The organism is Bacillus sp. RC242, from assembly GCF_044908245.1.
GTDB classification, from domain to species: domain Bacteria; phylum Bacillota; class Bacilli; order Bacillales; family Bacillaceae_G; genus Bacillus_A; species Bacillus_A mycoides.
Genome location: NZ_JBIYCZ010000006.1, coordinates 288,358 through 346,028, shown reverse-complemented (window position 1 = coordinate 346,028; position 57,671 = coordinate 288,358). Strand labels below are relative to the sequence as shown.

The 57,671-nt window shown below is 35.1% G+C and carries 61 protein-coding genes, 2 pseudogenes and 2 riboswitches (2 of these 65 only partly in view); of the genes and pseudogenes, 13 read left to right on the top strand and 50 right to left on the bottom strand.

The window, feature by feature from the left end; all coding sequences use genetic code 11:
* From ABH957_RS14760 to ABH957_RS14685, 16 genes and pseudogenes are all read right to left on the bottom strand, one after another.
* Positions 1 to 424, bottom strand: partial view of an ABC transporter ATP-binding protein gene (locus ABH957_RS14760; RefSeq protein WP_088038198.1) — the 5' portion only. Its footprint begins 275 nt before the window's first position; 424 of the gene's 699 nt are visible here — the first part of the coding sequence; it begins with the start codon at positions 422 to 424; its stop codon lies off the left edge, out of view.
* A complete protein-coding gene (locus tag ABH957_RS14755; RefSeq protein WP_201055843.1) occupies positions 421 to 801 on the bottom strand; it encodes a GntR family transcriptional regulator in 381 nt (126 codons plus the stop codon). The genes ABH957_RS14760 and ABH957_RS14755 overlap by 4 nt, the downstream gene beginning before the upstream one ends.
* A 193-nt stretch (positions 802 to 994) precedes the next feature.
* The gene (locus ABH957_RS14750) at positions 995 to 2,368 is read right to left on the bottom strand and encodes a putrescine aminotransferase (protein WP_061675927.1); all 1,374 of its coding nucleotides are present in this window, start codon (positions 2,366 to 2,368) and stop codon (positions 995 to 997) included.
* Positions 2,369 to 3,862 carry an aldehyde dehydrogenase family protein gene (locus tag ABH957_RS14745; protein WP_201055840.1) on the bottom strand — a complete coding sequence of 498 codons (1,494 nt, stop codon included), beginning with the start codon at positions 3,860 to 3,862 and terminating at the stop codon, positions 2,369 to 2,371.
* Between the two features lie 99 nt (positions 3,863 to 3,961).
* Positions 3,962 to 4,135, bottom strand: a complete 174-nt coding sequence (locus ABH957_RS14740) for a hypothetical protein (protein WP_404445641.1) — start codon at positions 4,133 to 4,135, stop codon at positions 3,962 to 3,964.
* Positions 4,136 to 4,250: 115 nt separating this feature from the next.
* On the bottom strand, positions 4,251 to 6,380 hold the full coding sequence (locus ABH957_RS14735) for a sigma 54-interacting transcriptional regulator (protein WP_113936985.1): 2,130 nt from the start codon (positions 6,378 to 6,380) through the stop codon (positions 4,251 to 4,253).
* A gap of 144 nt (positions 6,381 to 6,524) precedes the next feature.
* On the bottom strand, positions 6,525 to 6,773 hold the full coding sequence (locus ABH957_RS14730) for a biotin/lipoyl attachment domain-containing protein (RefSeq protein WP_002011502.1): 249 nt from the start codon (positions 6,771 to 6,773) through the stop codon (positions 6,525 to 6,527).
* 27 nt (positions 6,774 to 6,800) lie between these two features.
* A complete protein-coding gene (locus tag ABH957_RS14725; protein WP_000762559.1) occupies positions 6,801 to 7,091 on the bottom strand; it encodes an SAV0927 family protein in 291 nt (96 codons plus the stop codon).
* Positions 7,092 to 7,109: 18 nt separating this feature from the next.
* Positions 7,110 to 8,390: a Glu/Leu/Phe/Val family dehydrogenase gene (locus ABH957_RS14720; protein WP_113936984.1), complete on the bottom strand. Its 1,281-nt coding sequence runs from the start codon at positions 8,388 to 8,390 to the stop codon at positions 7,110 to 7,112.
* Between the two features lie 183 nt (positions 8,391 to 8,573).
* Positions 8,574 to 9,923 (bottom strand): APC family permease, encoded by a 1,350-nt coding sequence (locus ABH957_RS14715; protein ID WP_016093021.1) that lies wholly within the window; start codon positions 9,921 to 9,923, stop codon positions 8,574 to 8,576.
* A gap of 422 nt (positions 9,924 to 10,345) precedes the next feature.
* Positions 10,346 to 11,314, bottom strand: coding sequence for a class 1b ribonucleoside-diphosphate reductase subunit beta (gene nrdF, locus ABH957_RS14710; protein WP_002011508.1), 969 nt, complete (start codon positions 11,312 to 11,314; stop codon positions 10,346 to 10,348).
* A 95-nt stretch (positions 11,315 to 11,409) separates the two neighbouring features.
* Positions 11,410 to 12,795: pseudogene (locus tag ABH957_RS14705) on the bottom strand (ribonucleoside-diphosphate reductase subunit alpha); the annotation flags it as partial.
* A 401-nt stretch (positions 12,796 to 13,196) separates the two neighbouring features.
* Positions 13,197 to 13,895, bottom strand: a pseudogene (locus tag ABH957_RS14700) (ribonucleotide reductase N-terminal alpha domain-containing protein); the annotation flags it as partial.
* Positions 13,882 to 14,241, bottom strand: a complete 360-nt coding sequence (nrdI, locus tag ABH957_RS14695) for a class Ib ribonucleoside-diphosphate reductase assembly flavoprotein NrdI (RefSeq protein WP_105584136.1) — start codon at positions 14,239 to 14,241, stop codon at positions 13,882 to 13,884. The gene nrdI and the pseudogene ABH957_RS14700, both read right to left, overlap by 14 nt.
* A gap of 478 nt (positions 14,242 to 14,719) precedes the next feature.
* A complete protein-coding gene (locus ABH957_RS14690) occupies positions 14,720 to 15,037 on the bottom strand; it encodes a hypothetical protein (RefSeq protein ID WP_060750618.1) in 318 nt (105 codons plus the stop codon).
* Positions 15,038 to 15,062: 25 nt separating this feature from the next.
* The gene (locus ABH957_RS14685) at positions 15,063 to 15,257 is read right to left on the bottom strand and encodes an abortive phage infection protein (RefSeq protein ID WP_113936983.1); all 195 of its coding nucleotides are present in this window, start codon (positions 15,255 to 15,257) and stop codon (positions 15,063 to 15,065) included.
* Between the two features lie 261 nt (positions 15,258 to 15,518).
* On the opposite strand from ABH957_RS14685, the gene ABH957_RS14680 reads away from it, so the two are divergent.
* Entirely contained in the window at positions 15,519 to 16,097 is a 579-nt protein-coding gene (locus tag ABH957_RS14680) for a GNAT family N-acetyltransferase (RefSeq protein WP_404457293.1), read from the top strand.
* A 60-nt stretch (positions 16,098 to 16,157) separates the two neighbouring features.
* Here ABH957_RS14680 and ABH957_RS14675 read toward each other — a convergent pair whose 3' ends face one another.
* Together ABH957_RS14675 and ABH957_RS14670 are read right to left on the bottom strand one after the other, a co-directional pair.
* On the bottom strand, positions 16,158 to 16,760 hold the full coding sequence (locus ABH957_RS14675) for a histidine phosphatase family protein (RefSeq protein ID WP_404457291.1): 603 nt from the start codon (positions 16,758 to 16,760) through the stop codon (positions 16,158 to 16,160).
* A gap of 81 nt (positions 16,761 to 16,841) precedes the next feature.
* Positions 16,842 to 16,997 carry a hypothetical protein gene (locus ABH957_RS14670; RefSeq protein ID WP_162531637.1) on the bottom strand — a complete coding sequence of 52 codons (156 nt, stop codon included), beginning with the start codon at positions 16,995 to 16,997 and terminating at the stop codon, positions 16,842 to 16,844.
* Positions 16,998 to 17,253: 256 nt separating this feature from the next.
* Between ABH957_RS14670 and ABH957_RS14665 the strand changes: the two genes are divergently transcribed.
* Positions 17,254 to 17,439: a YkvS family protein gene (locus ABH957_RS14665; RefSeq protein ID WP_002064385.1), complete on the top strand. Its 186-nt coding sequence runs from the start codon at positions 17,254 to 17,256 to the stop codon at positions 17,437 to 17,439.
* 50 nt (positions 17,440 to 17,489) lie between these two features.
* Here ABH957_RS14665 and queF read toward each other — a convergent pair whose 3' ends face one another.
* From queF to queC, 4 genes are read right to left on the bottom strand one after another with little or no spacing between them, the layout of a single operon-like run.
* Positions 17,490 to 17,987: a preQ(1) synthase gene (gene queF, locus ABH957_RS14660; protein ID WP_002086808.1), complete on the bottom strand. Its 498-nt coding sequence runs from the start codon at positions 17,985 to 17,987 to the stop codon at positions 17,490 to 17,492.
* An 18-nt stretch (positions 17,988 to 18,005) separates the two neighbouring features.
* Positions 18,006 to 18,722, bottom strand: coding sequence for a 7-carboxy-7-deazaguanine synthase QueE (gene queE / locus ABH957_RS14655; RefSeq protein WP_002086811.1), 717 nt, complete (start codon positions 18,720 to 18,722; stop codon positions 18,006 to 18,008).
* Complete coding sequence (gene queD, locus ABH957_RS14650; protein WP_002011526.1) at positions 18,715 to 19,206, bottom strand: 6-carboxytetrahydropterin synthase QueD; 492 nt, start codon at positions 19,204 to 19,206, stop codon at positions 18,715 to 18,717. Before queD ends, queE begins: the two co-directional genes overlap by 8 nt.
* The gene (gene queC, locus ABH957_RS14645) at positions 19,206 to 19,868 is read right to left on the bottom strand and encodes a 7-cyano-7-deazaguanine synthase QueC (protein WP_002086813.1); all 663 of its coding nucleotides are present in this window, start codon (positions 19,866 to 19,868) and stop codon (positions 19,206 to 19,208) included. Before queC ends, queD begins: the two co-directional genes overlap by 1 nt.
* 93 nt (positions 19,869 to 19,961) lie before the next feature.
* Positions 19,962 to 20,005, bottom strand: a riboswitch (PreQ1 riboswitch).
* A 208-nt stretch (positions 20,006 to 20,213) separates the two neighbouring features.
* On the opposite strand from queC, the gene ABH957_RS14640 reads away from it, so the two are divergent.
* Positions 20,214 to 21,422: an ATP-binding protein gene (locus ABH957_RS14640; protein ID WP_113936980.1), complete on the top strand. Its 1,209-nt coding sequence runs from the start codon at positions 20,214 to 20,216 to the stop codon at positions 21,420 to 21,422.
* Positions 21,423 to 21,431: 9 nt separating this feature from the next.
* Here the strand turns inward: ABH957_RS14640 and ABH957_RS14635 are convergent, their stop codons facing one another.
* From ABH957_RS14635 to ABH957_RS14620, 4 genes are all read right to left on the bottom strand, one after another.
* The gene (locus tag ABH957_RS14635) at positions 21,432 to 21,548 is read right to left on the bottom strand and encodes a DUF6254 family protein (protein ID WP_000038354.1); all 117 of its coding nucleotides are present in this window, start codon (positions 21,546 to 21,548) and stop codon (positions 21,432 to 21,434) included.
* 105 nt (positions 21,549 to 21,653) lie between these two features.
* The gene (locus ABH957_RS14630) at positions 21,654 to 22,187 is read right to left on the bottom strand and encodes a DinB family protein (RefSeq protein WP_002030551.1); all 534 of its coding nucleotides are present in this window, start codon (positions 22,185 to 22,187) and stop codon (positions 21,654 to 21,656) included.
* A gap of 139 nt (positions 22,188 to 22,326) precedes the next feature.
* Entirely contained in the window at positions 22,327 to 24,021 is a 1,695-nt protein-coding gene (locus ABH957_RS14625) for a M3 family oligoendopeptidase (protein WP_113936979.1), read from the bottom strand.
* 156 nt (positions 24,022 to 24,177) lie between these two features.
* A complete protein-coding gene (locus ABH957_RS14620; protein ID WP_002011538.1) occupies positions 24,178 to 24,624 on the bottom strand; it encodes a MarR family winged helix-turn-helix transcriptional regulator in 447 nt (148 codons plus the stop codon).
* Between the two features lie 194 nt (positions 24,625 to 24,818).
* Here ABH957_RS14620 and ABH957_RS14615 point away from each other — a divergent pair, with 194 nt between their 5' ends.
* Positions 24,819 to 26,315 carry a DUF3149 domain-containing protein gene (locus ABH957_RS14615; RefSeq protein WP_113936978.1) on the top strand — a complete coding sequence of 499 codons (1,497 nt, stop codon included), beginning with the start codon at positions 24,819 to 24,821 and terminating at the stop codon, positions 26,313 to 26,315.
* Between the two features lie 29 nt (positions 26,316 to 26,344).
* Here ABH957_RS14615 and ABH957_RS14610 read toward each other — a convergent pair whose 3' ends face one another.
* A complete protein-coding gene (locus tag ABH957_RS14610) occupies positions 26,345 to 26,626 on the bottom strand; it encodes an aspartyl-phosphate phosphatase Spo0E family protein (RefSeq protein WP_002011543.1) in 282 nt (93 codons plus the stop codon).
* Positions 26,627 to 27,116: 490 nt separating this feature from the next.
* On the opposite strand from ABH957_RS14610, the gene ABH957_RS14605 reads away from it, so the two are divergent.
* Complete coding sequence (locus ABH957_RS14605; RefSeq protein WP_002086817.1) at positions 27,117 to 27,887, top strand: divergent polysaccharide deacetylase family protein; 771 nt, start codon at positions 27,117 to 27,119, stop codon at positions 27,885 to 27,887.
* Positions 27,888 to 27,954: 67 nt separating this feature from the next.
* Here ABH957_RS14605 and cbpA read toward each other — a convergent pair whose 3' ends face one another.
* From cbpA to ABH957_RS14550, 11 genes are all read right to left on the bottom strand, one after another.
* Positions 27,955 to 28,578: a cyclic di-AMP binding protein CbpA gene (cbpA, locus tag ABH957_RS14600; RefSeq protein ID WP_002140932.1), complete on the bottom strand. Its 624-nt coding sequence runs from the start codon at positions 28,576 to 28,578 to the stop codon at positions 27,955 to 27,957.
* A 125-nt stretch (positions 28,579 to 28,703) separates the two neighbouring features.
* Positions 28,704 to 29,333, bottom strand: coding sequence for a class II aldolase/adducin family protein (locus ABH957_RS14595; protein WP_002011549.1), 630 nt, complete (start codon positions 29,331 to 29,333; stop codon positions 28,704 to 28,706).
* Between the two features lie 248 nt (positions 29,334 to 29,581).
* Positions 29,582 to 31,861, bottom strand: a complete 2,280-nt coding sequence (locus tag ABH957_RS14590) for an NEAT domain-containing leucine-rich repeat protein (RefSeq protein WP_404511494.1) — start codon at positions 31,859 to 31,861, stop codon at positions 29,582 to 29,584.
* 438 nt (positions 31,862 to 32,299) lie between these two features.
* Complete coding sequence (locus ABH957_RS14585; RefSeq protein WP_113936976.1) at positions 32,300 to 33,082, bottom strand: DeoR/GlpR family DNA-binding transcription regulator; 783 nt, start codon at positions 33,080 to 33,082, stop codon at positions 32,300 to 32,302.
* Between the two features lie 40 nt (positions 33,083 to 33,122).
* Positions 33,123 to 34,307 carry a saccharopine dehydrogenase family protein gene (locus tag ABH957_RS14580; RefSeq protein ID WP_113936975.1) on the bottom strand — a complete coding sequence of 395 codons (1,185 nt, stop codon included), beginning with the start codon at positions 34,305 to 34,307 and terminating at the stop codon, positions 33,123 to 33,125.
* On the bottom strand, positions 34,304 to 35,401 hold the full coding sequence (phnW, locus tag ABH957_RS14575; RefSeq protein ID WP_404511492.1) for a 2-aminoethylphosphonate--pyruvate transaminase: 1,098 nt from the start codon (positions 35,399 to 35,401) through the stop codon (positions 34,304 to 34,306). The genes ABH957_RS14580 and phnW overlap by 4 nt, the downstream gene beginning before the upstream one ends.
* A gap of 16 nt (positions 35,402 to 35,417) precedes the next feature.
* The gene (gene phnX, locus ABH957_RS14570) at positions 35,418 to 36,212 is read right to left on the bottom strand and encodes a phosphonoacetaldehyde hydrolase (RefSeq protein WP_113936974.1); all 795 of its coding nucleotides are present in this window, start codon (positions 36,210 to 36,212) and stop codon (positions 35,418 to 35,420) included.
* A 21-nt stretch (positions 36,213 to 36,233) separates the two neighbouring features.
* Positions 36,234 to 37,991, bottom strand: a complete 1,758-nt coding sequence (locus tag ABH957_RS14565) for a putative 2-aminoethylphosphonate ABC transporter permease subunit (RefSeq protein ID WP_404457283.1) — start codon at positions 37,989 to 37,991, stop codon at positions 36,234 to 36,236.
* On the bottom strand, positions 37,992 to 38,993 hold the full coding sequence (locus ABH957_RS14560) for a putative 2-aminoethylphosphonate ABC transporter ATP-binding protein (RefSeq protein WP_002086828.1): 1,002 nt from the start codon (positions 38,991 to 38,993) through the stop codon (positions 37,992 to 37,994).
* 19 nt (positions 38,994 to 39,012) lie between these two features.
* The gene (locus ABH957_RS14555; RefSeq protein ID WP_113936972.1) at positions 39,013 to 40,089 is read right to left on the bottom strand and encodes a putative 2-aminoethylphosphonate ABC transporter substrate-binding protein; all 1,077 of its coding nucleotides are present in this window, start codon (positions 40,087 to 40,089) and stop codon (positions 39,013 to 39,015) included.
* A gap of 228 nt (positions 40,090 to 40,317) precedes the next feature.
* Positions 40,318 to 40,473: a hypothetical protein gene (locus ABH957_RS14550; RefSeq protein WP_002011566.1), complete on the bottom strand. Its 156-nt coding sequence runs from the start codon at positions 40,471 to 40,473 to the stop codon at positions 40,318 to 40,320.
* Between the two features lie 97 nt (positions 40,474 to 40,570).
* Between ABH957_RS14550 and ABH957_RS14545 the strand changes: the two genes are divergently transcribed.
* The gene (locus ABH957_RS14545; protein ID WP_002011568.1) at positions 40,571 to 40,954 is read left to right on the top strand and encodes a DUF3905 domain-containing protein; all 384 of its coding nucleotides are present in this window, start codon (positions 40,571 to 40,573) and stop codon (positions 40,952 to 40,954) included.
* Between the two features lie 39 nt (positions 40,955 to 40,993).
* On the opposite strand, the gene ABH957_RS14540 is transcribed toward ABH957_RS14545, so the two are convergent.
* The 5 genes from ABH957_RS14540 to phaR all read right to left on the bottom strand — a co-directional run bounded on the left by ABH957_RS14540 (position 40,994) and on the right by phaR (position 46,207).
* Positions 40,994 to 42,343, bottom strand: coding sequence for a TrkH family potassium uptake protein (locus ABH957_RS14540; protein ID WP_002011570.1), 1,350 nt, complete (start codon positions 42,341 to 42,343; stop codon positions 40,994 to 40,996).
* Between the two features lie 25 nt (positions 42,344 to 42,368).
* Positions 42,369 to 43,562 (bottom strand): NAD(P)/FAD-dependent oxidoreductase, encoded by a 1,194-nt coding sequence (locus tag ABH957_RS14535; protein WP_002011571.1) that lies wholly within the window; start codon positions 43,560 to 43,562, stop codon positions 42,369 to 42,371.
* A gap of 94 nt (positions 43,563 to 43,656) precedes the next feature.
* Positions 43,657 to 44,742, bottom strand: coding sequence for a class III poly(R)-hydroxyalkanoic acid synthase subunit PhaC (phaC, locus tag ABH957_RS14530; RefSeq protein WP_002011573.1), 1,086 nt, complete (start codon positions 44,740 to 44,742; stop codon positions 43,657 to 43,659).
* Positions 44,743 to 44,825: 83 nt separating this feature from the next.
* Positions 44,826 to 45,569: an acetoacetyl-CoA reductase gene (locus ABH957_RS14525; protein WP_000250406.1), complete on the bottom strand. Its 744-nt coding sequence runs from the start codon at positions 45,567 to 45,569 to the stop codon at positions 44,826 to 44,828.
* A 152-nt stretch (positions 45,570 to 45,721) separates the two neighbouring features.
* Entirely contained in the window at positions 45,722 to 46,207 is a 486-nt protein-coding gene (phaR, locus tag ABH957_RS14520) for a polyhydroxyalkanoic acid synthase subunit PhaR (protein ID WP_113936970.1), read from the bottom strand.
* A 198-nt stretch (positions 46,208 to 46,405) separates the two neighbouring features.
* Here phaR and phaQ point away from each other — a divergent pair, with 198 nt between their 5' ends.
* The 7 genes from phaQ to ABH957_RS14485 all read left to right on the top strand — a co-directional run bounded on the left by phaQ (position 46,406) and on the right by ABH957_RS14485 (position 51,877).
* Entirely contained in the window at positions 46,406 to 46,858 is a 453-nt protein-coding gene (gene phaQ / locus ABH957_RS14515) for a poly-beta-hydroxybutyrate-responsive repressor (RefSeq protein WP_000903018.1), read from the top strand.
* Between the two features lie 42 nt (positions 46,859 to 46,900).
* Complete coding sequence (gene phaP, locus ABH957_RS14510; protein ID WP_002011575.1) at positions 46,901 to 47,425, top strand: polyhydroxyalkanoic acid inclusion protein PhaP; 525 nt, start codon at positions 46,901 to 46,903, stop codon at positions 47,423 to 47,425.
* Positions 47,426 to 47,526: 101 nt separating this feature from the next.
* On the top strand, positions 47,527 to 47,970 hold the full coding sequence (locus tag ABH957_RS14505) for a MaoC family dehydratase (RefSeq protein ID WP_001067911.1): 444 nt from the start codon (positions 47,527 to 47,529) through the stop codon (positions 47,968 to 47,970).
* Between the two features lie 142 nt (positions 47,971 to 48,112).
* Complete coding sequence (locus ABH957_RS14500) at positions 48,113 to 48,298, top strand: alpha/beta-type small acid-soluble spore protein (RefSeq protein ID WP_000241212.1); 186 nt, start codon at positions 48,113 to 48,115, stop codon at positions 48,296 to 48,298.
* Between the two features lie 113 nt (positions 48,299 to 48,411).
* Positions 48,412 to 49,731, top strand: coding sequence for a TrkH family potassium uptake protein (locus tag ABH957_RS14495; protein WP_113936969.1), 1,320 nt, complete (start codon positions 48,412 to 48,414; stop codon positions 49,729 to 49,731).
* Positions 49,732 to 49,769: 38 nt separating this feature from the next.
* A riboswitch (yybP-ykoY riboswitch) is annotated at positions 49,770 to 49,944 on the top strand.
* 77 nt (positions 49,945 to 50,021) lie between these two features.
* On the top strand, positions 50,022 to 50,816 hold the full coding sequence (locus ABH957_RS14490; protein WP_404511490.1) for a TerC family protein: 795 nt from the start codon (positions 50,022 to 50,024) through the stop codon (positions 50,814 to 50,816).
* Between the two features lie 209 nt (positions 50,817 to 51,025).
* Positions 51,026 to 51,877, top strand: a complete 852-nt coding sequence (locus tag ABH957_RS14485; protein WP_404457276.1) for a formate/nitrite transporter family protein — start codon at positions 51,026 to 51,028, stop codon at positions 51,875 to 51,877.
* A 27-nt stretch (positions 51,878 to 51,904) separates the two neighbouring features.
* On the opposite strand, the gene ABH957_RS14480 is transcribed toward ABH957_RS14485, so the two are convergent.
* From ABH957_RS14480 to ABH957_RS14450, 7 genes are all read right to left on the bottom strand, one after another.
* Entirely contained in the window at positions 51,905 to 52,216 is a 312-nt protein-coding gene (locus ABH957_RS14480) for a cyclic-phosphate processing receiver domain-containing protein (protein ID WP_002064363.1), read from the bottom strand.
* 14 nt (positions 52,217 to 52,230) lie between these two features.
* Positions 52,231 to 52,953 (bottom strand): prepilin peptidase, encoded by a 723-nt coding sequence (locus ABH957_RS14475; protein WP_242309976.1) that lies wholly within the window; start codon positions 52,951 to 52,953, stop codon positions 52,231 to 52,233.
* Positions 52,954 to 53,065: 112 nt separating this feature from the next.
* The gene (locus ABH957_RS14470) at positions 53,066 to 53,776 is read right to left on the bottom strand and encodes a LutC/YkgG family protein (RefSeq protein WP_002126142.1); all 711 of its coding nucleotides are present in this window, start codon (positions 53,774 to 53,776) and stop codon (positions 53,066 to 53,068) included.
* On the bottom strand, positions 53,776 to 55,197 hold the full coding sequence (locus ABH957_RS14465) for a LutB/LldF family L-lactate oxidation iron-sulfur protein (RefSeq protein WP_002011586.1): 1,422 nt from the start codon (positions 55,195 to 55,197) through the stop codon (positions 53,776 to 53,778). Before ABH957_RS14465 ends, ABH957_RS14470 begins: the two co-directional genes overlap by 1 nt.
* A 16-nt stretch (positions 55,198 to 55,213) precedes the next feature.
* The gene (locus ABH957_RS14460; protein ID WP_404511488.1) at positions 55,214 to 55,933 is read right to left on the bottom strand and encodes a (Fe-S)-binding protein; all 720 of its coding nucleotides are present in this window, start codon (positions 55,931 to 55,933) and stop codon (positions 55,214 to 55,216) included.
* Between the two features lie 168 nt (positions 55,934 to 56,101).
* Positions 56,102 to 56,791: a FadR/GntR family transcriptional regulator gene (locus ABH957_RS14455; RefSeq protein WP_201053587.1), complete on the bottom strand. Its 690-nt coding sequence runs from the start codon at positions 56,789 to 56,791 to the stop codon at positions 56,102 to 56,104.
* A gap of 229 nt (positions 56,792 to 57,020) precedes the next feature.
* Positions 57,021 to 57,671 carry the final stretch of a sensor histidine kinase gene (locus ABH957_RS14450; protein ID WP_078421964.1) on the bottom strand. Its footprint extends 750 nt past the window's final position, so the window shows 651 of its 1,401 coding nt (coding positions 751-1,401); the start codon falls outside the window, past its right edge; it ends in the stop codon at positions 57,021 to 57,023.

Genomic DNA, 57,671 nt, shown 5'->3' with positions numbered 1-57,671 from the left:
ATGTTAAAATAATTTGAAGCTTTTCAATCATCCCTTTTGATAATGCTATAATTTTTTCTTCTAACGGTATTTTAAATTCTGCAATCGTATCTACTGCTCTTTGAATATCAAAGTCTTTATAAAAATCTCGATAGAAAAATAGGGCATCTTTTACAGTCATCCAATCATCAAAGACTGGCTTATCAGACATAAATGAAACGATTTCTTTCGTCTCTAACCCTACTTTTTTACCGTTAATTACTATGCTGCCTTCAGAAGGATGCTGCAATCCTGCAATCATTTTTAATAACGTCGTTTTCCCGCTTCCGTTATCTCCAACAAGCCCAACGATTTTTCCTTCTGTAATCTCTATGTTTAACTCACGAATCACTGCTTTTAATCCGTACCGCTTCCATAGATTTTCTATTTTTAATAACTCTGTCATTCGCTCTCCTCCCTTTTCTCATGTAATGAAGAACGAAGGATTGTAAGAATTTCTTCTTCTGAAAAACCTAAATTGTCCATTCCATCTATAAAAGAATGAAGTAATTCTTTCGCCATATCTTTTCGCAGCTCCATAATCTTCTCCCCTTCATTCGTTACATATCGTCCCATTCCTCTACGTGTTACTACAACTCCATCCCGCTCTAACTCTTGAAATGTACGTTGAATCGTATTTGGATTTACTTGTAATTCACTCGCTAATTCACGTACAGAGGGAATTTTATCACCAGGCGATAAATGACCCGTTACAATTTCTTTCTTTATGTATTCCATTACTTGAATGTAAATTGGTGTATTTGGAGAAAACTCGATTTTCATTTCTCCCCTCCTGTCTTAGTGTGTTAGTTAAATAGTACACTAAGACAAATTACATGTAAATACTTAAAACAAAAAATGTAATAAAAAGGCAGTGTAACTTTTCGTTACACTGCCTTCCTGTAATACAATATAAGTAAATCTATTCTAATTATAGTTTCAATCGTTTGAATTCACATATAATCTTATGCGAAATTTATTTTACTTTTACTTGAGTTAGCACAGATTTAAACGTATTAATAACTGTATCTACTTCTTCATAGCTAATTGTAAGGGATGGTTCAATACGAATTGTTTTTGAATTAATTAATGTTCCCGCAACAAGAATACCTTGATCAAACATCGCCTTTGACACTTCATAACCAATCTCGTCTTTATGGAATTCAATCCCAATCATTAAACCTTGACCACGGATTTCAAAGATTTTATCTTCATGTCCTTCTGCTGCTTGTTTCAATCCATTTAAGAAATACTCCCCAACTTCCATCGCTCGTTCCGGTAATTTCTCTTCCAATAATACATGAATTGTTGCAATTGCAGCAGCGCATGCAAGAGGATTCCCGCCAAACGTTGTTGTGTGCATAAATGGATTTTCAAACCAACTTTTGAATACTGTTTCTTTCGCAACAATAGCTCCCGCTGGCATTACACCTCCACCAAACGCCTTCGCAAGACAAATAATATCCGGCACGACATCATATAATTCTGCAGCAAACATTTTTCCTGTACGTCCCATTCCAGTTTGTACTTCATCAAAGATAAGGAGTGATCCAAACTCATCACAAAGCTCTCGTACTTGTTTCAAATAATTTTCTGGAGGTAAAATAATACCGCCCTCTCCTTGAATTGGTTCTAAAATAACTGCTGCAACATCTTCTCCCACTAATGCACATGTCTCAAATGTTTTTCTCATCATATCAATATCGCCAAACGGAACATGACGGAAACCCGGAATTAATGGTAAAAATGGCTTACGGAACATTCCTTTTGCCGTCCCAGATAAAGCACCAAGGCTCTTACCATGGAAAGCACGCGTTGTAGCAATGAAAGTTGTTCGTTCACTATACATTTTTGCTAGTTTTAATGCTGCCTCTACGCTTTCTGTTCCACTATTTGTGAAGAAGGCGTATTTCAAATCACCAGGTGTAATATCCGCTAAAATCTTTGCAAGCATTGCTCGAAGTGGATCCAGTAAATCCTGACTGTGTAATGCTTGACGTTTTAATTGATCTGTCACAGCTTTTACCACTTTCGGATTACGGTGACCAACATTATAAATTCCAAATCCACCTAAACAGTCAATATATCTTTTACCGTTAATATCCATGAAACAAGATCCTTCATCTGACCACTCTACTGCTGCAAATTGTCCATCTTTTGTTACTGTTTTTCTATAAGCAAGAAAACCAGGGTTTACATGCTCTCTAAATCCGTCTACTGTTTCTTTTTGAATCCAGTTTGCCTCTTCTTCAGTAACCTTTTCTTTTTCAATTAACTGTAGTACTTTCGTAATATACTCATTTACATTTGATTCTTTCTCATTCAATTTATTTTTCACGTTCGTTTCCATCTAATTCACTCCTACATTTTTTTTATTTGCAAACCAACCTATTGGCTCTACTTCTAGATTTATATTAATCTGCTTAATTTCTTGAAATTCTTCTAACCCAAACGTCCCTAGACTACGACCTATACCACTTTGCTTATATCCGCCCCAAGGTGCCTCATTGTATGTTGGATGATAACTATTAATCCACGTAATTCCTGCGCGAAGTTTGCGAATCACACGCATTGCTTTTGCACCATCAACTGTAAATACTCCTCCAGCCAAACCATAGTCTGTACCGTTTGCCAACTCAATTGCTTCCTGTTCGTCTTTAAACTTTTGAATTACTACAACAGGACCGAAGATTTCTTCCTGGACAATACGCATATCAGGTTTTACATTGACAAAGACTGTTGGTTCAATAAAGAAACCATCACCTTTTCCATCCTCCATTATTCGTCTACCTCCGCAAGCAACGTTTGCACCTTCGTCTTTCCCGATTTCAATGTAACGCAATACTTTTTCCATATGTTCTTGACTTACAAGTGGCCCCATTTCTGATTCTGGATTATCACCAGGCCCAACGTTAATTTGCTGTGCTCGCTCTACAAAACTATTAACAAATTTATCATAAATATTTTCTTCGACAAGGATTCTTGATCCTGCTGAACATACTTGTCCGCTACCTGCATAAATACCGAATAGAGCATAATCAATAGCGGTCTCAAAATCTGCATCTGCAAAAATAATATTTGGAGATTTCCCTCCAAGTTCTAACGAAATCTTTTTCATATTATCTGCCGCTGTTCTCATAATGTGCTTACCTGTTTTTGTTCCACCTGTAAAGGAAATCATGTCCACTTTATTACTCGCTGCAATTTCATTTCCTACTATTGGACCGGCCCCCATTACCATATTGGCAACACCTTTTGGTAGCCCTACTTTTTCAATGATTTCGAATAGTTTTGTTGCAGTGATTGGTGTCACTTCAGAAGGTTTAAACACAATGGTATTTCCAGCTGCTAAAGCAGGTGCAATTTTCCATACACTCATCAATAGCGGATAATTCCATGGAACAATTAATCCACAAACACCAACTGGTTCTCTTACAACCATCGCTTGCATCGGATCGGCTACATGATATGTTTGACCATCTGGCTTTGTAATCAATCCGGCATAATAGCGAAAACAAGCCGCTGCATCTCCAATATCTCCTTCTGCCTCACGGTACGTTTTTCCATTATCCATTGTTTCAAGGTATACTAATTCTTCCATATTTTTATCAATTTCATCTGCTATTTTAAATAAATATGATGCCCTTTCAGCAGTGGATGTTGCTGACCAAATTCCGCTATCGAAAGCCGTTCTTGCCACTTCTATCGCGTATTTTGCATCCTCAATCGTTCCCTCAGGTGCATATGCTATACCCTTGCCATTCGCAGGGTTAATAATCGTTCTTTTTTCTTGATCACTAGAGTCTCTCCATTCACCGTTTACATACATTTTTAAATCTAGCACTATATTGAATCCCCCTTCATCGATCGTTTATATATTTATAAGCAATTTCCATGCCAATATTTAAAATTCAAAAGAATCATACATAAAGTGAAACTTTAATTAGCCCTCACCAATCGGGCATTTACGGACAGCAGGGCTTCCACCTAACTTCTTTGCTCCACCTGAATTTTGAGGTGGGAGTTTTACTGCCCACAAATAGCGGGATAAACTGACTATTTTCTTAAAAACAACAAACATTTTATGCATTTCCGCATACACTATTCCATTTTGCATAAAGTGAAACTTTAATCATTTCCGCTACCGCCTTCACCACTCGGGACTTGAATCCCAGAGAATATGTACATGCTGAGCACACAAAAAGGAGAAGTCTATGTGACCTTCTCCTTTTTTAGGAATATGAGATGATATCAGCCGCTATCTCTTTTTCACTAACAATCTTTTGATATTTGCGACTCACTGAAGATTGGCTGATTCCAAGAGCTTTTGCAGCCTTAGTCGTTGTTTTGTACTGCTTCATTGCAAGTAAAATCAATTGTTCTTCTACAGAATGTAGTGCTTCTTGTAATGGTAATACTCTTGTAATAACTGGTTTTGATTTTTTAAAGTCATAACCAGTTGTTAAAAACTTACTAACAAACTCCGCTTCAATTACTGGATCGTCTGCTGATACTACTAAACGTTCAATCATATTTTGTAATTCACGTACATTTCCTGGCCATGAGTAAAACTCTAGTAAGCTAAGCGCATCTGGAGTTAAATGATAATTTTTATTATATTTTTCATTTAACTGTTGTAAGAAATGAAAGGCAAGTACCGGAACATCTTCCATTCGCTCTCGTAGAGAAGGAACTCGCAGTGGAATTACATTTAGCCGATAAAATAAATCTTCACGGAATGTTCCAGATTCGACCATCTTTTCAAGGCTCTTATTTGTAGCAGCAATAATTTGTACATTTATTTTCATAGGTGTTGTACTTCCAATAGGAATTACTTCTTGTTCCTGCAGGACTCTAAGCAATTTTACTTGCAAATGTAAAGGCATTTCTCCAATTTCATCTAAAAATAAAATACCTTGATCCGCCCGCTTAAAATATCCTTCTTTTCCATTTTTATCGGCTCCTGTAAAAGCACCTTTCGTATAACCAAATAGTTCACTTTCTAGCAAAGTTTCTGGAATTGCACCACAATTTAATTTTAAAAATGGCTTTGAAGATCGGTTTCCAAGTTGATGAATTGCCTGAGCAATTACTTCTTTTCCGACGCCAGATTCTCCAGAAATAAGAACATTGGAAGAAAAATCTGCTATTTTTTTAGCTTGGTTAATAATTTGCTCCATTTTCGGACTACAGTAGATAAGCTTCTTAAGAAAACGATCTTTATTTTTAAAGTCATCTAACTCCTTCTTATATTGCTCTGATATCTTCTTTATTTCATGTAATTCCGTCTTCAATCTCGTTGCTTCGGTAATATCCCTGGAGGCAATAATAATACGATGAAGCTCTCCGTTTTCATTAAATACAGGGTTTCCAACTGCTAATATTTTTCTTCCGCTTTTTGTTTCTTGTACAACTGATACCTTTTTTTGTTTTTCCAACACTAATCGCGTAACCGATGGACTAAATAATCCTTTCTTTTCTAGGTCTAAAAGATTTTTTCCTAACAAGTCCTTCAAATTACTCCCCCAAAAATCATTGATAACAGTTTCACTATAACGAATTAATTCCCCTTTATGATTAACAACTAATATTTCATCATAAATGCTAGACAAAATTGCATGTAAATCTTTATTTAAATCCTTTATATATTCAATTTCCATCGCCATGTCCTCGACCATCGGCAAATCTTGCACAATAATAACCATTCCTTCAATACTTTGATCAAAGTTTGGAATTGGACTATAGTCAACTAATACACCCATCTCATTTGTGATTTGTAATTGATTCAAGATCGTTTTTCCCGTTGTAAATACGTTATTAATGTGCTCTTCGTTAAAAATCAGTTTTGCTGGTACATTCATAACTTTTTCAGGAGTCGATTTAATCATCTTCAAACCAGACTCATTGCAATTTACAATTTTCTTTTCACGATCTACTACAAAAATCCCCATTGGAATAGACGTTAAAATAATTTTTAATATATCAACACTCTGATTTTCTTGTTTAAATAGTTCTGCAAAAACATCCTCTCTTCTTATATATCCTGTTAGCTCATCCACTTCATTTTTTACTATGGCAATCGGCGCTCCAATAATTTGAAAAAGAGCTGTTAAAGAAATATCTTTACTAAGATGACATATTGTATCTAGTGAAACAGCATTTGAAAGTAATAGCTTAGAAGTTAATTCCTTACTATTTGATAGCAGATCCTTCACATGAACGTATGCAAATAATTTCTCTCCTCTTTTTAAAAATAGAAACGATTCTTTTATATTTTTAACATCTATATTCCATTCCTTTTCAGATTGATCGATAGGTAGAGAAACTATGGGTCTAATTTTTGTATGAGCGATGGAAAACATTCTGCTATTCCTCCTTTGAACTATTTAATTTGTATTGTATCATTAAAAACAGATTTTTTTAATTAATCTGAAAATAAAACATTTCTTTCTTTATTTAATAAAAAAAGGAAGATGAGTGCCTCCATCTTCCTCATAGTTCTATCATTAATCACTACCACTAACGAAAAGATCTTCTTGAATATAAGCTAATACCATACCTGGAATTACTTTATCTCCCGCTTCTACTTCTAAAGATTGAACTTCTCCACTACATCCCATCTTAATTACTTCCAGTTTACCATTCATATCTTTAATAGCGAATAATGGCTCCCATTCATAAATTCGAGAATCCTTATCGATAGACACTTTTTCAATTATTCCATAACACGGACTCGTAATAATATCATAATACATAATCAATCATCCCTTTCTTTTATTCTATTAATATTGTTCTTCTAACCTTTGTGACTGAAGAATCATATAGAAAAAGCTTTGAAACTCTTCTATGTCCTCTACCTCAATGCCTAACCTTGTTGCCCAATATTGTTCCTCTCCAATATCTTCTTGGCTTAATAAAACCATTCTCCCATTTTGAATTGAGGTAACCATTGCTTTTCCAAGAAACTGTTGCGAATACGTAACAGCTATATCGTAACGATGACTATTCGACACAATACAGTAATAACCGATTTGTTGTCTCTCCACTTCTTCTAATAAAATATCCAGTTTCATTTTAGCCCTCCCTTTAGGTTAAAAATGCAACCAACCTCTTAGACGCGATGCTTCTACAATCTTGCGAACCCCTTCCATATAAGCAGCAATTTTCATATTTACTCCAAAGCGTTTAGAAGTATCAAGTACGTTAGAAAAACTAGATGTAATTTTCTCCTTTAAACATTGATCAACATATTGCTCTGTCCAGTAATATCCTTGGTTATTTTGACACCATTCAAAATATGAAACAATCACGCCACCAGAGTTTGCTAAAATATCTGGAACAACCAAAATTCCTTTTTCTTCTAACATGGTTATCGCCTCTTTTGTTGTTGGTCCATTTGCAGCCTCAATGATAATCTTACATCCAAGCTTTCCTGCATTATGTTTTGTAATGACTCCTCCAATTGCCGCCGGAATGAGTACATCACATTCTTTTTCTAACAACTCCTGATTAGAAATTATTTTACTAAAGAGATTCGATACTACACCGAAAGAATCTCTGTTTTCTAGTAAATAAGGAACATCTAGACCGTCTGGATTATAAATTCCTCCTATAGCATCTGATACCCCGACTACTTTCACACCAATATCATATAAATATTTTGCCAAATAACCTCCAACATTCCCAAACCCTTGAATAATAACTCGCATATTTTGTAGCGGAATTTGTTTTAACTCACTTACTAACTGAAGTGTATACAATACACCTTTAGAAGTTGCTGTTTCCCGCCCTTGTGATCCTCCTAGCATTAATGGCTTCCCGGTTATAAAGCCTGGAGAGTCAAACTCCCTGATATGGTCATATTCATCTAGCATCCAAGCCATAATTTGCGCATTTGTATACATATCAGGTGCTGGAATATCTTTCGTCGGCCCCACAATTTGACTTACTGCTCTTACATACCCACGACTCAGTAACTCTAGTTCTCTAAAACTCAACTCCTGTGGATTACAAATAATCCCGCCCTTTGCGCCTCCATATGGCAGTCCTGTCACTCCACATTTCAAGCTCATCCAGCCAGCAAGTGCTTTTACTTCTTCTGCCGTAACATCTGGATGAAATCTAATACCACCTTTTGTTGGCCCTGCTGCGTCGTTATGCTGAGCGCGATACCCTTGAAATACCTTTGTTGTTCCATCATCCATTCGAACAGGAATGCTTACTTCTAAAAAACGCATCGGTTTTTTCAGAAATTCGAATACTTCGTCTGGATAACTTAAAAAATGAAGCGCCTCTTTTAATATAGCTTGAAATTCCTCTAAAGGATTTTCAACTTCAACTGTATTTGTATGTTTTTCTGATTGAATCGGCACGATAACACCCCTCTTTATATTTTTACTAATTGTACAAAGCAATAATCGTGCCAAGTGAAAATACTACGTTAATCATATCGTGTCATCCCCTTTACTTATGAATCTTTGAATGACTTATGCAATGCTGCATGATTATCAAATATAAAAAAAAGACATCGGAACTTATCCGATGCCTTTTTCTTTTTATATTTCCTGTGCTTCTTCAAAATGCATTTGCGGAGGAGCTGAACGGAACATATTTGTAACATATAGAAGGTACCCAATTCCAATAGCAGCCCAGCAAAGTCCCAAAATAAGTGAATGGATATTGAGATTAAACCATAGTACGGCTACAGTAGCAGCACCCAAAATAGGCATAACTAAGTAATTTAAGAAATCTTTTATCGTCTTATATCTTTTTTTCTTGATTATATAGTAAGAAATTACAGACAAATTAACAAATGTAAATGCAATAAGCGCTCCAAAGTTAATAAGAGATGCTGCTGTTTCTAAATCAATGAATATAGCGAAGAGCGAAATAATTCCTACAAAAATAATATTATATACTGGGGTTCTCCAGCGAGGATGAATGTATCCGAATATTTTCTTCGGAATTACATTATCTCGCCCCATTACGTATAATAACCTGGATACACTTGTTTGAGAAGCTAAACCAGACGCAAGTGTCCCCATAAGGGTTCCTACTAAAAAGAAAGCTTGAAATAATTTCCCGCCAACATATAGCGCAATTTCTGGGGATGCTGATTCTTGATTTTTAAATACAGATGTATCTGGAAACATAGATTGTGTAAAATACGTTGTAGTAATGAATAAAACTCCGCCGATTAAAGCAGTAAGAAAAATAGCTCGAGGAATTGTTTTTTTGGCGTTTGGTGTCTCTTCTGAAAATGTAGTTACTGCATCAAAACCTAAAAATGAGAAACAAAGAATTGTTGCACCTGCAACTAACGGTGATATTTGTATATCTGATTGAAAAAACGGCTGAATGGAAAAAACTTCTCCTGTTCCCTCTCCCGCTAATAAGCCTTTTATAACTAGAAAAACAAATACGGCCATTACTAACACTTGAAATATTACTAAGAACGTATTGAAATTAGCAGTAACATTTACGCTAATCATATTTATTAATGTAACCAGGAGAACAAAGCCAATGACCCATACCCAACTAGGAACACTTGGGAAAAATGCTGACATATAAATTCTCGTTAATAGTGCGTTCACCATTGGTAGAAACAAATAATCCAATAACGCGGACCATCCAACAAGAAACCCAAGCCTTGCACTAATTGTCTTCTGTGTATACGTATAAGCAGATCCTGCGGTAGGAAAAGCCTTTACCATTTTGCCGTAGCTTGCAGCGGTAAACAACATCCCCGCTAATGCAATAAGATAAGCTCCTGGAACATGACCACCCGTTTTTTCAGAAACGATTCCAAATGTATCAAACCCAACCATCGGTGTCATATACCCGACCCCTAGCATAACAATTGACCAAAGCCCTAATGAACGTTTTAAACCAACTACTTTCCCCACCTATCATTCCTCCTACGTTCTCTATCTAATTTCCATTTAAAAATCGACAATCAAAAGGAAGCGTTTTCAAATAACTATATATCACACCGAGTATTACCTCCCTTTTTGTTACTTTTTAAATATTCATGCAATTTTCAAGCCAAAATTTCTAGCATTTGAAAATTCAATACTAGAAAGAACGTATAGGTGGAGTTGGTCCTCATTTCTTCTCATTTTTTATTCATTTTGACATAAGTTATTCAATCTCTCATACGACTAAATATGAAAAATACAACTTTAATCCTTGTTTTTTCATTCTCACTTCCTAAAAAATTGGGCTTTTACAAGATTAAAATATTTCCATGAAATAATAACATTATGTAAACTATTCATAGCAAAAAAGCTGTCTTTTCTATAAAGACAGCTTTTTCTATAACACTATATTAAAAATTGAATACGAAGTCATCGTCTGCTAACTTTTCAACATTCGTTGCTTTTACGTAACCATTTCCTTTTACAGAGAAGAAGTCATGGTTTTTCGTATCTGTACGTAAACCATTTAAAACGATTGGGTTAATTTCTTCTTCCTCAAACTTCGGCTCAAGCCCTAAGTTCATAAGTCCTTTATTCGCATTGTAACGAACGAAACGATTTACATCCTCTACAAGACCGATAGAAGTGTAAATTTCTTCTGTATATGCCAATTCAATTTCATACAGTTCCATTAATAACTCTTGCGTTTCCGTTTGTACTTCTTGTTGCTCTTCTGCAGAAAGTTCTGTGAAGATTTGTTGTGCTAAAATACCAACGAATACGCCGTGAATTGACTCGTCACGAATTATTAGGTTAATAATCTCACCACTTGCCGTCAATTTACCTTGACCTGCTAAGTAAAGTGGATAGAAGAATCCACTATAGAATAAGTAACTTTCTAAGAACACACTTGCTACCATTGCCATGTATAACTCTTTTTTCGTTACTTCAGGCTTTAATAAGCGACGATAGTAACTAGTAACAATACCAGCTTTTTTCTCAAGTAATGGATGGTTATCTACCCATTCAAAAATATCATCAATTTCTTCTTCAGTAGCTAACGTTGTGAAAATATGGCTGTAACTCTTCGCATGTACTTCTTCCATAGCGCCCATGAAAGCTAATACACTTTTCGCTTGTAAATTTTCAAGATGAACAAGTACAAGTGGCATCCCTTCGCCACCTTGTTTCGTATCTAAAAGTGTTAAACCACCTAATACACGCTTATAAGCAATTTGCTCTTCTTTTGATAATTGTGCCCAAGTATTCTTGTCAGAAGACACTGCGATTTCTTCTTCTGTCCAAAACTGAGCGATGTTTTGCTTCCAAAACATTAAACTAAAATCATCTTCTTTTTTGTTCCAGTTTACCGCACGCATTAAATCGCCCCTTCTCTAAATAAACATAAAAAAATTGATAACTAAGCATGAGCAGGGTTCAGAAAAACCCTGCTCATAATGTCTCACTTTTTATATTAAACGGTACAAGCCACGCACTCTTCCACGCTTAATTTACGTGTTCTCGTATAATAAAGACTCTTCAAGCCTTTTTTATGTGCATAAATGTAGTAACGTGCTAACTCACGTGTTGAAATATCACTATTAACATAAAGAATAGTACTAATTCCTTGGTCAATATGTTCTTGAACTTCTGCGATTAAATCAATTAATTTAAACTGATTCATATCGTAAGAAGATTTATAGTACCAGAACGTATCTTTTGATAAATACGGCATTGGATAATATGTTGTCGCATTCGCATACGTTCTTGATTCAATTTGACTTACGATTGGCATTACGCTTGAAGTTGCATTTTGAACGTAACTGATCGATTGTGTCGGAGCGATTGCAAGACGATATGAGTTGTATAAACCATTCTTCTGTACTTGCTCTTTTAAACTTGTCCAATCTTCTTTTGTTGGAATATGAATTCCTTCAAATAATTGCTGAACTGTTTCAGTTACTGGGCTGTAATCTGTCGTTTCATACTTTTCAAAGTATGTGCCGTTTGCATAATCAGACTTATCGAAGTCTTTAAATGTTTCGCCTTTTTCTTTAGCGATCTCCATACTTTTCTCAATCGAGTAGTAATTTAACATCATAAAGAATGTACGAGCGAATTCTTTCGCTTCAGCACTTTCATAAGCCATTTTATTTTTTGCTAAATATCCATGTAAGTTCATTGCTCCAAGTCCAACTGAATGAAGCTCATCATTTGCTTTTTTCACAGTTGGGGCATTCGGAATGATCGTCATATCAGAAACAGCTGTTAAAGCTTCCATTCCCGCATGAACTGCTTCACGGATTTCTTTATTTTCCATTACGTTTACGATATTTAACGATCCTAAGTTACAGTTAATATCGCGGCGGATAATGTCTTCTGTACCGTAATCATTTATTTCAGAAGTTTCTTGTAGCTGGAAGATTTCTGTACATAAGTTCGACATCTTCACAGTTCCAATATCCTTCAGTGGATGCTGGTTATTTGCATTTGATTTAAACATTAAGTATGGGTAACCAGACTCCAGCTGAATCATAGCAATTTTAATAAGCATATCACGCGCACTAATATCTAGTGGCTTCTTCTTCACTTCCGGATTACTCATTAATTCATCGTACATTTCGTCGATATCTATATCATCTAAATGTTTTCCGTACTCTTTAAATACTGTATAAGGCGCGAAAACATGGAAAGGTTCGTTTTTCTCAGCAAGCTCAAAGAACTTACTTGGAACGATAATTCCGATTGATAGAGACTGAATACGGCTCTTCTCATCGGCATTTATTTTTTTGGTATCAAGGAATTCAATAATATCCCAATGGAAAATGTTTAAGTATACTGCACCTGCACCTTTTCGTTGCATATTGTTACTCCATATCGTCAAAACGTATGGGGGATAGTCATTTCTGCTACCCTCTCTATATCGCTATAGAGTTCAGACCATATCTTCTTCTCGCCAAATTCTTCATTTAACCATTTATCATATGTTTGATGCACATGAATATGGCATAAACTATAATAACTGTATACACCCTTTGAATTTGGTTGTTTTGAGAAGCCAGGTTCGAGCTACTTAGTCACCTACATAGCCACTTGGTCGTTGAACCTTCTCCTTATCTAATAGATTTAGGAGCTTGGCTGCTGATTTCCTGCAATCTTGGATTTTCAGGGGTCGCTACGTAATTTCTTCGTAGTATCCTACCTCGATATACTCAGGCGTTCCAGCAATTGACCCGGTTTTATAGTTGAGCCATAAAGTTAACCCAACTGATTCGCATATGAAAACGAATCTTCAAGCAATTTCATAACAGGTACTACACCACTTGCGGCGTTATCAATACCTTTAATTTGCTCACCACGTGCGCGTAGCTTAGATAAGTTTAAAGCTACTCCACCACCGATTTTCGATAATTGCATTGCAGTATTAATGTTAAAGCCGATTGAATTTAAGCTATCATCCATCTCTAACAAGAAACAAGACACCATTTCTCCTCTTCTGCTTCGTCCCGCATTTAAAAAGGTTGGTGTCGCTGGTTGGTAGTTTTGTTTTACAATCATGCTTGCGAAGTGTTTTGCCTTCGCAACATCACCGCGTCCTAAGTATAATGAAACAATTGCTACACGATCTTCATAGCTTTCTAAGTATTGTTTTTGATCATTCGTTTTTAACGCATAATCTTTATAGAACTTAGATGCTGCCATATAAGATTGGAACTCGAAGTTTTCACCATAAGCGATGTTATAAACTCCTTCTACTTCCTCCAAGCTATACTCGTCCAGAACGTTGTAATAGTAATCATGTTCTTTCATATACTCCATTCGCTCTGCCACGCTATTAAAATGAACGGTATTCTCTCTAGCTTCTTCCATAAAGACTTCTAATGCCTCTTTATCTTTATGAAGCTGATAAAAACCGTCCTGCATTTGCGTGATTTCATTATTCAGTTCAATGTGTCGCAATCTCCCGCACCCTTTCTTTAAAATATTCTACATCATTATTTGTTCCAGATAACTCAAATTTTGATACAATAGGCACTTCATATTTAGTAGAAATTTTGTCAGCACTTGCACCAAACATGTCTCCCCAATTACGATTGCCACTTGCAGATACGCCTTTTAATTTTTCATTATTGCGTTCTAAAAAGTCTAAAACACGTTCCGGTACATTGCCAAAACCTGTTGTATACGTAATAAGAATAAAGTCTTCATCTAATACTAGAGCTTCTTCAATTTGAACGGCCGGCATATTTAATTTGTGGATGAAACGCTTCACGTTTCCTGTCATAGAATCATATGCAACTAACATTTCCGACCCTCCCTCTCCAATCTATATTCTCTGTATGTCGTTTCTTGATTTCTCTATATATTGTATTACGTTTCAAAATAAGACACAAGATATATGTATAAATTCTTTCTTTTTTTAACTTTTACTTTTCGACATGACCGTCGATTTTTTTCAATACAAAGACTATGAAACAACATTCTAAAACTCATGTCAATAAAGTGCTTTTCAAAAAACTTGTCAACGAATTTAACCTTATTTTAAAAAAAGTTAACAATATTTTTTGTCATAAAACAGTAAATGCTGGAGTAATATATTTCTCCAGCATCACGCAAAAAAGAACAGACCTTAAACGATAATCTGTTCCAAAAAACGATTACATTTATCAATTTTACTTTATTAAATATTTATACATACTCTTTCGTTCCTCGTTACATACTAAAAGATAACTATTATAGAAAAAGATTATTATTATGGAACTTCAATTTATTTATGAAAAAAATCATTCAGGCTGCTCAATACGCAAAATATCTTTTACAAATATATGATGTGGATTCTCATCTTTATCGAGCATTGTACATACAGGAGCTTCTTCATCAAAGTATACGATCATTCCTTCTACGTACTGATATGTATGTTGAACTTGTACAGTTACTTTAATTTCTATTGCTTGCTCATATGCTCTTTTTATTTTCTGAAGCATTTTTGCTGAACATTTTCGTTTCTCTGGATACATAACCATTCCCATAAACCTATTCCCAGCTCTATCTTTCCACATGTAATCCCAATGTGGCAATATGCCTTGTTTAAAATCCCCCATAATTCTCCTCTCCTTTATCTTCTATTTATGAACGTGGTGTTTCTGAATATGTATAAATGACCTGTCCACCGCGCTGTGCGTTCCCGATAATATGTTTAAAATCTTCTCGATTTACAACAACTTCTCTGAACGTATAAAATACATCTTTCGTCGCAACATACTCCTTTATTTCACCATTTTTCAGCTGATCCAAAATTGTATTTGCTAATTGTTCATCCATGTATTTCACCTCTCTGCAATAGTTTATTTTATCGCATCTTCTATAGGTCGACAACGGTAAAATTATCCCGTTACTATTATGTAATTCACTTTCATTATTTTTATATCTATATCACTTTATTATATTCGCACTAAATATCATATACTAACATAGCTACTTCTCTATATCAAACTTTTTGATGCCCTGTATAACAAAGTTCCAAATCACTGTTTGATATTTTATTTTATGCTACAATATACATTTAGAACTAGGAGGGATACTATGATTCGGAAAGCAAAAAAGACAGATGCGGTAGAAGTAGCACCTTTATTGTATAACGCTCTGCACGAAATTGCTGAAAAAATCACAGGTAGCACAGTTGAAGCAAAAGTAATACTAGGACTTGAAACATGGTTCGAAAAAGAAAATAATCGATTGAGCTATGAAAACTGTTTAGTGGCTGAACAAGGTGGAAAGGTAGTTGGGGTTATTGTCGTTTATCACGGTAGTGACGCTGAACAACTTGATGCACCAATCATACACTACTTAAGAGAACTACATGAAGACGAATCCATTACGTTAGAAAAAGAAGCTGAACTTGATGAGTATTATATTGACACGTTGTCAGTTTCAAGTATGTACAGTGGACGTGGTATTGGCTCTAAATTAATCGATGTAGCTGAACTTCATGCAACTGAAAAAGGACATGAAAAAATCGCCTTACTTGTTAATTTAGAAAACAAACGCGCTTTTTCACTATATGAAAAACTTGGTTACAAAGAAGATAAAACCGTTATGCTCGTCGGTGAACCGTATGCCCATCTAATAAAACCATTACGGTCATTGGTTTCTATATCTTAAAAGGACAATTCTTTTTTACTTGTTATGTAGAGAAAGAGGCTGCCAAAGGGACAGCCTCTTTTAAATTAATTTTGTATTTAATACATTTCCATCCATCGCCTCATGAAATGTATACATTGTACATCCCCATGGCTTCTTATGGAAAATAGGCGAACCAGACCACCCCATTGCCCTCAGTTCAGTCCCAATCATCGCATTAAAATAACTATGACCTACAAGGGCAATATGTCCATGTACGAGCGCATAGCGGTGCAACATATTAGCGGCTTGCCTTGCTCTTTCTCGTACTTCCTTATAAGACTCAACCTCTTTACTATAACCAACTATCCATCGTGTACGTCCAATAAACATCCATACATTCGGTTTACATTTCAACCATTTTGGAGCATAAAAACTCGTTGGAACTTCAGCTTCCCTAAAAAGAGGATTTTGCACAAAAGATAGGGAATCCAATAACTCAGCCGCTGACTGTACAGCGCGCCTTTGATCACTCGTTACAACCAGTTTCGCTGATTCCATCGCCTCAATTGTTTCAATTGGTATAGGAGTTTCTTTTACTGTAGTCCCTAAATCATATTGCTTCATCCATTCACGAAATGAAATAATTGTCATTGGCTCTATAGTACTGTCCAAACGACCATGACGAATAAAAGAAATTCGCATTCTTTCCACTCCCCATTCATCACTTACGAACTATATTACGTACTATTTCTTATTGCCATCATACCATGCATAAAAAGAAAGTTATATATCCCCACCACTATCATGTGTTATCGAAGTGTGCACACCATCCAGTCCATCAAAATATGTAGTTGTTTCATGATGACGCACTTTCTTCAACTGTATATATGAAAATAAAAATAATAAAATCGCTATAAAGCTCCCCACAATTTCAAACATCATTTTCCATCCCCTAATTCCTCCCACTTTAGTAGGTCATTGTATCTTTTATTATACTCCCGTATAAAGATGTATGCATTTTCATCATTCTTCTCCTAAACAATATTTTTTACATATTTTCTTACAAAAAGTGAATATTTTTCGAATTTTTACTTTGGGAACATTTACAAAGTAGTAAATATAGTTCAAAATAAGAAGAAATAAAAAAGCCCAAATTATTCTTTTTTTGGGAAAACTGGAACAAGGAGAGTTGCTTATGCAGATCGCAGAAACTGGAGATATCATTGAATTTAAAGGTGGAATGCAAGGCCGTGTTCAAAAGGTAAATCAAAACTCCGTTATTGTTGATATAACAATTATGGAGAATTTTAGAGAACTAGATATGGAACCTCTTACAGTTGTAAGCCATAAAAACTATACTGTCATTAATCAACATGCATAATATAATAGAAAGAAAGGATCTGTATATCATACAGATCCTTTCTTTCTATATTAACGATTATCGATCTTTTCTGGATATAAATCGTGATTCATCATGCGGTAGTCTGCCATTTTCTCATACTTAGTTCCTGGGCGGCCGTAGTTACAGTAAGGATCGATTGAAATACCACCACGTGGTGTAAATTTCCCCCATACCTCAATATAGCGTGGATCCATTAATTTAATTAAATCATTCATAATAACGTTCATGCAATCTTCGTGGAAGTCACCATGATTTCGGAAGCTAAATAAATATAGCTTTAAAGATTTACTCTCTACCATTCTTTGTTCTGGAATGTAGCTAATATAAATTGTTGCAAAATCTGGTTGTCCTGTTTTCGGACATAAACTTGTAAATTCAGGACAATTGAATTTTACAAAGTAATCACGGTTTGGATGGTTATTATCAAATACCTCTAAAATTTCCGGGCTATATTCAAATAAATATTTTGTATTTTGATTTCCTAATAATGTTACATCTTTTAAATCTTCATCTAATCTTCCTGCCATTTTAAACATCCCTTCTCATTATACCCCTCGTTTATTTCCCCATACTAACGCATGAAGCTGAGGCAGTACTTTCGCATCATTCATTTCTTTACAATTCACAGCTTTTTCAATAAGCCACTCATATTTTTCTAATAGTTTTTTTATAAGCACCGCATCATCCACTGTTTTCGTATCATCATTCCCTACTTGTAAGAAAAATGGTACATTCGGATAACGCTCGTGCATCTTAACTGCATATTCAAAATCTTGATCATCGAATACTACTACTTTTAAACTAAAATCTTTCCCTGCTAGTTTATGAATAACAGAATCTAACATCTGAAAATCTGTTTTCATAGTTGAACTTGGTGGTTTTGGAGAAATCGTTACCTCATCAATTTGAAGCAACCAATCTTGCCATTTACTCCCTTGCGTTTCTACCGCTGTTCGCATTCCATTCTCCTTTAATATAGAAAGAAGAAATTGCATATTTTTCAGCAAAACAGGATTTCCACCCGAAATCGTAACATGAGAAAAATTTTCTCCACCAATTTCTACAAGCTCATTCCAAATGTCTTCCGGTGTCATTTGTTTAATTTGATCTTTGGCCGATCCATCCCATGTAAAAGCAGAATCACACCAAGCACAGCTATAATCACAGCCCGCTGTACGGATAAACATTGTCTTTTGTCCTACAACCATCCCTTCTCCTTGAATGGTTGGGCCAAATATTTCTAAGACGGGGATTTTACTCATCGAGCATCCACTCCCGTCTTACTTCCGCATAACTAGTTGGCGTCTCAAAAAGACGAACAAATTCAACACGAGCTCCCTTATATTCGTTCGCACGATTATCTTTCGTTAATGCTTCTGCCATCTTTTCATAAATCCAAACGACCATATTTTCAGCAGTCGTATTCATTTCTGGCAATGTTTCGTTTAAATAACGATGATCTAAATAAATTTCTATTTCATTTTTCCAAATCTCTTTTATATCTCCAAAGTCAATTGCAAGGCCTATTTCATTTACATATCCGCTAATTCCAAATACGACTTTATATGTGTGTCCATGTAAATTTTTACATTTCCCTTCATAGCAGTGTAAATGGTGCGCTGCGTCAAATGTAAATTCCTTGCTGACCATTACTCTTTTATTATGATATTTGAGTTGTTCACGCTGAATATCCTTGTCCATTTTTTGCAAATTTTCTACGATGCGAAATCCAAAAAAGTTATCCATTAGTTGCTCGCTCCTTCGCGTTCTTGTAGATACGTATCTAATCCCGCTTTACGAAGTTGACATGCTGGACATTCACCGCAACCATCACCAATGATTCCGTTATAACATGTTAATGTTTTTTCTCTAACAAACTCAAATGCTCCAAGTTCATCAGATAGTTTCCATGTCTCTGCTTTATCAATCCACATAAGTGGTGTATGAATAACAAACGGATAATCCATAGATAAATTTAATGTAACGTTTAATGATTTCACAAACACGTCACGACAATCTGGATAACCACTGAAATCAGTTTCACATACACCCGTTACAATATGACGTGCTCCAACTTGTTTTGCTAATACAGCCGCAAATGATAAAAATAGTAAATTTCGTCCATCTACAAATGTTGATGGCAATTCACCTTCTTCATGTGTAATCTCCATATCCGTTCTCGTTAACGCATTTGGAGCAAGTTGATTTAATAGGCTCATATCTAGTATCGTATGTTTAATTCCTAGCTCTTTCGCAATTTCCGCTGCACAATCAATTTCTAATTTATGACGTTGATTGTAGTTAAATGTTACAGCTTCCACTTCTTCAAACTGCTGTATCGCCCAAAATAAACATGTTGTACTATCTTGTCCACCACTAAAAACAACAACTGCTTTTTCTTTTTTCATTTCACTCATTCTCCTTCTCTACTACGAATAAGAAGAAAGAACGTTCTTGAACTGTCACAATAAAAAAACAAAACAATACCTAATGATATTGTTGTTTCCATAGTTTTTTATAGAGGGAGTTCGCGAACCTCTCCCATGCAGTGCACGGAATTTCTTCTTTCATTGACAAAGATTATTGTAACATATTGTATACTACCAGAAAAAATTTCTGATTTTTTCCGCTATTTCGCATTTCATTTATTTCATTTTATAGTATGATTAATTTAATGTTAGAAGAGAGGAGGCATCCCACTGGAACTCTTTATTATTTACCTCTTTTTAAATATATTATCTATTCTCGTTACAATGCTCGTATATCATTTATTTTGGAATCAGAAAGGGAAACGATCTCCTAAATTAAATTCAGCCATATTTATTGTATTGTGTTGCCTCGCTACCATACTATGTATCACTTTCGCAGCAAAAACAAATAATGGTTTTCAGTTCGACATGCGACATATCGTATTAATTGTCGGCACGTTAACGGGAGGGCCTATTGCTGGTGGTTCTATTTTAGCTGTATTAAACATTTATCGCTTTTTATTGGGAGGAATAGGTGCGTTTCCATCCTTTATCGCTTCTATTCTCCTATTTATTGTTCTACTATTAACATACAAATTTTTTAATCGAAGTTCTAATCATATAAAAATAACACTTGCTATTTTTTACAGTCTTACTTATGGATTTGGTTGGATACCATTTTTCCTTGCAAGTGTTACAAATGAGGCAGATTATATACCACATATCATTGTGTACGAACTATGTACGATGATTGGTACGATCCTTATTTTATATTTACTACACATATTACAAATGCAAGTTCGTCTCCAAAATGAACTTATGAACGCTGAGAAATTTCATTTAATCGGCGAAATGGCAGCTTCTATCTCTCATGAAATTCGTAATCCTTTAACTGCAACGAAAGGTTTTTTACAACTTTTACAGTCAGATGCATGTTCTGAGAAAGAACGAAAATTATATATCGACATAGCCATTAATGGTATCGAACAAGCAAATCACGTTCTTACAGACTACTTAACTTTTGCAAAACCGAGTATTGAAAAAGAACAACAATTACAAGTAGAGGAAGAATTACTTCATGCGTTGTCTTTGATCACACCTCTCGCCAATTTAGCAAATGTTCGTATAAATTATATAAAACAAAGTACATCTTTCTTTATCGCTGGCGAAAAGCAAAAACTGAACCAATGTTTATTAAATATTTTTAAAAATTGTATTGAGGCTATGCCTACAGGTGGCGACCTTATTCTTACATTAGTTCCAGACCATAAACATATACAATTATATATAAAAGATACAGGAGTTGGTATGGATCAAGAACAAATAAAACGCCTTGGATCACCTTTCTACTCAACGAAAGAAAAAGGGACCGGACTCGGAATGATGGTCGTCTTCAGCGTCATTCAAGCAATGGATGGAAAGATTGATATTATAAGCGAAAAAGGGACAGGTACAACCTTCTTATTAACTTTCCCACTCATACAAAAAACGTGATGAACTTCATCACGTTTTTTCTGTTCCTTCAACTAATTCTGCAAAAGCTTTCACTTTCCCATGTGGCTTTTGATTTTCTTTCCGAGCTTTCCAGGCGCGCTCTTCTTCTCTCTTTTTCTTTGACATGCTTTTCAACTCCTTCTTTTCTTTTCTCCATGTAGTATTCCAAAATGAGAAAGAAAACTATGCATGAGTAAAAAAGAAAAGAAGCGGTTCCCCACTTCTTTCATTTTAACGCTGTAAAATTGCATGTTTCGCTTCTTTTAGCTGTGTAAGATGTCTTTGTTCGTGTAAATCTAGAAATTGAACCCATTGATATAAATTCAAATCATTAAAAATAGGATGTTTTAATCCATTTTCAAATAATTCTTTTTCATCTATTACACTATGAAGGGCATGTAATAATTCTTGTCGTGAATGTTCAAGTAATTGAATTCCTTGCAGTTTTTTCATTAATGTTTCTGTTGGTTTCATTTGTTGAGGAGCTTCCCTTTTATGTGTACGATCAAGCGTAAGTTGGAGGTCTTTAAATGGAGCAAGTTTTCTTTCTTTTTTTTGCAAAGCATATACAAGGGCAGATGTGACAGACTGTTCAACTAAATGCAAATGATGCAAAATTTGAATAATACTCCATTTATCACGGCGTGGCTTTACATTCACCTCCGTATCATTTAACATTTCAATTTCTGATAACAGCGTGCTTCGTGTAGACTGTAATGAGTGGACTAAAGTTTCTAAACTAACATCCATATTAGATTGAAGCATAGTGCTTTCCCCCCTTTTGTTGGTGAAAAGGGGCGCTCCCCATTAGAAACACCCCTAAAATAATTCTGAATTTTCTTTTATTATCTCATCATTTTTCTATTATGTCGATGTTAAACATAGGAAAAAAGTGCATGTTTTTTTACAATTTTGTGTCGTCAACAGCACGTAACCACGCTTCAATTTCTGTAATTACACTTTTTACACACCCTTCAGCGAATGGTGATGTTAAATTTGCAACCTCTACTAATTCTAAGAATGATTTACTTCCACCTTGTTGACAAAGATTCACATAATCTTCCCAAGCCTCTTGTCTATTATCTCTTGCACGTTTCCAAAATTGCAGTGCACAAATTTGAGCTAACGTGTAGTCAATATAGTAGAAAGGTGAGCTATAAATATGACCTTGACGTTGCCAGAAACCACCACGCTCTAAATAATCATTATCTTCATAATCACGATGTGGTAAATACTTCTTCTCTATGTTACGCCATGCTGACTTACGTTCTGCTGGCGATGCTTCTGGATTTTCATATACATAATGTTGATATTCATCTACAGATACACCGTACGGTAAAAATAGAAGTGCTGAACTTAAGTGTGAGAAATAATATTTATCCGCATCTTCTTCAAAGAATAACTTCATCCATGGCCATGTAAAGAATTCCATACTCATTGAATGGATTTCACACGCTTCATATGTTGGCCAATTATATTCTGGAATTTCATACTTACGACTTTCATATACTTGGAAAGCATGGCCTGCTTCATGTGTTAGCACATCAATGTCACCAGACGTTCCATTAAAGTTTGAGAAGATGAATGGCGCTTTATAATTCTCGATATATGTACAATATCCACCACCAGCTTTTCCTTTTTTCGCAACTAAATCTAATAAATCATTATCGAGCATGAAATTAAAAAATTCATCTGTTTCAGCTGATAATTCTTTATACATCGTTTTCCCGTGATTAATAATCCAATCGGCATCGCCTTTTGGAGTTGGATTACCTGTAGCAAACTCAAAGTTTTCATCATAATAAGCGAGCTTTTCTACACCAATGCGTGCTTTTTGTCTATTTCTTAACTCGGTTGCAACCGGAACGATATAATCTAATACTTGCTGACGATAGTTCGCTACCATTTCAGCATTATAATCTGTACGATACATTCTTGCATATCCTAATTCAACAAAGTTTTTAAAACCAAGTGTTTTTGCGATTTTCGTTCTCACTTTAACAAGCTCATCATAAATGCGATCTAACTCTTCCTCTTTCTCAGCTAAAAATCCGTAGTATGCTTCACTTGCTGCTTTACGTTCACTTCTTTCTTTTCCTTGCATAAATGGAATAAGTTGCGATAACGTTCTTTCTTCTCCTGCAAAGTCAATTTTTGCAGATGCTAATAACTGTGTATATTGTGAAGACAGTTTATTCTCTAATTGTAAATCTTTCACGACTTCATCAGAATATGTTTTCAAATCACACTCCGCAAGAGCAAATAATTGCTTTCCATAATACGCCTCTAATTCTTCGCGGAATGGAGAATGAATTAACGCATTATAATACTTTGTACCATACCCTTGTACAACTGGAGAGAATTCATCAAAGAAATCCTGCTCATCCTTATAAAAGGCATCTGTCGTATCAACAGAATGACGAATGTAACAAAGGTTCCCCATTGTACCAAAGTCATTACGAATTTCGTTAATTGAATTGATAACTTGTTTTTGTTCTTCTACAGTTTTTGCGTTATCAAATTTCTCTAAAGCAACAGTAAATTTCCCTTTTAATTCTTCAATATTTGGCCGTTTATATTCATAGTCTTTAAATGACATGAACAAGCCCCCTCTCCGTTATGTATACCTTTACTATAATTCAATACTTATTCCCAAATCCCCTCTTAGTTTTCAACAAAATTCGGCAGCTTCCATCTTGCTTATATGCAAAAAAGCCTTGGATTTCTTTATCCAAAGCTCCTTTGGAACATATCATCATTTTTCATACTTTCCAATTTTTTTCAATAGCTCGAGTAATTCATCCTTCTCATCCTTCGTTAACATTTCAAAAGACTGATATATAACTTGCTCATGACCTGGAAAAATAGAAGCAATAAAGCTCTCTCCAGACTCCGTTAATTGTGCATAAATAACACGCCTGTCATTTGGACATGGAATTCGTTTTACAAGCCCTTTTTTCTCTAGCTTATCTACAACGTATGTAATGCTGCCACTAGCTATTAAAATACGCTCACCGATTTGCTGAAGTGGTTGGCCTCCTTTATGATATAGTAATTCTAATACAGCAAACTCAGTTGGATTTAATCCGTTACTTTGTATGGATTTATTTGTAGTATCCATAACAGAACGATGTACACGGGATAATGCAATAAATACTTTTAAAGATTGAGAAATGTCTTCTCGCTCATTATTTGATGTCATACCATTTCAACCCTTCACTTAAATTCTCCGCAACAAAAAGAAAAGCAACGTAGCACCTCATTACAACTTCCGAATGAATATTCACTCATTCCTTTTCCTTTCCCTAATGTAATGCAAATGATTCTTGAATAAAAACATGACAATTTTAACATAGTTTATATATAATGATAATAAAAAAAGAAGGAGTACCAAATTTGAAAGTCAAATTACAAAGCATAGTTTTTTACATACTGCTTGTTATACTGCCAACGATAGGGATTGGTGCCACATTTTTTTCATATCACACTTATCAAATGAAACAGGCAAACAAACTATCTGCTCACACTGTTCTCTTTTTATATAGAGACTATTTAGACCATCACCTTGGTGAAGCTATATCTGCCTTAGAAATGCTCGCAAAAGTCGTAGGGACCGAAACTGGCAACATCAATGGGATTAAACAGATTGTACATGATACCGATGGAAATGATCAACGTTTTTCCGGTCTATATTACGCTACGACAGATGGGATGATTACACTCGCATCCCAAGGCGATTCGCCGCCTATTGACGTTTCTGACCGCCAATACATCCAAGATGCATTGCAATCTAAGAAAACAACTGTATCATCAGTTATTACAGATCGCGTTCTTGGACATCAAGCTATTATGATTGCGTCTCCAATATTTAATAGACAAAAGGAACTCTCAGGATTATTATTAGCAAGTTTACGCTTTGACTACATTTCAGCCTCTTTAAATGCTATTAAACCACAATATCATTTCGAAGTGACTGATAAACATGATGTAGTTTTTCTAACCGATGATAATAACGAAACAAGCGATGGGCATTCTAACATGCTTACTACCCCACTCCAAAGATTAAATTGGAAAGTCTCTGTTTCTCCGTTACCTATTCATCAACAAACTTTATACCAGTTAGTTTCAATAGAGTGTATAGCTACTTTATTTTTAATGTCTATTTTATTTTTACTTGCTCAATATATGTTATTAAAACGTCAAACAAAACTAGAAAGACAACAAAATGAACTACAAAAAATTGAATTGGTTGGAACTTTTGCAGCTAGTACAGCTCATGAAATCCGTAACCCTCTTACTGGAATTAAAGGACTCGTTGCTCTGTTAAAAGAGAAATATAAAGATGAACAGGATCAGTTCTACTTTTCCGTAATCGAACAAGAAATAGAACGGATTAATGAAATTGTAAGCGAATTTCTTATTCTTGGAAAACCAACTGCCATCACTGAACAAACATATGATGTAAGAACGATTCTTAATGAGGTATCATTAATTATCCAATCTGAAGCGAATCTACATAACATTGTATTTCATTTACATTTGCCAGACCACCCTGTTCATATACGTTGCTCAAAAGACCATATGAAACAAGTGGTTTTAAACATTACAAAAAATGCAATTGAAGCCATGGCTTCTGGTGATACATTAACCATTGTAGTAACAAACAACGAAAAACACGCACACTTGCAAATTATTGATACTGGAAAAGGGATTCCTAAACATATTCAAAAACACCTCTTTCATCCGTTCTTTACTAATAAAGATACTGGAACAGGTCTTGGGCTTGTTATATGTAAACGAATTGTAGAGATGTACAATGGGCATATATTTATTGATAGTAAAGAAAACAAAGGAACGACAGTTCATATAGAGATTCCATTACACATAGTATAATTATCCTTATCTTAAAAGGGTAATTATACTTATTTCATAAAACCAGCTACAAACATTCTCCAAAAATTGTTTGATTTCCCTTCATACCCAATTTGAAAAATAGGAACCTTTATAATTGAAAACCATTTCGGTGTTTGTTTTTCTTTGTAACGCTGATACTGTACGATAAGCTTGTCCAATTCTTGACTAACTTGAATTGTCTCCATACTATTTAACCCACTTGTTAATCCTAAATGAATCATTTCTTCACGTTTCATATGAATATCATGCGAAAGCTTTTCTAATGTGTACTTCCTTTTTACAGTAAACATCCATATCCCCCTTATTTTTCTTCAATACTCTCAACGCCTCTTCTACTTTAGCCCTTTAAACACTTAATCCTATTTAAAATTGAAGAATCAGAAAATTTAACATTTTTCCCCTGTAATTTACAAATCTTTACCCTCACTTTGAGAATTATTACAAATTATTCTATCTTTGTAAATACATTCGCAATAATAGACATTTTTTTCATCTTCTTTTTTGTAAATACTCAGTAAACAGTGGATTCTCTATTTTCAATGTACTTTTCTTCGACATTTTTTGTTTAATTTATGTAAAAACGCAAAACATAATGATGATTGATAAAGTGAAACTTGAATTAGTGGGGATTTTGTTCATCCCCCACTAATTATTAGCCTTCACCAATCGAGCGCTTACGGGCAGTGGATCTCCCACCTAACTTCTTTGCTCCAGCCGAATTTTGAGGTGGGAGTCTTACTGCCCGCAAATAGCGGGATAAAATAGAAAGGAAATATTTATATGCGCAAATATACCATTGCATTTCTCGTCTTCACCCTGTTCATACCCTTCTTCTTCTTTCCTATTCAAGCAAACGCTCATACGAATAAGGTTGCTATTGTCATCGATGATTTCGGCAATAATATGAAAGGCACAGATAAGATGTTATCACTTCCAATTCCACTCACTGTTGCTGTTATGCCATTTCTTCCTTCTACTAAACAAGACGCAATAGCTGCCCATAAAAAAGGGCATGAAGTTATTATACATATGCCAATGGAACCAATTAGAGGAAAAAAAGAGTGGCTTGGACCAAAAGCGATTACAACAGATTTAAGCGATGAAGAAATAAACAACCGACTCGAACAAGCAATTCAAGAAATACCTCATGCAATAGGAATGAACAATCATATGGGATCAAAAGTAACCGCTGATGAAAGGATTGTACGTCTTATACTTTCTGCCTGTAAAAAACACGGTTTATTTTATTTAGATAGTAAAACAAACCCTAATAGTGTTGTCCCAAAAATCGGTAAAGAATTAGGCGTGCCTATTATTGAAAACCAATTATTTTTTGATGATGTATATACGGTAAGTCACATTTCAAAACAAGCACAATTACTCATAAAAAAAATCCAAGACAAACCCATTATGGTAGCTATCGGACACGTTGGGGCTCCAGGTGAAATTACATCACGTATTATCGAAACTTCTATTCCTAAAATTCGTGAGCATGCAGACTTTATTTTTTTATCTGATTTAGCGTTATCTCCACCTTCTGTTTCAAAATAAGATTCATTTCTCGCACTAAAAAAGGTACCTATCTACATATAGCAGATAGGTACCTTTCCTTTTCAACTTAAATATAATCTACATGACTCACCCTGAATCCCTTTTTCTCTATCTTTTCAATTAATTGCTTTAATTTTTTTTCATTTAACTCATCCGATATATTTACGATAACACGGCGAATATATTGATCACCATTATCAAGCGTAAACAGCCCACCGATATTATATGCTTTTAATAATGTCCCAAGCTCTTTAATTGTTCCCTTACAATCTTGTGTTGCAATTGTTAATATATAACCACCCGTCCGCATACCGAACGAATCCTCAATAACATCAAATACATTAGAATGTGTTAAAATGCCGACAAATTCATTATACTCATTTAAAACCGCTAAAAACGGGAGACGACGAATAACGTAAAAAGCTCTAAAAAAAGAATCCTTTTCAAAAATAAACGAATTTGGATTTTCCAGTACATCTTCTGTACTTACATCCTCTAATCTGCTATTACACTTCTTTTCTAAAAGATCTACTTTATAAATAATCCCCGTGAATTCCTTCTCATTTTCTGCTAATACAGGGATTGCGCGAAATCCCGTTTCATTCATAATTTGTAACGCCTTTTCACCAGAATCATTCGTTTTACAAAATGTCACCTGCTGTTTTGGCAGAAAATGATATTTAACTCGCAAAATATGTTCCTCCTTACATGTCAACATGTAATCTATATATAATAAGGAGACCTATATTTTATGAGTGAAATTTCTTTTTAAAACGCTTTCATTTTTATGGAATGGTAATCTCTGTGAATACATCTTTATATAACAGAACTTTTTGCCCCTTTTATCATTAAAAGCTTTACGTGATAGTTCATTAAATACTCTATACCTTCCAACCATTTTTTCGCTTCTTCTGGAGTTTTCCCCCACACGATCATTCCGTAATTATGAACAAGGACTACTCCTCCACCTTCAATAAAATTCGGAACATTATTTTCTAATAAATTAGCGAATTTCTTTTCATCTTCTACAATTGGAATTGTCATTTCTGTAATACCATCTTTTCCAAAAACACGTTCCACACTACGTTTTTCGAATGTTACTTCTCCTTCTTTCCCATATAGCTCTGACATTAAATGACTATCTACAGTCTGTACTTGTAAAATGCATTCTGCACTACTTTTTTTATAAATATCCGCATGCATAAATGACTCTATAGCTGGTTTTTCTTCGTTTTCAAATACTGGCTCACACATGCAATTTACGACAATAAAATCTTCTTCAGAAAATACCCCTTTATCTCTTCCCTCTACATTCACTAAAAATGTTAATGGCTCTTTTGACGTACACATCGATAAACTAATTTTCGTACCATAAAACCAATCGCGAAGTGCCAATTCTGCTTTCACATCTTTTAATTCGTTCCATTTTTTCAGAAAAAATAACATTTCGTCACCCCCGGCGTAATATTAATATAATGTTCAAATCCTTTCTATATAAAAGGAATGTTTTTTGATTATTCTAAAAATTAATTGAATTATCACACGAGAATGCCTTTTTGTCAATATCGTTTCAGCACCTATCGGAAAAATAGGCCTATCACATGTAAACACTCCTGTCTATTTAGCACTTGATTTTGTACATATAAAAAATACGTTATTCTTCTTATTAAAGAATAACGTATTTTTCTCATTTATTATTTTTTTATTGCCTTATACAGAAATTGCGCATATTGCTCACGTGTTACGAAATCATCCCCTAAAAAGTTCCCATTCCCGTCACCTTTTGATATATTATTATCCACTAATGCTTTCACATATCCTTCTGCCCAATGACCTGTTGGTACGTCTGTAAAGTTCTCCAAATTATTTTCATTTAACTGAAATACTTTTTGTAATACTACTGACATCTCGTACCTAGTTAATACTCCTTCTGGACGAAACTTACCTGTACCATCTCCTTGCATAATTCCAGCTTGTGCAACTGTAGCAATATCTTGCTCAAACATATGCCCTTTCGTATCAGTAAACATCTCTTTCTGCTCTACTTTACTTTCTAATTTCAAGTACCTTTGTACTAAAGACGCAACTTGTCCACGAGTAATATTATCCCCAAATCCAAATTTACCATTTCCATATCCTTTAAAAATATCTTCTTTCGCTAAATAGTTAATTGCTGTCTCTGACCAATGTCCTTTCGGCACATCATTAAATTCTATTACTGCTTCTATTTTCTCGTCTTCTTTAGAAGGATTGTCCTCTTTACTTTCTACTACATTTTGAATAACAGATCCTGTGAAGAAGATTCCTGTATCTGCAAATGGGTCTTTCACACCAAATTCATATACTTTCTCACCTGGTGTACTCCACTTAACTACATCGTTACTATACGTACCATCTTCACTCTTCAAACGAATTTTTGTAGAGATTTTACCATCTTTTTCGTATACAGGTACTTTCACTTCTTTATTTACTTCTGTGTCCGCTAAAAAGACTTTTTGATTTTGAACATTAATGTAAGCTGTCTTACTTAGTTCTACAACTGGTCTCACATCGCGGATTTCATTTGCCACAAAACTTAGAAATACTAACTTTTTCAAATTGCTAACTGGTGTTAAGTCTGAAATATAATTTGCCTCTAAATCAAGCTTTTGTAAGTTTACTAGACTTGATAATGGAGTAATATCCTTTAACTCATTATTAGGTAAATCTAATTCTGTAAGCTGAGTCATTTTAGCAAGTGGTGTCACATCTTCAATTTGATTTTTCCCGATAAATAATTTATTTAATTGATTCATTTGATCAATACCCGATAAATCTTTAACTTTATTACGCGTTAATACTAAATCCTTTAAAGGTAATGAATATAACGGTTTAATATCTTCAATTTGATTACCTGCTAAAGTTAAGTATGTTACATTTTTCAACGCGCTTAATGGAGCAACATTCGTAATTTTATTATTTGCTAAATTCAAGTAATCTAGTTGTTCCATTTTCGCTAATGCTGTTACATCTTCTATTTGGTTGCCTGATAGATATAAACTTTTTACATTTTTCATTTCAATTAGTGGTGCAATATTTGTAATTTTATTATTACTCAAATCAAGAGATTCTAAATTATCCATCTTAACAAGTGGTGTTACATCTGAAAATTCATTACCACGCAAAGCTAAATGATTTAATTGCTTTAAATTCGCAAAGAACGACGGATCTGTTATCTTCGCATTCGCAACTGTTAAAGATTTTAAATTTGGCATATATTTTAATGCACTATAATCCAGAATCTCATTCGTGTTTAAAAACAAGTCCTTTACTTGTAATAACTCCTCTTTCGTAATTGGTGTATTTAAATCTTTTCGATTAAATACTTTTTTATTAACAAGTTCTCTTAATTTGTTATCTGTTATCATATTTTGACTATCAACTGGATGATCCGTTTCCGTATTGCCTGAATTAGAGTTATCATCTGGTTTCTCTGTTTCTTTGTCACCTACAGTTGGATCTTTAATTTCAAATTGAACTTGATATTTGTGATCATATCCGATGGCCGGAATAAGTATATGCATTTGCATATTATGCTTCTTCTCAAATTCGCCAATTTCAAATTGGACTACTTTCGTTCCATTTTTCCTCTTATCTTCTGATAAAACTTTCACATCTTGAAATACACCAGGTTGGTTTTTATCCTCTATTCTAAGATATTGAAAATAATCGCTATCTTGTATTGTTACAGTAACGATTTTTTTCCCGTCTTTAATTGCTACTTTAGGATTTTTTATGTACTGAGAAACCATAGATGGCTCATCTTTTTGATCCTTATATATTTTAATCTCAGTATCATACGTGCGATCACTGGCTGCTGCTACCGACTGGTTTGCTTCAATTTTTATTGCTGCTAACGCTGGAGTAGAATACGCAGCAAATGGAATAGCTAATGTTGTTGCTACTACTAGAGCTTTAATATAACTTTTTTTCAAAATAATATCCCCTTATCTTATATATATTTCAATTGATAATTACTATCAATTACTAACATAATAAATGATAATGAATCTCATTATCATTGTCAACAAGAATATTACATTAAGTTTATATTTCCATAGATAAAAAATAAAAAACCCTTTACTCAAAGGGCTTTTTTGCCTATCGTATGAAGGATTTCACTTTTTTCTTTTTCATTAATAACACCAATTTTTTGCAAAATGTTTGCATACAATACAAGTTTATTATATATCCGTTCCGACATACTTTCCCTTCTTTCCTTCGACCAACTTTTTTTGTATTGGTAAATTATATGAACGAGATGAGAAAATGTGTCCACTTTTTGCATAAATACAAAGCTTTTATTTTTTTACTTGCTGCTAGTAAAACTCCCACCTAAAAATTAGGTGGGAGTCTAAACGTATTCAATTCATTTAGCAAACTGTCCATTGAATATTATGCTTTTTGACTTCTTCTTCAAAACTATAGGGCATTTTCTTATCACACATAATATGTTGAATACGAGAAAATCCTGCTATTCGGTAGTTCCCTTTTACGCCTACCTTTGTATGATCGCATAAAATATACGTTTTCTCAGCTAATTTCATCATCGCTTCTGACAGTTTCGCCTTTTCTAATTCAAAGCTAGAAACCCCAAAACCTTGCAACAACCCATCAATCGAAACGAATGCTTTATGAAAATGAAATTGATGAATTACTTGCTGTGAAATAGACCCCGACACACGTGAATGTTTTGGAGATACTTTCCCGCCTATAAATAAAACTTCACCGTGAAACATCTTTTTATTAATAGAAGAAATTAATTGTGTTGCTACTGGAAATGAACTTGTTACAATCGTTAAATTTTTACGATGAACAAGATATGGCACCATTTGAAGTGGTGTACTTCCATCATCAATCGCAATAACATCTCCATCTTCCACAAACGTTGCTGCTTTATACCCAATTCTTTTCTTCTCTTCTATATGCAGCATCTCTCGTTCTAACATCGGTGCCTCTATCCCAGCTCCCGGAAGTTGAACGGCTCCACCGTACACTTTCTTCAATTTTTTTTCACGATCTAATTCTTCTAAATACCGACGAATCGTCTCTGTTGATACTGCGAACTCTCTCGCTAATTCTGAAACTTTTACTTTTCCTTTAAACTCTACCTTCTCAAGAATTGTCCTCTTTCTCTCTTCACCTACTACAGACATAGCCTCACCCCATTTATATCTACCTCATAAACTGTCTTACTTATACAAAGTTATAATTTTCTTTTTCAGTGAAAATCTCTTCATGAATATAAATACCGCGCTTTTCTAGTTCGTCAAAAATAATTTGTGGATTTTCGAAAGCTTCTTCAGGAGTAATAACACCGACTTTATTAACTACTCCTTTTGCAATTAACTCTGTAGCGATTCCAAATGGGATACCAACATTTCTTGTATAGGCCCTTAATTTCTCCCAACCTACTACAGAACCGTCAGATAGCGGATGTGTATGGTATAACACATGCCTTTGTTTTTGATTATTTTTCATACCTACTACTTCTACATGAAGTGCATAACCATAAAGCTCTGTTTCTTGTCCTTCTTTCGATTTTAATAGATACTTCGAAATACAATCCATAATACCAATTTCTTTACCCTTTATTTCAATTTGATCATTACGCAATATACCATAATCATATAAAGCACGAACGAGCTGCATATTTTGCTCTGGCCAAGTTCCTCTTGTTTCAATAAGCTGTACACCTTTATCTTCCAGTGCCTTCGCTAACGTAATCGTTTCTGAATGCGGGATTATATACTGCATTGTTTTTCCGTAAGGCGCTGGTAATTCAATTTCTCTCGGGCGCGCAAACGGAGGTACTTGCTTGAATTCACCTTCCTCATACACTGTACGCGTCGGCAAATGTGGATCATATTCATATGTCGTTGTCTCTGTAATTGATGCAGAAAAAGCAATTGGACGATACGAGCCATGACTTACTCGAACTGACTCTACAGTATCTAGCTGATTTGCTGCATACATGGCCATCATTTGCGTTACACCTGGTGTCATACCAAACCCAGGTAAACATGTTGTTCCATGTTGAACAAATTTAGAATGGGATTCATTTTCTTCACCGAATCCATTTAAGTTCACACCGTGACAACCGGCCTCTGCGATACAGCGAGTAGACAATCCATTTAACTTTATCGTCGTACCATCCATTACAATGTTATAGCCCTTCATTTTTGCGACCGTATCCTCATGATTTGTCACATCGACTTTCACAAAATCAACACGAGGATCATTTAACCACTCTACTACTTTTCGGCCTTCCTCTTCATTAAAATCGGCTACCGTAATCGTCTCAAAAGATGAAAATTGAACTAAATCTAAAATTGCTTCACGACAAATTTTACCTGCTCCACCTAAGCAAAATACTTTCACCCTATAACAACCCCTTTAGCAATACTATCAACTAAGCGATTAATATCGTCTTCATGTACATCACCGATATTTCCAATGCGGAACGTATCTACTTTCGAAATTTTACCTGGATAAATAACAAATCCATATCGCTTTAATTCATTATATAGCTGCAAAAATTCAAATCCTGCTTCTAGATAAATGAAAGATGTAATAATAGGAGATTGATATTTTTCATCTACTAATGGCTTAAAGCCTATTTCTTTCATTTTGTGCACTAGTAGTTTTTGATTGCTATAATATCGATTGTAACGGGCTCTTACCCCGCCTTCTTCTTCTAATTCAAGCAATGCCTGATAAAAAGCATGTACAACATGTGTAGGTGAAGTAAAGCGCCATTTCCCATTTTGCTCTTCCATCGTTTCCCACTGATCATATAAATCTAATGATAAAGAACGAGCTTGTCCTTTACATTTCAATAGTTCATCACGATTTGCGATGACAAAACCGAATCCGGGAACACCTTGAATACATTTATTCGCACTACTAATTAGAAAGTCAATTTGCAACTCAGCGATATCTATTTCAATACCACCGAAACTACTCATTGCGTCAACCAGTGTAACTTTTCCATATTGTTTTCCCAATTTACATACGTCTACAATTGGATTAATAATACCTGTAGTTGTTTCACAATGAACAACTACAATATGCGTAATCTCTTTATCTTGTTGTAATAACTGTTCTACTTCTGCAATATTAGTAGGCTCCCACTCTTCTGTTTGACTGACCACCACATCTATATGTAACATCTCTGCCATTTGTACAATCCGCTTACCATACGCACCATTTGTACAAACTAGCAGCTTTCCGTTTCTAGGAATAACAGAACCAATTACTGCTTCAACCGAAAACGTACCGCTTCCTTGCATTAAAACTGTTGTGTACTTTTCTTCCTCCTTTGTCGCTAACGATACAAGCCTATTTCTTACATCTTGCACCATCGTGTTATATTCAACATCCCACGTACACCAATCGTATAACATAACTTCTTTTACAGTTTTTGTTGTCGTTAATGGTCCTGGTGTTAATAATAAATAGTGATTTTCATTCATGATCGTGTGCCCCCCTTTATGAAATAATAAGTTCTTGTTTCTCGATATGTTCAATTACGTTTTCGAGCTCCTGCATCGTTTCAATTGTAAAATGAGCCCCATTTTCAACGAAACGATTACGAACTACTTCTATTTTTTCACGAAGATCTAACGGATCCATATTCTCAACTTCCTCTTCCGTTAAACCGAGCTCACTACTACCGAGGATTACACCAACTGTCCACATTCCAGCATTTCGGCCCTCTTTCATATCTGACACGGTGTCTCCAACTTTTATCATATGATTCATTGGGTATACACAGAGTTCCATCGCATTTTTATAACACATCCACGGATATGGACGACCTGCTGGAACATCATTTGGCGTCACAAGAAAATCAGGTTTATACCCTTGTATTTCTGCTTCTTTTGCAACAATGTCCATCATTTCTCTCGTATAACCAGTTGTTGATCCAATTTTAATACCTCTTTCACGTAGTGAAGAAACCACTTCTTTTACCCCATCAATTGGCGTGGCATAGTACGGTAAAATAGCAAAGAGAATTTCTTCAAACTCTTCATACATCTCATGAATGTCTTCTTCTGTTGGTAATTGTCCGAAGACACGCTTCCACTCATTCGAAATACGGGGCATTTCCGTTAATACCCTAACATGATCAATCTTCAATAACCCCATTGGTTTACGAGCTTCTTCTGCTGTAATTTCAACACCGCGTTTATGAAAAATCTTCATGAATACTTCTAATGGTGCAAAACATCCGTAATCAACTGTCGTACCTGCCCAATCAAAAATAACTGCTTCAATTTTCATTCTATCCATCACCCTTCTTACTTATCTTTTTTGCCATTGTGACGTTCGGTTACGAAGTGCTTTCGTTCCCCATTCATATACAACCCTCACTACAATATTTGTAACAACAATAAGTACACTCATTGCAGCTGCTGGTGCTACATTTCCTGCATCATCCATATTTACAATTGATACAGCAGCTAGTTTAAAATCAGCCGCGTATAAGAACACTACTGCCGATACAGTTACCATTGAATTTACGAAATAGTACATAACCATTTCTAAAATAGCTGGTAAACACATCGGTACTGTTACTCGAAAGAAAGTTTTATAGAATGGTACACTCATCGACTGTGAAACAAGTTCAAACTCTCGGTCCAGTTTCTTTAAAGCAGTCGTTGCGGTAACAAACGTTACAGAGTAAAAATGTATGATATTTACTAATACTAAAACAGCAATTGTGCCATATAAGGAATGAAACGGATTTGTTACTGAAAGTCCTAGAATTTGAATTGTTGGTTGACTGAAGAAAAAGACATATCCTAATCCAAGTACTAATCCAGGAATCGCTAACGGTACAATAGAAAAAAAGTAGCCTACTTTTCTGAAAAAATGTAGCTGTTCTATTTTTTCAATCGCATAAGCGAACACAAATGTTAAAATCGCACCGATAACTGCCGTAACGGCTGAGACAATTACACTATTTTTAAACGCTTCAAGTCCGTCTCCTGTCAAACTTGAAAAATTAAAATGCTCAAGTGTAAAGCTCATATTATAGGGCCATACTTTCACACTTGCAGCAATACCAACTGCCACAAATAAAAGAATGATCATAGACGTGACTACGCTACAATATACGAATGAAATAACATCTCTTTTCTTATTATTTATTATTCTGTAAGGTACTGCTTTTGAAGATAAAAGATTCGCCTGTTTTCTTTGCGTAATACGATCAACTGCAAATGCGAAAATAGCTGGGATCAATAAAATCATTCCGACAGTTGCGCCCATGGACATATTTTGCTGTCCAATTACTTGCTTATATACGTCAGTAGCAAGTACGTTATATTGTCCTCCAACAATTTTAGGTGCCCCAAAATCAGTGAAACTAAGTGTAAATACAACGAACATCGCACTAATTAATCCGTATTTCACACTAGGTAAAGTAACCGTAAGAAACTGTTTCACTTTACTTGCACCCAACATATTAGAAGCTTCATATAAACGATAATCAGAACCTTGGAGAGCAATTAATAAAATAAGGAATGCTTGCGGAAATGTATACATAACTTCAGCCATTACAATTCCTACTGGTCCGTATAACGGTATTTGTATTCCTTCAAATAAACCAAACATCCCTTTTGTTATTAACCCTTGATTACCAAATAAATATGTAAGCGCAATACCGTGCATCATCGTTGGTGCGAATAATGGTAATAATGCTATGTATTGAAATACGCGCTTTCCAAAAACATTTGTACGAGTGATCGCATATGCGTAAGCGAAAGCGAGTGTAACCGAAATAATTGTTGTAGCGCCCGAAATCCATATCGTATTTTGTAATGATTGAACTAGCGTTGGTGTTGTGAAATATTTACTGAAATTCGCAACACCAACAAAAGCTCCATCTTTATCATAAAAGGCTTGTGTAAACAGTTGTAATAAAGGCAATACAAGCATGATAAAAAATGAAAGAAGCATACCAATAATTAATAGTCTTTGTATCCACTCTTCTTTACCGATACGTCTCTTAATCTTTTTTTTTGTACTTTCTACCTTAAAGTTTTCTAACATCTCCATCTATACAATGACCTTCTTTCCATATGACAACATATGATTTTCTGAGAAAGAGATTTGAATTGGCTTTCCTTTTCTAATAGCAGTTTCCTCTACTTCTGATGCCAATATATCCACTACAATTTTCTCATTATAAAGGTGTGTTTTCTCTTCTATGACCCGCACTTCCGTCCGGTATACAGAACCGCGAAATTCCATGCTTTCTACAACTGTTTTAATACCATTATTTTGTACAACTGTTACATGTTCAGGACGAATTGCATGTTCTTCGTTATTTTTCGAAAAGAAATTAATAGAACCAATAAAATCTGCCACAAACGGATTGGCTGGTCTTTGATAAATCTCCTCTGGTGTTCCAATCTGCATAATTTCCGCATGATTCATTACAACAATTTTATCAGCCATCGTTAATGCCTCTTCTTGATCATGCGTTACCATAATAGTTGTTACTCCCACTTTTTCTTGCAAATCACGCATTTCTCTGCGCAACTTTTCACGCACTTTTGCATCTAAAGCAGATAATGGCTCATCAAGTAACAAAATATCGGGAGACAGAGCGAGCGCACGTGCAAGTGCTACTCGCTGCTGTTGTCCACCAGACATTTGAGCAGGATATTTATCTTTTACATTCAGCAAATCAACAAGTTCTAACGCCGATAGCGCTTTTTCTTTTACTTCTGCTTTTCCATATTTTTTTGTTTTTAAGCCGTATTCAATGTTTTCAAGTGCAGTTAAATTCGGAAATAATGCATACGATTGAAAAACCATTCCGAAGTTCCTCTTTCCAGGTGGTAATGCTGTAATATCTTTTCCATTCACAGCAATACTACCTGTTGTTGCCTCTTCTAGCCCCGCTAAAATTCGGAGCAATGTCGTTTTCCCACAACCACTTGGGCCTAATAAACAAACAAACTCATTTTTTTTCACAGTAAAAGAAATATCCTTTAACGCTGTAAATGCATCAAACTGTTTTTGAATGTGTTGAATTGATAAATATTCGCTCATTTTTCTCTCTCCCACTCACTTACTTTTTCGGTTCTGCTTTTTGGCCAAACTCTTTTTCCCATTTTTCTAAAATTTTGTCACGATTTTCTGCTGCCCATTTAAAGTCATTCTTTTTATATAACTTTTCTGTCACATCTTTAGGGAATCCATCTGGAAGTTTATAATCATTTTTAATTGTCGCAAATCCATTTTTCTCGAAGTATAACTTCATTACATCATCTGTAATTGCCCAATCTAAAAATGCTTGCGCTAATTTATCATTTTTAGCATTATCTTTTTTAATAAGTGCGTTCGCTTCTACTTCCCAGCCTAATCCTTCTTTCGGCAGTACAACTTCAACTGGTGCACCTTTTTGTTTCTCTTTCAAAGCACTATAAACCATTGATACACCAACTGGATATTCACCTGCGCCTGCTAATTTCGCTGGTTTTGAACCTGAATGAGTATAAGTTGCCATATTATCATGAAGTTTCTTCATGTAATCCCAGCCCTTATCTTCTCCCATAATTTGTAGCCATGCAGAAACTGTTAAAAATCCTGTTCCAGAAGAAGCCGGATGCGGCATAACTAGCGTTCCTTTATATTCTGGTTTCGTTAAATCTTCATATGATTCTGGCATCGGTAAATTTTTCTTCTTCAATTCTTCTTTATTTACAGCAATCCCCGTCATAAATGCAGTATTTCCTACCCATTTTTCTGGTTTCTTATCGTCTTTAAATTGCGGAAGGACACGATCTGCTCCTTTTGGAGAGTATCCTTTTAACATATCTTTTTTCTCTAAAGCTAATAGACTAGACGCTGCAGTTCCCCATACAACATCTGCTTGTGTATTTTTTCCTTCAGCTAGCAATTTCGCTGTAATAACTCCTGTTGAATCACGAACAATGTTCAACTTCACGTCTGGGTACTTCTGTTTAAAAGAATCAAGATAAATTGGTACAAGCTCTTCTTCAATCGCTGTGTAGACAGTTAATGATCCAGATAATTTATCATCTTTTACTTTTGCTCCAGCACTTTCTTCTTTCTTTGCACCACACCCCATTAATAACGAAAATACCATTCCAGTTGCTACAGCTTTAAAGATTGTTTTTTTCACTGTCTCTCTCTCCTTTTACAAATCTTATGTACAACTCTAATATAAACAACTAGTGTAAAAGCAGTATTAAACCAACATTAATCTTTTGTTTGTTGTTTGTTTTTGTGTAATACGTTGCTACTTCTATGTTTTTTCGCATTTTTCTGCTAATATCAAACGTGAAATTTACAAATAATTAAAAAAACCTTTATAATCCCACAAAAAAATGAGGCGTTTGTAAAAAACGCCTCATTTTTGTTTACCTTTTTTTGAATTACGATTTGCATACTTCGCACTATTTTCTCCTTCATACTCTAATGCAAATTCTGCATCTGGTAAGCTTTCTTTCGGAGTTTTATTATTATTAATTGCTGCATTTTGTTTTACTTTTCTTTTTACCAACATATTCACCTGCTCTCACCAAATAACTTTCTATTCTAGTTTGAAACAACTTACAGTAATTATTACTGGGAAGTGTTAACAAGTACATAAGAGCTTATAGATGGAAATACTACATACGAACAAGCCATTACAAAAAGGAGCGATTACTTTGAAAGAAAAAGAAACGATACAATCGCCAATTTTAGACGAGACGCTCCCTCATCAAATGAACTTTCCTTCTTTTAAAGGCACAGGCAAAAAGATGCAACAACCTTTTATAAATCAATATGATGTTGTAATTGGAGACAGTAAATACGATTCCACTAACAGTCCTCTTAATAATTGGAGTGATGAGGTAGATCCTGCCATTATGGCTGGGGAAGAATGGATCCATCCTACAAATGATATCGGATGGATTGCAGAAGAAAATCAAGAATTACTTAAAAACGAAGTTGATAATAAAAATGATGCTTTTATGCATCCCCAATTCGGAATTAACGACTAAAAAAACCATTCTACCTAACTCAGGTAGAATGGTTTCATACTATCCAATAATAATTCGCTCTTTCGGGTACTTATAGCGAGCTGGTTGCTCTCTTCCACCACTAGCTAAAATAAATGTCAAAATACCGACGCGTCCGATAAACATAAGTACAATAAGTACAAGTTTACCAACAGTTGTTAAATCAGGAGTAACACCTGTTGATAGTCCCGTCGTTCCGAAAGCAGAACAAACTTCAACGATTAAGCTCATAAGCGGTACATTTTCCGTAATAGATAAAATGAATAGCGCTGAGGCACATAATAAAATCCCCATCGTCATAACGACAGATGCTTTCAACACGTCCTCTTCATGTAGCTGGCGTTTGAAAACTCGGACTGTTCTCCCGCCTCTTGCAAATGTATATAACGATAATATACTAACTGCAAATGTTGTTGTACGTATTCCGCCCCCAACTGAACTTGGAGATGCCCCAATGAACATTAATATACTCATAAATAAAAGCGTTGGTTGTGATAATTCACGTATGTCCATTGTAGCGAGTCCTCCACTTCGCGTCGTCACAGATTGGAATAATGTATAAAATACAGTTTCATGCCATGACTTTCCTACTAAAAAATGATTTCGTTCTAATAGAAAAATCATAATTGTTCCAACAATAACGAGTACAAAAAATGTCGTTGTCGTCAATTTTGTAAATAACGAAAAGCGAAATAGTTGTTGTCGCCTTTTACTAAGGAATTGTTTTACTTCCATTAACACTGGGAAACCGATAGCTCCTAAAATAATAAGCAACATATGAATCATTTGAACAATATAATCTTTTTTGTACGGAATAAGTGATTGTCCTGTTAAATCAAATCCTCCGTTCGTTGTTGCGCTCACAGCGGCAAAGAAACCGTGAAAATAAGCTTCTTGCCAAGTCGGGAAATATAGTAAGAATCTTGTACCTAACAGTATTGCTCCAATGAGTTCTATCGAAATAATTACAATTAAAATAGAACGCATCAATTCTACAAGGCCCGATAAATTCCCTTGGTTATGGTCTGCCATAATTAATCTTCTTCTTTGCAAACCAATCTTTTTCCCCGTTATAATCCAGACGAATGTACCAAGCGCCATAATTCCTAATCCGCCTAATTGTAAAATAAGGGCTAAAACAATAATTCCTGCCGTTGTAAACGTATCTGAAATCGTAACAACAGACAGTCCCGTAACACTTACCGCACTAACAGATGTAAATAGTGCATCGATAAATGTCCATTTCACTTCAGGCTTCGTAACAAATGGTAAACTAAGCAAAATTACCGATACGACTACTGCTAGTAAATAAAATACAACGATAAGTTGTACGGGACGTAACTTTTGTAAAAACTTTTTTATATCTCTCATTCCATCACTTCGCTACCTTTTTTTTCTATCGATTAAATAAAGAAAAATCATCACTTTCTTCATTTGTAAATAACTGCTGAAATAGTTTCGCAAATACCATTCCGTATACAGTTCCATTTCCCCCATACGGCAGTGCGTAATATAAATTATGTATTTTTTTATCTTCTTTTAAAATAGGAAGACCGTCATGACTGCCACCAAATGCTGCTGCCCAATAGTACTCTGCCCGTATATTTTTATACTGCGGGAACATTTCTTTTACAATGTTAATAAGAAGATCACGCTTATGCAATAATTTCGTATCGCCGATTTTTTGAATTTTCAGCGCCTCATCTAATCCGCCTATAACAATGCGGTTTTGATACGTTCGACTATACAAATACGGACGTGCTGTTTCCCAAATTAACGATTGCTCATGCCAGCCTTCAAAATAATCTATCTTATTTGTCACAACGGCATAAGACGTTTCTACTGTTGTATTTTTTTCTTTCTTTCCAAAAATTGCTTCATAACCTGTCGCCATAATAATATTCTTTGCTACTATTTTATTTCCTGTATTCGTGTAACAAATTAAATCATTTTGGATTTGTTTAATATGTAATGCCTCTGTATGTTCGTATATAGTAGCGCCCATTTGTTTCGCTTTATGCAAAAGACTATGCGCTAATAAATACGGATTCACTTCTGCATCACCGCTTGTATATAACGCTGCTTGTTTTGCAAATGAATAACGTTTCTTAATATCAGACTCTGTAAAATATTCAACCGGAAATCCATAATGGCGTAACGTATTATATTCTTCTTGTAAAAATGAAACATCCTCATCTCTACTTGCATAATACAAACTATTTCGCGGAATAAAATGGGGATCAATATCGAGAGTTGGCACAACCTTCTCCATTGTTTGCAGCGCTTCATAACAAAGTCTATATGCTCGTACCCCTTTCTCTTCACCAAATGTATGAATAAGAGAGGTTAACGATTTATCATGAACAAATTGTAATAATCCTGTATTTGCAGCTGTGCTACCACATGCAATTGCTCTTTTTTCAATGAGCATAACACGCATTCCAATTTTAGCTAACGAATACGCTATATGAGCACCCGCTTCTCCACTTCCAATTACGAGCACATCACATATCATATCATTTTCTAACGTTGGATAACAAGGTACAGAAACTCCAGAATTCCAAAACAACTTACCAGTCATAAGCTTCATAATTATACTCCTACCATATAATTTTCTCCTTTCTATGTTTCGTCATTTTCCATAAAAAAATCCAACTAACATACGCTAGTTGGATTTTTTCTCTTTAATTAGAACGCTCTTCAAGCCAATTTCCAACCGTCGGATATGTTTGCTTTACAGCCGTTCCACCATACACAATAGACATATGTCCTGTCGGTAAACATACATACTCTTTATCTGTGCTAGAAATATGATCAAGTAAAGCTTCTACTTGACATGGCAGAGCGATATGATCACGCTTCGCAGAAATATTTAAGACATTCGCCTTAATATTTGCAAGGTCTACCTTTTGTCCGCGAATAACGAGTTCACCCTTCACTAATTTATTATTTTGATAAAAATCACGAATCCATTGTCTATACGATTCACCTGGGAACGGAATACCATCGCCTACCCACTTTTGAACTAATTTCCAACTTTCGACGAAGCGCTCATTTTCTGAACGATCGACTAAAGCAACATATGGACCGACAAAGTTTGTAATTGGTTTTAACATCTTATTTCCGAAATCAATCATTTCTGGTGGAATATTTCCAAATGTATCAACTGCTTTATCTAAATTGAAATATTTCTCATCTAATAAAGGACCGTATAACCCTGTTTCAGAGAAATCAAAAGGACTTGTCATAAAAATCAAGTTTCGAATTGGCATGTCCGGATGAAGCGCTGCATAAATAGATGTTAACGTTCCACCCATGCAATAACCAAGTAAAGAAATCTCGTCCGATTTTGCAGTTCTCATTACTTTTTTCACTGCTTTTGCAATATAATCGAACACGAAATCATCAAATTTCAAATGACTATCTTCTAAACCAAATGTGCCCCAATCAAGCATATACACATCAAAACCACGATCTACTAAATATTCCACTAAACTATTACCTGGAGTTAAATCCATAATATACGGTTTATTAATAAGAGCGTATATTAATAAGATTGGAACTCTCTGTGTTTTTTCTTGTTTTGGAATGTAACGATAAAGCTTCGTTTTATTCTTCGTCCAAATAACCTCTTTCGGTGTTAAACCAACTTGTGGTTCTGGTTCGCGTAATAAAACTTCGCTCGCTCTTTTCACACGGCGATATGCTTTACGATATTCTTCTGGGTACAACTCCAATTGCTTTTCCCATTCTGTTACGAATGTAGTCATTTTTTCTATCTCCTTTTTGGTCAATTTCTTTCTAAAAAAAGAAGTGCATTCCTGCTATGGATATGCACTTTTTTCTTACTTCATTACATGTATAATCCGCCGTTAATGTTTAATTGCTGACCTGTGATATACGCACCGTCACGGCATAGATATACTACACCTTTTGCAATTTCATCAGCTTGACCAAAACGTTTTTTCGGGATTTTCGCAACGATTTTTTGACGCACTTCTTCTGGTACTTCTGCTACCATTTCAGTATCAATAAATCCTGGGCAAATTGCGTTTACAGTTACATTTGTTCTTGCAAGTTCTAACGCTAATGATTTTGTAAATCCTAGCATACCTGCTTTTGCTGCTGAGTAGTTTGTTTGTCCAAATCCACCAGCTTGACCAATAATAGAAGAAATACTAATGATTCTTCCTTCTTCTGCTTCCGATATGTATGGAAGTACCGCACTTGTCGTATTAAATACACTGCTTAAGTTCACGTCAATTACGCGCTCCCAATCTTCACGATTTAATTTTTTGAATGTACGATCTCTTGTAATACCAGCATTATTAACAAGAATATCAACTTTACCAAAATGATTCACAGCTTCTTCTACAAGTCTGTTTGCATCTTCTACTTTAGAAACATCCGCTTGAACTGCATAAACGTCATGTCCTTCTTTTCCTAATTCATTTACTAAGTTTTCAGCTGCTTCTTTACTGCTGTTATAGTTAATAACTACTTTTGCTCCCTCTTCTGCTAATGCTACTGTAATTGCTTTTCCAATTCCTTTTGCCCCACCTGTTACGATTGCTACTTTGCCATTTAATTGAACCATTTCTTTTCCCCCTTAAATGAATTTGTGAACGATTGTTATGAATCATTTTGGTACTCATACTAATTGAGTCCATATATTAATTATGTTTCGTTGTTTATACATGAAAAGAGATTCTCCCTCTCTCTTTTACACGTTATAAACAAACGCGATTATCATTTTTTATTTTCTGGCTTATTTACTACAGGCTTTACTTCTTCTTTTACAGGTACTTGTAGTTTAGCTAGTACTGCATTTTGCTTTTCTAGCAATTCTAAAATTTGATCAACTTTCGTTTCTAACGTGCGCATATCTTGTTTTACTTTCGTAACATCACGCTTTAATGTAGGGGCTTGTCCTAATGAATCCACTTTCTCTTCTAGAATTTCCTCGATATTATCAACTTTATTTTCTAAGTTAATAACAAGCGTAGCTACTCTAGCGATATCCTCTCTCGTCGGCACATTCACCTGTTCTAAATAATTTTTTGTCGTATCATTTAATGCTTTTTGATAAAACAAATTCAAATCTAGAACGCTGCCCATCCAAGCAGAATATTCTTCTGTTTTAATTGTTTCATTGAGCGCTTTTCCCCAAAATGTTTCGGTTTGTTCATAAGCATTTTTCCATGCTTGCAATGGATCGAATTTTTGATCAATCACTTCGACTACACTCCCTTTTTCGTTTTTGAAACAATTCAACCTATTCACTATTTTCTAATATTCCGAATAAAACTTCAAGTATATATTTTATTTTTCTTTATTTTCTAACAAATGTATTGACATTAAAAACAGATAGGTGTAAATTGCACTTATAAGCAAAAAATTCCATCTAACTGATTCATGAGGTGATGCACAATCATGCTACATAATGAACCAGAACACCCAGAAAGTTTGGAAAAAAACCAAGCGAAACAACCAAACTCCATGCCAAAAAACTTCTTAGTTCCTTTCTTACTTCTCTGTCTAAAAGACTGGAGTCTTCATGGTTACAAACTTATTCAAATGCTAATGGACATCGGCTTTTCTTCTGTTGACCAAGGTAATGTGTATAGGACACTACGCAAATTAGAAAAAGAAAATCTTATTTCTTCTACTTGGGATACAAGCGAAGGCGGGCCAGCGAAACGAATTTATTCTTTAACAGAATATGGAGAGCAATATTTAACAACATGTGCGACTTCTTTTGAACATTATCAAAATATGTTGCGGACGTTTTTCACGTTATACACCAATGCATTCTTTCCATTTTCTACTTCTCCAGAAAAGGATGAAAAGGATTCTTCATCTTCACCTGGTGGTACAGCAGAGTAATCTGCGTTCACAATATGCAAAAAAACATTTGGAGGTCAAACAATGGAAACTAAGCCATACGAATTAGTCGATGCATTTTGGAAAAACTGGTCTCAATCTCTTTCCCTCTTCTCTTCAGCTGGGAAACAATTAGAGCAACTTACTTTAGAAACGTTAAAACAACAACAAGACGCTTTGCATAAATTAACATCAGGAGTAGATGAACTAGAAAAAGAACTACACCAATTCACTGCTCAGTTCAATAACCAATATACAGACTATGTGAAGCAATTAACTGGAAACTCCTTAAATGATCAAATTAACGAGTGGCAAGAAAAGTGGAATGAGCTTTCTAATCAAATGCACCAACTTACTGTTTCGCCTACGAAAACATCTTTGTCTATTCTTACTCAAACTAGCGGCCAATTTGAAGAAACAACAAAACACTTTATCGAACAACAACAGTCGCAACGTGAAGAGGTTCAAAAACAGTTAGAAGTTTTTTTGGGAGAGTTCAAGTCCAAACAACTAGAACTCGCAAAGCAGTTCGAGGAAAACTCAAAAAATCTATTTACTTCCATCAAGTAAGAAAAATGTGGCAACTAACTGCAGCACAAACAAAACTCTTTCTTCCTCCTACTACATCAAGATGGCTTACATTTTTCGATATGGAAAAGAAGGAGGACAAAATGAATCCATTTCAAGAAGCACAAACTGTTCCGGAGCTTCGTTACGATGAGATTCAAGTCGGTGATCAAGCATCACTTACAAAAAAAATTACGGATGAGGACGTTATCAATTTTGCAAAATTGACTGGAGATGTAAATCCTATTCACATTCTAGACTCTTTTGCAAAAACGACAATGTTCAAAGAACGTATTGCCCATGGCATGCTCGTTTCAAGTTTTATTTCTACCATTCTTGGAACGAAACTTCCTGGCAAAAATACGATTTATTTATCACAAAACGTTTCATTCCGTGCTCCTGTCAAAATCGGTGATACACTTCGCGTTGTGGCAGAAGTTATTAAAAAACGGGACGATAAAAAAATTATCACATTGCAAACAAACATATATAATCAATCTGATGATATTGTCGTAGAAGGTACAGCGACAATACTGAAAAAAGAGTAGCAAATTTGCTACTCTTTTTTCTATCCAAGAACTTCTAATCACACCGTTTACTTCCGTGTATGAGTACGTCGTTTACACATAAAATAACATTACCAGATAGCACTTAGCTAAACTGGATTACTCTTTAAGGATGTGTATCAACATGGTGAAAACAAACAAATTACTAGTTCCGGGTGCAGAGCAAGCACTTGAACAATTCAAATATGAAATCGCACAAGAATTCGGTGTAAGCTTAGGATCTAATACAGCATCTCGTTCTAACGGATCAGTTGGCGGTGAAGTAACGAAACGTCTTGTTGCTTTAGCTCAACAACAATTACGCGGATAACTATATAACCTATGGCTTAGAGGCAGATATTCTCTGCCTCTTTCTTTTTTAACATACATAATAGTGCTTCTTCACATACTAGTAAGAGCAAATCGAAAGGAACGATATGTGAAATGAAACGGATTAACATTAGCATGAGTCCTCCCCGTGTTCTTACTGTATCTTTTATTATGCTATCAATTATCGGTACATGCCTATTGAAATTGCCAATTGCTACAACAACGTCTATTTCATGGCTCGATGCTTTATTTACAACGGTTTCTGCTTGTACGGTTACAGGGCTTGGTGTTGTGGACACTGGTAAAGTATTTACCTTATTTGGCCAATGTGTCATTTTAACACTTATACAAGTTGGCGGGCTTGGCATTATGAGCTTTGCTGTTTTAATTGCAATTATGCTCGGCAGAAAAATCGGCCTTCAAAACCGGATTTTATTACAACAAGCATTAAACCAAACAAATGTCGGCGGAATCATTCGTCTTGCAAAAGCGTTATTTTTATTTTCTTTTACTGTAGAATGTATCGCTACTTTACTTCTCTCTTTTGAATGGGTACCAAAATACGGGGTTGCCAAAGGTATATATTATAGCTTTTTTCATTCTATCTCAGCCTTTAACAATGCTGGGTTTTCTGTGTGGAGCGATAATTTAATGCCGCACTCCCATAGCATTCTCGTCAATCTCGTTATTTCTTCCCTCATTATTTTAGGTGGGATTGGTTTTACGGTTATCGTAGATATAAAAAGAAAGAAAAACTTTAAAAACCTTACTTTACACTCAAAGCTTATGCTCTCTTCTACTCTAATCATCAATATTATTGCTACAGCTTTTATTTTTATATTCGAGTTCCATAATTCTCTTTCTATGAGAGGATTTACACCATTTGAAGAAGGTATGGCTGCTTATTTTCAAGCAATCTCGACTCGTACAGCTGGGTTTAATACAGTGGATATTGCCGCTCTATCTAAACCATCACTTTTATTAATGATGCTTCTTATGTTTATTGGTGCTGGCAGTGCTTCTACTGGTGGTGGGATTAAATTAACAACTTTTTTAATTATGTTTTTCGGCGTATTTAAATTTTTGCAAGAACAAGATGATATTGTCGTGTTTAAAAAATCCATTAAAGATACGCTCATTGTCAAATCATTAACGATTACTATTATTTCAATTTCGTTTATTTTTCTTTCCATTTTAATTTTAAGCATCACTGAGAAGGTTCCTTTATTAATGAGTGCTTTTGAAGTATTTTCAGCATTTGGAACTGTCGGCCTTAGCATGAATTTGACACCACACTTAACAATCATCGGCAAAACAATTATTATCTTTATGATGTTTTTTGGAAAGATGGGGCCTTTAACATTAGCCTTTTCATTTGCACGTAAAAAACAAAGAAAAATAAAATATCCAAACGAAGATATTTTAACAGGTTGACAACCGTATAAATTATCCATATAATGAGAGTACAATAGCATATCTCCAAAGGGGAGTAGCGTCCAAGAACTATTTCTTGGAAACAAAGTCGTCATTACGTAGAACTTAGTTCTTCCGGCTTTGTTGGCATTTTCATTACATATGTCTAGCAAGACCTTTGCCTATCAACGGCAGAGGTCTTTTTTGTTTTCAAATTTCCTCCACCGTTGATGCGCAGGAGTATGGGGAAACTAAACAGTGGGGAACTTCTTCACTTGTTTAGACTTTATAGAAATGAGAGGAGAATTTACATGGATGTATCATTATTATTGGAGTATGGTTGGGTATTACTCATCCTAATTGCACTAGAGGGGATTTTAGCGGCCGATAACGCTCTCGTTCTCGCAATTATGGTAAAACATTTACCAGAAGAAAAACGAAAGAAAGCACTATTTTATGGATTAGCAGGAGCGTTCGTTTTCCGATTCGGATCACTATTTATGATTTCGTTCCTAGTCGATGTATGGCAAGTGCAAGCAATCGGTGCAATTTACCTTATGTTTATCGCTGGTAATCACTTATTTAAAACGTATGTTAAAAAGAATTCAGATGAAGAAACAGAAGAAAAAGAAGCAAAGAAAAAACAAGAGAACTTTTGGTGGACTGTATTTAAAGTCGAGGTTGCTGATATCGCCTTCGCAGTTGATTCAATTTTAGCTGCTGTTGCATTAGCAATGACTTTACCGAAAACAGGATTAGGTACAATCGGTAGTCTTGATACTGGACAATTCATTGTTATCTTTGTAGGTGGACTTATCGGATTAATCATTATGCGATTTGCAGCAACTGCTTTCGTACAAATTTTAAAACGTAAACCAGGACTTGAAACTGCAGCATTCTTAATTGTAGGTTGGGTTGGTGTGAAATTAGCAGTTTATACATTAGCACACCCTGCATTAAATGTAATTCCGCATTCATTCCCAACATCTACTCCGTGGAAACTTACTTTCTGGATTGTATTAGTTGGAATCGCAGTTGGCGGTTGGTTCTTCTCGAAAGAAGTAGAAGTAAAAGTAGAAAAGAATTCAGACGAAAAAGCGCTGTAATTACAGCGCTTTTTCTTTTTTCTCGTTTCAATCCCCCTCTCTATTTTTAGAAAAAATTCCATTATACTACCTTTTGTAAGCGTTTCCCTTCTGGATGTATGTCCTTTTTGTGAAACATTGCACAAACTTATTGAAACTATGAACAAATCCATGTACCTTATTCATATAAGAAGTATTTATAGACGATGTATTAAAGGAGCGTATTACTCATGCTAGAACAAGGATTAGATTACGTTGTAAAACTGGCTAAGAGCAAAAAACAAATGCTAGATATAAATCCAATGCAATATTTCATTCGTGCTGCACTTGCGGGCATTTATATCGGTTTTATTATTGTACTATGTTTTAAATTAGGTAACTTTTTTCATATTGCAGATTCACCAGCAACATATTTAGCTTCCTCCATGTTTTTCGGAATTGCTCTCGTACTTATTATATATGGCGGCGCTGAATTATTTACTGGCAATACGATGTACTTCACAGTGGCAACTTTAAGAAAAGAAACAACGATTTCTGATACACTTCGCAACTGGGTTGCTTGTTATGCAGGTAACTTAGCTGGCGCTTTATTCTTTGCCTTACTATTTTACGCAACTGGAATTTTCGAAGCAATTGATTACAGTCATTTAATGAATAAAGTTGTTGAAGGAAAGATGAATACACCTACAATGCAATTATTCTTTAAAGCGATTTTATGTAACTGGCTCGTATGTCTTGCCTGCTTCTTACCTTCTCAAGTGAAAGGTGACACAGCCAAAATATTAATGATGATGATGCTCGTTTTCACTTTCTTTTTATCTGGTTATGAGCATAGCATTGCTAACTTATCACTGTTTGCTTTATCTTTAGTATCACCACATCCTGAGACAATTTCTTTTGCGGGCGCTATTCATAACTTAATTCCAGTTACAATCGGTAACATTATTGGCGGATCCGTATTTGTCGGTATGGTATATCATTACTTAACAAAGAAAGCACCTGTTGTTGAACAAGAGAAAACTCAATTAGTTGGAGCTCAAACAGAGGAAATTATTCCTTTACAAGCACATATGAAACATTAAAAACTCCAAAGTTTCACTTTGGAGTTTTTAGCTCCCTACATATTTCAAGGCAATATAAGGATTAATTTCCCCGTTTTCCTTCCCTCTCTCTATGCTCTTTTTCATCTGATGCATACCGATGACATCATTTGTATGAAGGTGAATTTCATTAACATATAAACCTTCGTTGCAGAAAGCTTCTACGAAATCTAACCCACTTTTTTGTCGCCATCCCATATTATAATCAAGGGAAATAATATTTACCTCATTGTCCCTAACAATTTGCAAGGCAGATTCTACTGTAGTTGCCAAAACATATCCGTATGGGCAACTTCTTTGATCATCCATATATACATTCATTTTCTATCTCCTCTCTATTTTGCATATGTGACCAACACATAACATATTGCTCCAAGGCTAATAAAAGGTCCAAACGGAATTGGAGTTCTTATTTTTATACGCTTTAGCGCTATACCTATTCCGAAAAAACAAAGACTAAAGCAAGATGCTAAAAATAAAGTTATAAAAACCCCTTTCACTCCGACTATACATCCGAGTAACGAAAGTAATTTTACATCACCTCCGCCAAGACCATCTGGATAAATCTTTTGCATGCAATATAACAAAATGAATATAGTTCCACTGCCAGCTAAACTATCTATCCAAGTAACTAACGGTACAAAAATACATTCTAAAATAAGCAAAAGCGCAAACCAAATTAAAATACGATTAGGTATTAGCATATATACTAAATCTGTAACTGAAATAATTAGAAGTAACGAAAAAAGCGATAAAATGATGATGAGCTCTCGTTCCATTCCAATTACATATACAGTAAGAAAAAATAAACTGCCTGTAACAAATTCAAATACTATGTACAAACTTGAGATTTTCCTTTTACAATTCGTACAACGCCCTTTTTGTATACAAAATGAAATGATTGGAATAAGTTCTTTCGGCTGTAACGTATACTTGCAGTAATGACAGTACGAACGCGGTGTAATAATAGATTCCCCTACTGGGACTCTCATCGCAATCACCATAAAAAAAGAACCAAACACCATACCTATTAACAATGCATATAAATAAGTGAACATCCCTTCCTCTCCTTTCCAAAAGAACATAACAAAAAAAGGAGAGAACTTCTACTTCATATTATCTTTATTCTATTAAAAAAGCAGGCCGTTTTCCGGCCTGCTTTCCCCTATTTTATACGATGAAATATACTGCTTTTAATGGCCCGTGTACTCCGACAACAAGATTCATTTCAATATCCGCAGAGTTACTTGGTCCTGTAATAAAGTTAATACAAGATGCGACTGCTTCACCTTTTTCCACACGTGAGTTCATATGTTGAACTGCTTGTGTAATACGCGGTACAAGTGTTTCACGTGGAATAATAGCAAAGTATACAGTCGGTAAAAAGTGTAAAGAACGCCCTTGTCCTTTATGACTTTGTACAACAATCGTACCAGATTCAGCTAAAGTATAATCACTAAATGCAATACCGATATTCGCTTTTTCCGCTATACGCATATTCTCTTCTTTTTTCTCAGGATCCCATACATTTACCTCAACATTTTGCTTTGGAAGCTCTTCTTTAAATAAAGAAGTCAATCCATAGGAATCAAAACGTTCATCTGCTGATAATATAATAGGTCCTCCGCCGTTTTCAACGATTACTTTTTGAATATCTTCACGTAAGCGGTCGTTTGTCGTTTCCACAACAGTTGTATGAATGTTTGTACATTGCTTTTTAAATACTTCTAACAATTCTTCTTGTGAATAATCTTTTAACGTTTCTACATTCACATTACTTTTCCATGCTGGACGTTCTACGCCTTCTGTTTTACGCGCGCGCCCAAGTTCTTTTGCGATATTATCTAGAAAGGACTCACGGTTTTGAATTAATCCTGTCATTATTTGTCCCCGCCTTTCTTATGATCTTTATACCAATCACGGAATCGTTCTTTACTTGGAGCTGGGAATTCACGAATATCCGTCCAGTTTTTAAGTGGTCCAACACCTTTTGATACACGGTTACCAGATGTAAATGGACTCATTGCTGCCGGTGCCATTTTCGATCCCATTTTATATAAAGCTGCTGAAGAAGCACCCATACTAAACATTTTCATTGCTAATTTTTCTGCAAGTGGGGCACGACCTTCTTGCTCAACGATGACTTGACGATGTTTTAATAATAAATCATGTAATGGAATTTTTACTGGACAAGCTTCTGTACATGCTCCGCATAAACTAGATGCATAAGGAAGCTCTTTGTAATCGTCATACCCACCTAAAAGTGGTGTTAATACCGCACCGATTGGTCCTGAATAAATAGATCCATACGAATGTCCACCAACGTGACGATATACGGGACATACGTTAACACAAGCGGCACAACGAATACATTGCAATATTGAACGGAATTCCGATCCAAGAATTTGAGAGCGGCCATTATCAACAACGACTAAATGAAACTCTTCTGGTCCATCTACCTCTTCCTCTTGAATTGGTCCTGCTACTGTTACATAACTTGTTAATTTTTGACCTACCGCACTACGACATAGTAAACCAACTAAAACATCTAATTCTTCCATTGTCGGAACCATACGTTCCATACCCATTACTGCAATTTGTGTTTTCGGAATCGACATGACAAGATCGGCATTACCTTCGTTCGTCACTAAACAAAGAGAGCCAGTATTTGCAACAGCGAAGTTACAACCTGTCACACCAATTTCTGCATCCATAAATTTCTCACGAAGTTGTTTACGAACAAACTTTGTCATTTCGTATGGATCATCAGAATTTTCATATCCAAGTTTTTCTTTAAATACATCACGAATTTGCGTTCTGTTTTTATGAAGTGCAGGCGCAATAATATGTGATGGTGGATCGTTATCTACTTGCAAGATATACTCTCCTAAGTCACTCTCTAACACTTCACAACCAATCTCTTCAAGGGCATGATTCATACTAATTTCTTCAGTTACCATTGATTTTGATTTTACAACTTTCTTCGCTTGTTTCTTTTTTGCAACGTCTTGAATATACTTTGCTGCATCCTCTTTCGTTTTCGCAAAGTAAACGTGACCGCCTCTTTTTGATACATTTTCACTTAACTGCATTAAATAATAATCAAGATTTTCTAACGTATGTTGACGAATTTGTTCACCTAGTTCACGCCACTCTTCCCAGTTTCCCAACTCGTCAGCTGCTTTTAATCGATTTGTATATAAACGCGTTTGTGCAGAAGATACCGCTCCGCGCATAAACGAATCTTGAATTCCATCGCCAACGCGATCATTAAATTTTTTCTCACTGATTTTCATAGACATAGCTTATGTTCCCCCTTCATGAGCGACTATTCAAGACCTCAGCAATATGCATTACTTTTACTTCTTTTCCTAAACGCTCAATACGTCCGCCAATGTTTAACAAACACCCACAATCTGCACCGATTAAATAATCAGCACCTGTTTCCATTACACTATCTACTTTTTCATCTACCATTTGCTCAGAAATTGGAGTCATCTTAACTGAAAACGTTCCCCCAAACCCACAACAATTTTGCACGTTCGGCAGTTCTTTCACAATTAATCCTTTTACGCTTGATAATAAAATTCCTGGTGCCTCTTTTACTCCAAGCAGGCGTGTCATATGACAAGATTTATGAATAGTAGCTATCCCTGGTAAACTTGCACCAACATCTGTAACTTTTAAAACATCTACAATAAATTGTGTAAATTCATATGTTTTATCAGCAACCTTTTGTGCACGTTTAGCCCACTTCGGATCATCTTTAAAAACATGCGGATACTCATGAAACATTGTCGCACAAGATCCAGATGGCGTAACGATATATTCTGCATCTTCGAAAGTTTCAATCATATGTTTCATCGCTTCTTTTGCTGCTTCTACATGGCCGCTATTATAAGCAGGCTGACCACAACAAACTTGTGCTTCTGGAAATTCAATTTCACAACCTAAACGCTCCAATACTTCAACTGTTGCTTTACCGACGTTTGTTTCAAACATATCGACTAAACAAGTAACAAATAAAGTAACTCTCATAACTATAATTCCCCCTCATTACAACTCCGCCAAAAATCATATGGTCATCAGATGACTAAGATTAGAAGAAGTAGGCTCAACCATGGCCTATCCTCTCCCCCTTCTAAAGAAAACGCTTACTTAATCTCTCTCTATTTTATCAGAAAATTAGATTTTTAAAAGATTAAATTACGAATTTATATCGCTTTTACCTGTGACAATATGTTCTACATTTGTTAAATGATCTAGCATCGCTTGCTGCGCTAATTCCACATCTTGCTTTAACACCGCATCATATATAGATTGATGCTCTTCTAAAAGTCGTTCTGATGTTGTTTGTTCACCATATAAAATAATGCGTCTTGATTCACCAATCGTTTCAGCAATCATCTCTGAAACATGATTCATGAGCTCAAGCAAGATATTATTATGCGAAGATTCTGCAATTCCCATATGAAAATGAAAGTCTGCTTTTTCGCCAGCCTTCTCATCTCCAATGCTCTTTGCCATTTCATCTAACCACTGCTTCATATTTTGCAAATTAGCTTCCGTACGTTTTGCCGCTGCCGCTCGAACTGCCCCCACTTCGAGCACCTTCCGTACTTCTAATAAATTCAAAATATCCTCTTTCTTCATTAATAACTTGTTATTTAGTGATTTTGTTAATGAAGAAGGATCGAAATTCCTTACATATGTACCTTCTCCTTGTTTCATTTCAATTAAGCCCATTGCTCTTAGCGCACTTAGCGCTTCACGAACAGCAGATCTGCCAACTTGAAACTGCTCAGCTAATTGATGAACAGGAAGTAGTTTGTCACCAGGTTTTAACGTACCATTTTTAATCATTGTTAAAATAGCTTCAGATACTTCTTCGTAAATTTTTTTCGGTTTAATAGATTTGTACTCCAGTTAAATCACCTCAGTATCTTCCAAACAACAATTGTAACGTTTTATAAGAACTTAGCATCCATAACTATTTTAGAACGAATTAGTAAGAAGTACAAATGTTTTGTTCATAAAATAGTCAAATTTTTGATATTTGTTTGATATTAATTAATACATTTACGCGTAACTATTTACCTTCAATATGAAGAGCATATTCCAAAAGTTAGAATATGCTCTCCTCATCTTGTGCTTTTAATTTAATACTAACTGTCGTGCCCTTACCTTTTTCACTTTCTATTCTCCACTCACCGTCATGTATATGAACAATTTGCCTTACAATTGCAAGACCTAAACCTGTTCCACCGTGTTGACGACTTCTCGCTTTATCTACTCGGTAAAAGCGTTCCCCCAGATTTTCTAAATGCTCTCTATCAATACCTATTCCTGTATCTTTTATGTGCAATTCACAATAATCATCGATTTGCTTTAATGTTATTATGATATCCCCGTTTTGATTTGTATAACGTATCGCATTATCTAACACATTATGAAGTACTTGTTGCATACGATCCTCATCAATCATTACGATAATTTCAGGATTTAAATTCGTTGAAATACGAAGGGTTTTTTCTACAAACTGTAACTCGTACGTATTTAGTACATCTTCAATAAGCTGTGAAAAAACGATAGGTTGTTTCTTTAGGGGAAAGTGTTCACCTTCTAGCTGCGCTAGATCTAATAAATCATGAACGAGGCGCTGCATGCGACCTGCTTCTTTATGAATAAGTTGCGTTACTTTTTCCTGCTGCGGCCCCTTCGCTACACCGTCTAAAATAGCTTCACTATATCCTTTAATATAACTAAGCGGTGTTCT

What these genes read in the sequence shown, in the direction of transcription:
- ABH957_RS14635 (WP_000038354.1), bottom strand. Translation starts at nt 21,548, where the DNA reads ATGTCAAAGAAAAAGAGAGAAGAAGAGCGCGCCTGGAAAGCTCGGAAA.
- ABH957_RS14585 (WP_113936976.1), bottom strand. Translation starts at nt 33,082, where the DNA reads ATGTCTGTAGTAGGTGAAGAGAGAAAGAGGACAATTCTTGAGAAGGTA.
- ABH957_RS14740 (WP_404445641.1), bottom strand. Translation starts at nt 4,135, where the DNA reads ATGCAAAATGGAATAGTGTATGCGGAAATGCATAAAATGTTTGTTGTT.
- ABH957_RS14605 (WP_002086817.1), top strand. Translation starts at nt 27,117, where the DNA reads ATGCGCAAATATACCATTGCATTTCTCGTCTTCACCCTGTTCATACCC.
- nrdF (WP_002011508.1), bottom strand. Translation starts at nt 11,314, where the DNA reads ATGCGTGCGGTAAACTGGAACAAAAAAGAAGATGATTTTAGTTTAATG.
- ABH957_RS14525 (WP_000250406.1), bottom strand. Translation starts at nt 45,569, where the DNA reads ATGGTTCAATTAAATGGCAAAGTAGCAATCGTAACAGGTGGGGCAAAA.
- ABH957_RS14750 (WP_061675927.1), bottom strand. Translation starts at nt 2,368, where the DNA reads ATGGAAACGAACGTGAAAAATAAATTGAATGAGAAAGAATCAAATGTA.
- ABH957_RS14725 (WP_000762559.1), bottom strand. Translation starts at nt 7,091, where the DNA reads ATGAAACTGGATATTTTATTAGAAGAAGTGGAGAGACAACAAATCGGT.
- ABH957_RS14495 (WP_113936969.1), top strand. Translation starts at nt 48,412, where the DNA reads ATGAAACGGATTAACATTAGCATGAGTCCTCCCCGTGTTCTTACTGTA.
- ABH957_RS14625 (WP_113936979.1), bottom strand. Translation starts at nt 24,021, where the DNA reads ATGTCATTTAAAGACTATGAATATAAACGGCCAAATATTGAAGAATTA.
- ABH957_RS14665 (WP_002064385.1), top strand. Translation starts at nt 17,254, where the DNA reads ATGCAGATCGCAGAAACTGGAGATATCATTGAATTTAAAGGTGGAATG.
- queF (WP_002086808.1), bottom strand. Translation starts at nt 17,987, where the DNA reads ATGGCAGGAAGATTAGATGAAGATTTAAAAGATGTAACATTATTAGGA.
- ABH957_RS14670 (WP_162531637.1), bottom strand. Translation starts at nt 16,997, where the DNA reads ATGTTTGAAATTGTGGGGAGCTTTATAGCGATTTTATTATTTTTATTT.
- ABH957_RS14505 (WP_001067911.1), top strand. Translation starts at nt 47,527, where the DNA reads ATGAATCCATTTCAAGAAGCACAAACTGTTCCGGAGCTTCGTTACGAT.
- ABH957_RS14480 (WP_002064363.1), bottom strand. Translation starts at nt 52,216, where the DNA reads ATGAATGTATATATGGATGATCAAAGAAGTTGCCCATACGGATATGTT.
- ABH957_RS14735 (WP_113936985.1), bottom strand. Translation starts at nt 6,380, where the DNA reads ATGTTTTCCATCGCTCATACAAAAATTAGACCCATAGTTTCTCTACCT.
- ABH957_RS14490 (WP_404511490.1), top strand. Translation starts at nt 50,022, where the DNA reads ATGGATGTATCATTATTATTGGAGTATGGTTGGGTATTACTCATCCTA.
- ABH957_RS14730 (WP_002011502.1), bottom strand. Translation starts at nt 6,773, where the DNA reads ATGTATTATGATATTATTACGAGTCCGTGTTATGGAATAATTGAAAAA.
- queD (WP_002011526.1), bottom strand. Translation starts at nt 19,206, where the DNA reads ATGGATAACTTTTTTGGATTTCGCATCGTAGAAAATTTGCAAAAAATG.
- ABH957_RS14560 (WP_002086828.1), bottom strand. Translation starts at nt 38,993, where the DNA reads ATGAGCGAATATTTATCAATTCAACACATTCAAAAACAGTTTGATGCA.
- ABH957_RS14755 (WP_201055843.1), bottom strand. Translation starts at nt 801, where the DNA reads ATGAAAATCGAGTTTTCTCCAAATACACCAATTTACATTCAAGTAATG.
- ABH957_RS14680 (WP_404457293.1), top strand. Translation starts at nt 15,519, where the DNA reads ATGATTCGGAAAGCAAAAAAGACAGATGCGGTAGAAGTAGCACCTTTA.
- ABH957_RS14620 (WP_002011538.1), bottom strand. Translation starts at nt 24,624, where the DNA reads ATGACATCAAATAATGAGCGAGAAGACATTTCTCAATCTTTAAAAGTA.
- ABH957_RS14610 (WP_002011543.1), bottom strand. Translation starts at nt 26,626, where the DNA reads ATGTTTACTGTAAAAAGGAAGTACACATTAGAAAAGCTTTCGCATGAT.
- ABH957_RS14595 (WP_002011549.1), bottom strand. Translation starts at nt 29,333, where the DNA reads ATGTTATTTTTTCTGAAAAAATGGAACGAATTAAAAGATGTGAAAGCA.
- queC (WP_002086813.1), bottom strand. Translation starts at nt 19,868, where the DNA reads ATGAAAAAAGAAAAAGCAGTTGTTGTTTTTAGTGGTGGACAAGATAGT.
- phaQ (WP_000903018.1), top strand. Translation starts at nt 46,406, where the DNA reads ATGCTACATAATGAACCAGAACACCCAGAAAGTTTGGAAAAAAACCAA.
- queE (WP_002086811.1), bottom strand. Translation starts at nt 18,722, where the DNA reads ATGAGTAAAATCCCCGTCTTAGAAATATTTGGCCCAACCATTCAAGGA.
- ABH957_RS14535 (WP_002011571.1), bottom strand. Translation starts at nt 43,562, where the DNA reads ATGAAGCTTATGACTGGTAAGTTGTTTTGGAATTCTGGAGTTTCTGTA.
- ABH957_RS14485 (WP_404457276.1), top strand. Translation starts at nt 51,026, where the DNA reads ATGCTAGAACAAGGATTAGATTACGTTGTAAAACTGGCTAAGAGCAAA.
- ABH957_RS14550 (WP_002011566.1), bottom strand. Translation starts at nt 40,473, where the DNA reads ATGTTGGTAAAAAGAAAAGTAAAACAAAATGCAGCAATTAATAATAAT.
- ABH957_RS14640 (WP_113936980.1), top strand. Translation starts at nt 20,214, where the DNA reads ATGCTCGTATATCATTTATTTTGGAATCAGAAAGGGAAACGATCTCCT.
- nrdI (WP_105584136.1), bottom strand. Translation starts at nt 14,241, where the DNA reads ATGTTAGTTGCATATGATTCTATGACAGGAAACGTGAAGCGTTTCATC.
- ABH957_RS14565 (WP_404457283.1), bottom strand. Translation starts at nt 37,991, where the DNA reads ATGGAGATGTTAGAAAACTTTAAGGTAGAAAGTACAAAAAAAAAGATT.
- ABH957_RS14685 (WP_113936983.1), bottom strand. Translation starts at nt 15,257, where the DNA reads ATGGATGAACAATTAGCAAATACAATTTTGGATCAGCTGAAAAATGGT.
- ABH957_RS14630 (WP_002030551.1), bottom strand. Translation starts at nt 22,187, where the DNA reads ATGCTTCAATCTAATATGGATGTTAGTTTAGAAACTTTAGTCCACTCA.
- ABH957_RS14675 (WP_404457291.1), bottom strand. Translation starts at nt 16,760, where the DNA reads ATGCGAATTTCTTTTATTCGTCATGGTCGTTTGGACAGTACTATAGAG.
- ABH957_RS14500 (WP_000241212.1), top strand. Translation starts at nt 48,113, where the DNA reads ATGGTGAAAACAAACAAATTACTAGTTCCGGGTGCAGAGCAAGCACTT.
- ABH957_RS14460 (WP_404511488.1), bottom strand. Translation starts at nt 55,933, where the DNA reads ATGAGAGTTACTTTATTTGTTACTTGTTTAGTCGATATGTTTGAAACA.
- phaP (WP_002011575.1), top strand. Translation starts at nt 46,901, where the DNA reads ATGGAAACTAAGCCATACGAATTAGTCGATGCATTTTGGAAAAACTGG.
- phnX (WP_113936974.1), bottom strand. Translation starts at nt 36,212, where the DNA reads ATGAAAATTGAAGCAGTTATTTTTGATTGGGCAGGTACGACAGTTGAT.
- phnW (WP_404511492.1), bottom strand. Translation starts at nt 35,401, where the DNA reads ATGAATGAAAATCACTATTTATTATTAACACCAGGACCATTAACGACA.
- ABH957_RS14690 (WP_060750618.1), bottom strand. Translation starts at nt 15,037, where the DNA reads ATGGGGGATTTTAAACAAGGCATATTGCCACATTGGGATTACATGTGG.
- ABH957_RS14465 (WP_002011586.1), bottom strand. Translation starts at nt 55,197, where the DNA reads ATGTCTATGAAAATCAGTGAGAAAAAATTTAATGATCGCGTTGGCGAT.
- phaC (WP_002011573.1), bottom strand. Translation starts at nt 44,742, where the DNA reads ATGACTACATTCGTAACAGAATGGGAAAAGCAATTGGAGTTGTACCCA.
- ABH957_RS14475 (WP_242309976.1), bottom strand. Translation starts at nt 52,953, where the DNA reads ATGTTCACTTATTTATATGCATTGTTAATAGGTATGGTGTTTGGTTCT.
- ABH957_RS14540 (WP_002011570.1), bottom strand. Translation starts at nt 42,343, where the DNA reads ATGAGAGATATAAAAAAGTTTTTACAAAAGTTACGTCCCGTACAACTT.
- ABH957_RS14470 (WP_002126142.1), bottom strand. Translation starts at nt 53,776, where the DNA reads ATGACAGGATTAATTCAAAACCGTGAGTCCTTTCTAGATAATATCGCA.
- ABH957_RS14545 (WP_002011568.1), top strand. Translation starts at nt 40,571, where the DNA reads ATGGAAATACTACATACGAACAAGCCATTACAAAAAGGAGCGATTACT.